54 protein-coding genes (2 of these 54 cut by a window edge) are annotated in these 57,671 nt (G+C 36.2%); 12 read left to right on the top strand and 42 right to left on the bottom strand.

Features of this window, described 5'->3' with window-relative positions; translation table 11 throughout:
* The 3 genes from BXY75_RS13765 to BXY75_RS17170 form a co-directional block, all read left to right on the top strand.
* Positions 1-460, top strand: the final stretch of a protein-coding gene (locus tag BXY75_RS13765) for a putative type IX sorting system protein PorV2 (protein WP_121908445.1). It extends 611 nt beyond the left edge of the window; the window shows 460 of its 1,071 coding nt (coding positions 612-1,071); its start codon lies beyond the left edge, outside the window; its stop codon occupies positions 458-460.
* 85 nt (positions 461-545) lie between these two features.
* Positions 546-1,742, top strand: coding sequence for a lipoprotein N-acyltransferase Lnb domain-containing protein (locus tag BXY75_RS13760; protein WP_121908444.1), 1,197 nt, complete (start codon positions 546-548; stop codon positions 1,740-1,742).
* A gap of 70 nt (positions 1,743-1,812) precedes the next feature.
* Positions 1,813-1,959 (top strand): hypothetical protein, encoded by a 147-nt coding sequence (locus BXY75_RS17170; RefSeq protein ID WP_170152901.1) that lies wholly within the window; start codon positions 1,813-1,815, stop codon positions 1,957-1,959.
* A 283-nt stretch (positions 1,960-2,242) separates the two neighbouring features.
* On the opposite strand, the gene BXY75_RS13755 is transcribed toward BXY75_RS17170, so the two are convergent.
* The 41 genes from BXY75_RS13755 to BXY75_RS13555 all read right to left on the bottom strand — a co-directional run bounded on the left by BXY75_RS13755 (position 2,243) and on the right by BXY75_RS13555 (position 43,344).
* The gene (locus BXY75_RS13755) at positions 2,243-3,637 is read right to left on the bottom strand and encodes a sugar transferase (RefSeq protein WP_121908335.1); all 1,395 of its coding nucleotides are present in this window, start codon (positions 3,635-3,637) and stop codon (positions 2,243-2,245) included.
* Positions 3,638-3,669: 32 nt separating this feature from the next.
* Positions 3,670-4,689, bottom strand: coding sequence for a glycosyltransferase family 4 protein (locus tag BXY75_RS13750; protein ID WP_121908334.1), 1,020 nt, complete (start codon positions 4,687-4,689; stop codon positions 3,670-3,672).
* Positions 4,655-5,968, bottom strand: coding sequence for an O-antigen ligase family protein (locus BXY75_RS13745; RefSeq protein WP_245962978.1), 1,314 nt, complete (start codon positions 5,966-5,968; stop codon positions 4,655-4,657). Before BXY75_RS13745 ends, BXY75_RS13750 begins: the two co-directional genes overlap by 35 nt.
* A gap of 28 nt (positions 5,969-5,996) precedes the next feature.
* Positions 5,997-7,058 (bottom strand): glycosyltransferase, encoded by a 1,062-nt coding sequence (locus BXY75_RS13740; RefSeq protein WP_121908332.1) that lies wholly within the window; start codon positions 7,056-7,058, stop codon positions 5,997-5,999.
* Positions 7,055-8,173, bottom strand: a complete 1,119-nt coding sequence (locus BXY75_RS13735; RefSeq protein WP_121908331.1) for a glycosyltransferase family 4 protein — start codon at positions 8,171-8,173, stop codon at positions 7,055-7,057. Before BXY75_RS13735 ends, BXY75_RS13740 begins: the two co-directional genes overlap by 4 nt.
* The gene (locus BXY75_RS13730; RefSeq protein WP_121908330.1) at positions 8,170-9,168 is read right to left on the bottom strand and encodes a glycosyltransferase family 2 protein; all 999 of its coding nucleotides are present in this window, start codon (positions 9,166-9,168) and stop codon (positions 8,170-8,172) included. Before BXY75_RS13730 ends, BXY75_RS13735 begins: the two co-directional genes overlap by 4 nt.
* Positions 9,165-10,709 (bottom strand): glycosyltransferase family 2 protein, encoded by a 1,545-nt coding sequence (locus tag BXY75_RS13725; RefSeq protein ID WP_121908329.1) that lies wholly within the window; start codon positions 10,707-10,709, stop codon positions 9,165-9,167. Before BXY75_RS13725 ends, BXY75_RS13730 begins: the two co-directional genes overlap by 4 nt.
* Positions 10,706-11,842: a glycosyltransferase family 4 protein gene (locus BXY75_RS13720; protein ID WP_121908328.1), complete on the bottom strand. Its 1,137-nt coding sequence runs from the start codon at positions 11,840-11,842 to the stop codon at positions 10,706-10,708. The genes BXY75_RS13725 and BXY75_RS13720 overlap by 4 nt, the downstream gene beginning before the upstream one ends.
* Positions 11,842-13,236, bottom strand: coding sequence for a glycosyltransferase family protein (locus BXY75_RS13715; RefSeq protein ID WP_317125255.1), 1,395 nt, complete (start codon positions 13,234-13,236; stop codon positions 11,842-11,844). The genes BXY75_RS13720 and BXY75_RS13715 overlap by 1 nt, the downstream gene beginning before the upstream one ends.
* The gene (neuC, locus tag BXY75_RS13710; RefSeq protein ID WP_121908327.1) at positions 13,223-14,347 is read right to left on the bottom strand and encodes a UDP-N-acetylglucosamine 2-epimerase; all 1,125 of its coding nucleotides are present in this window, start codon (positions 14,345-14,347) and stop codon (positions 13,223-13,225) included. The genes BXY75_RS13715 and neuC overlap by 14 nt, the downstream gene beginning before the upstream one ends.
* Before the next feature lie 47 nt (positions 14,348-14,394).
* Positions 14,395-15,444, bottom strand: a complete 1,050-nt coding sequence (locus BXY75_RS13705; protein ID WP_121908326.1) for an N-acetylneuraminate synthase family protein — start codon at positions 15,442-15,444, stop codon at positions 14,395-14,397.
* A 46-nt stretch (positions 15,445-15,490) separates the two neighbouring features.
* Positions 15,491-16,171, bottom strand: a complete 681-nt coding sequence (locus BXY75_RS13700) for an acylneuraminate cytidylyltransferase family protein (protein ID WP_121908325.1) — start codon at positions 16,169-16,171, stop codon at positions 15,491-15,493.
* An 83-nt stretch (positions 16,172-16,254) separates the two neighbouring features.
* Positions 16,255-17,070, bottom strand: coding sequence for a polysaccharide pyruvyl transferase family protein (locus tag BXY75_RS13695; protein ID WP_245962977.1), 816 nt, complete (start codon positions 17,068-17,070; stop codon positions 16,255-16,257).
* A 5-nt stretch (positions 17,071-17,075) separates the two neighbouring features.
* A complete protein-coding gene (locus BXY75_RS13690; RefSeq protein WP_121908324.1) occupies positions 17,076-18,179 on the bottom strand; it encodes a glycosyltransferase family 2 protein in 1,104 nt (367 codons plus the stop codon).
* Positions 18,180-18,225: 46 nt separating this feature from the next.
* Positions 18,226-18,819 (bottom strand): methyltransferase domain-containing protein, encoded by a 594-nt coding sequence (locus tag BXY75_RS13685; RefSeq protein WP_121908323.1) that lies wholly within the window; start codon positions 18,817-18,819, stop codon positions 18,226-18,228.
* 115 nt (positions 18,820-18,934) lie between these two features.
* Positions 18,935-20,203: a glycosyltransferase family protein gene (locus BXY75_RS13680; protein ID WP_121908322.1), complete on the bottom strand. Its 1,269-nt coding sequence runs from the start codon at positions 20,201-20,203 to the stop codon at positions 18,935-18,937.
* A 4-nt stretch (positions 20,204-20,207) separates the two neighbouring features.
* Positions 20,208-21,146: a glycosyltransferase family 2 protein gene (locus BXY75_RS13675; protein ID WP_245962976.1), complete on the bottom strand. Its 939-nt coding sequence runs from the start codon at positions 21,144-21,146 to the stop codon at positions 20,208-20,210.
* A gap of 3 nt (positions 21,147-21,149) precedes the next feature.
* Positions 21,150-21,887 (bottom strand): class I SAM-dependent methyltransferase, encoded by a 738-nt coding sequence (locus BXY75_RS13670; protein WP_121908321.1) that lies wholly within the window; start codon positions 21,885-21,887, stop codon positions 21,150-21,152.
* A complete protein-coding gene (locus BXY75_RS13665; RefSeq protein WP_121908320.1) occupies positions 21,884-22,714 on the bottom strand; it encodes a glycosyltransferase family 2 protein in 831 nt (276 codons plus the stop codon). The genes BXY75_RS13670 and BXY75_RS13665 overlap by 4 nt, the downstream gene beginning before the upstream one ends.
* 3 nt (positions 22,715-22,717) lie before the next feature.
* Entirely contained in the window at positions 22,718-23,851 is a 1,134-nt protein-coding gene (locus BXY75_RS13660; RefSeq protein WP_121908319.1) for a glycosyltransferase WbsX family protein, read from the bottom strand.
* 8 nt (positions 23,852-23,859) lie between these two features.
* Positions 23,860-24,705, bottom strand: coding sequence for a glycosyltransferase family 2 protein (locus BXY75_RS13655; RefSeq protein ID WP_121908318.1), 846 nt, complete (start codon positions 24,703-24,705; stop codon positions 23,860-23,862).
* A complete protein-coding gene (locus BXY75_RS13650) occupies positions 24,702-25,610 on the bottom strand; it encodes a glycosyltransferase family 2 protein (RefSeq protein ID WP_121908317.1) in 909 nt (302 codons plus the stop codon). The genes BXY75_RS13655 and BXY75_RS13650 overlap by 4 nt, the downstream gene beginning before the upstream one ends.
* A 52-nt stretch (positions 25,611-25,662) precedes the next feature.
* Positions 25,663-26,589: a glycosyltransferase family 2 protein gene (locus BXY75_RS13645; RefSeq protein ID WP_245962975.1), complete on the bottom strand. Its 927-nt coding sequence runs from the start codon at positions 26,587-26,589 to the stop codon at positions 25,663-25,665.
* A gap of 2 nt (positions 26,590-26,591) precedes the next feature.
* Positions 26,592-27,503 (bottom strand): glycosyltransferase family 2 protein, encoded by a 912-nt coding sequence (locus BXY75_RS13640; RefSeq protein WP_121908315.1) that lies wholly within the window; start codon positions 27,501-27,503, stop codon positions 26,592-26,594.
* Between the two features lie 34 nt (positions 27,504-27,537).
* Positions 27,538-28,263: an FkbM family methyltransferase gene (locus BXY75_RS13635; RefSeq protein ID WP_121908314.1), complete on the bottom strand. Its 726-nt coding sequence runs from the start codon at positions 28,261-28,263 to the stop codon at positions 27,538-27,540.
* Entirely contained in the window at positions 28,263-29,090 is an 828-nt protein-coding gene (locus BXY75_RS13630; RefSeq protein WP_121908313.1) for a phytanoyl-CoA dioxygenase family protein, read from the bottom strand. Before BXY75_RS13630 ends, BXY75_RS13635 begins: the two co-directional genes overlap by 1 nt.
* A 29-nt stretch (positions 29,091-29,119) precedes the next feature.
* Positions 29,120-30,049, bottom strand: a complete 930-nt coding sequence (locus BXY75_RS13625) for a hypothetical protein (protein WP_211331825.1) — start codon at positions 30,047-30,049, stop codon at positions 29,120-29,122.
* Between the two features lie 2 nt (positions 30,050-30,051).
* Positions 30,052-30,702, bottom strand: a complete 651-nt coding sequence (locus tag BXY75_RS13620) for an acetyltransferase (protein ID WP_121908311.1) — start codon at positions 30,700-30,702, stop codon at positions 30,052-30,054.
* A gap of 5 nt (positions 30,703-30,707) precedes the next feature.
* Complete coding sequence (locus tag BXY75_RS13615; RefSeq protein ID WP_121908310.1) at positions 30,708-31,340, bottom strand: class I SAM-dependent methyltransferase; 633 nt, start codon at positions 31,338-31,340, stop codon at positions 30,708-30,710.
* 3 nt (positions 31,341-31,343) lie between these two features.
* On the bottom strand, positions 31,344-32,048 hold the full coding sequence (locus tag BXY75_RS13610) for a WbqC family protein (protein WP_121908309.1): 705 nt from the start codon (positions 32,046-32,048) through the stop codon (positions 31,344-31,346).
* The gene (locus BXY75_RS13605; protein ID WP_121908308.1) at positions 32,045-33,121 is read right to left on the bottom strand and encodes a DegT/DnrJ/EryC1/StrS family aminotransferase; all 1,077 of its coding nucleotides are present in this window, start codon (positions 33,119-33,121) and stop codon (positions 32,045-32,047) included. The genes BXY75_RS13610 and BXY75_RS13605 overlap by 4 nt, the downstream gene beginning before the upstream one ends.
* Positions 33,122-33,123: 2 nt before the next feature.
* Positions 33,124-33,765 carry a sulfotransferase gene (locus BXY75_RS13600; protein ID WP_121908307.1) on the bottom strand — a complete coding sequence of 214 codons (642 nt, stop codon included), beginning with the start codon at positions 33,763-33,765 and terminating at the stop codon, positions 33,124-33,126.
* Between the two features lie 24 nt (positions 33,766-33,789).
* A complete protein-coding gene (locus tag BXY75_RS13595) occupies positions 33,790-34,617 on the bottom strand; it encodes a sulfotransferase domain-containing protein (protein ID WP_121908306.1) in 828 nt (275 codons plus the stop codon).
* Positions 34,618-34,657: 40 nt separating this feature from the next.
* Complete coding sequence (locus BXY75_RS13590; protein WP_121908305.1) at positions 34,658-35,863, bottom strand: ABC transporter ATP-binding protein; 1,206 nt, start codon at positions 35,861-35,863, stop codon at positions 34,658-34,660.
* A gap of 1 nt (position 35,864) precedes the next feature.
* Complete coding sequence (locus BXY75_RS13585; protein WP_121908304.1) at positions 35,865-36,707, bottom strand: ABC transporter permease; 843 nt, start codon at positions 36,705-36,707, stop codon at positions 35,865-35,867.
* A gap of 39 nt (positions 36,708-36,746) precedes the next feature.
* Positions 36,747-37,730, bottom strand: a complete 984-nt coding sequence (locus BXY75_RS13580) for an SDR family oxidoreductase (RefSeq protein ID WP_121908303.1) — start codon at positions 37,728-37,730, stop codon at positions 36,747-36,749.
* Positions 37,731-37,782: 52 nt separating this feature from the next.
* Entirely contained in the window at positions 37,783-38,106 is a 324-nt protein-coding gene (locus BXY75_RS13575) for a four helix bundle protein (protein ID WP_245962974.1), read from the bottom strand.
* 58 nt (positions 38,107-38,164) lie between these two features.
* Positions 38,165-39,451, bottom strand: a complete 1,287-nt coding sequence (locus tag BXY75_RS13570; protein WP_121908301.1) for a nucleotide sugar dehydrogenase — start codon at positions 39,449-39,451, stop codon at positions 38,165-38,167.
* A 4-nt stretch (positions 39,452-39,455) separates the two neighbouring features.
* Positions 39,456-40,046 (bottom strand): sugar transferase, encoded by a 591-nt coding sequence (locus BXY75_RS13565; RefSeq protein ID WP_121908300.1) that lies wholly within the window; start codon positions 40,044-40,046, stop codon positions 39,456-39,458.
* A gap of 37 nt (positions 40,047-40,083) precedes the next feature.
* The gene (locus BXY75_RS13560) at positions 40,084-42,546 is read right to left on the bottom strand and encodes an exopolysaccharide transport family protein (protein ID WP_121908299.1); all 2,463 of its coding nucleotides are present in this window, start codon (positions 42,544-42,546) and stop codon (positions 40,084-40,086) included.
* Positions 42,547-43,344 carry a polysaccharide biosynthesis/export family protein gene (locus BXY75_RS13555; protein WP_121908298.1) on the bottom strand — a complete coding sequence of 266 codons (798 nt, stop codon included), beginning with the start codon at positions 43,342-43,344 and terminating at the stop codon, positions 42,547-42,549.
* 107 nt (positions 43,345-43,451) lie between these two features.
* Here BXY75_RS13555 and BXY75_RS13550 point away from each other — a divergent pair, with 107 nt between their 5' ends.
* The 3 genes from BXY75_RS13550 (at position 43,452) to BXY75_RS13540 (ending at position 47,191) form a co-directional block, all read left to right on the top strand.
* Entirely contained in the window at positions 43,452-45,317 is a 1,866-nt protein-coding gene (locus BXY75_RS13550) for an ABC-F family ATP-binding cassette domain-containing protein (protein ID WP_121908297.1), read from the top strand.
* A gap of 284 nt (positions 45,318-45,601) precedes the next feature.
* Positions 45,602-46,408 (top strand): O-methyltransferase, encoded by an 807-nt coding sequence (locus BXY75_RS13545; protein ID WP_121908296.1) that lies wholly within the window; start codon positions 45,602-45,604, stop codon positions 46,406-46,408.
* A gap of 99 nt (positions 46,409-46,507) precedes the next feature.
* Positions 46,508-47,191, top strand: a complete 684-nt coding sequence (locus tag BXY75_RS13540; protein ID WP_121908295.1) for an ABC transporter ATP-binding protein — start codon at positions 46,508-46,510, stop codon at positions 47,189-47,191.
* Between the two features lie 694 nt (positions 47,192-47,885).
* Here BXY75_RS13540 and BXY75_RS13530 read toward each other — a convergent pair.
* Positions 47,886-49,247: a T9SS type A sorting domain-containing protein gene (locus BXY75_RS13530; protein WP_121908294.1), complete on the bottom strand. Its 1,362-nt coding sequence runs from the start codon at positions 49,245-49,247 to the stop codon at positions 47,886-47,888.
* A 229-nt stretch (positions 49,248-49,476) separates the two neighbouring features.
* Between BXY75_RS13530 and BXY75_RS13525 the strand changes: the two genes are divergently transcribed.
* The 6 genes from BXY75_RS13525 to BXY75_RS13500 form a co-directional block, all read left to right on the top strand.
* The gene (locus tag BXY75_RS13525; protein WP_121908293.1) at positions 49,477-50,049 is read left to right on the top strand and encodes a cob(I)yrinic acid a,c-diamide adenosyltransferase; all 573 of its coding nucleotides are present in this window, start codon (positions 49,477-49,479) and stop codon (positions 50,047-50,049) included.
* A 142-nt stretch (positions 50,050-50,191) separates the two neighbouring features.
* Positions 50,192-50,413 (top strand): DUF2795 domain-containing protein, encoded by a 222-nt coding sequence (locus BXY75_RS13520; protein ID WP_008272287.1) that lies wholly within the window; start codon positions 50,192-50,194, stop codon positions 50,411-50,413.
* 244 nt (positions 50,414-50,657) lie between these two features.
* Positions 50,658-54,014: a preprotein translocase subunit SecA gene (gene secA, locus BXY75_RS13515; protein WP_121908292.1), complete on the top strand. Its 3,357-nt coding sequence runs from the start codon at positions 50,658-50,660 to the stop codon at positions 54,012-54,014.
* Between the two features lie 241 nt (positions 54,015-54,255).
* On the top strand, positions 54,256-55,743 hold the full coding sequence (locus BXY75_RS13510; protein WP_170152900.1) for a helix-turn-helix domain-containing protein: 1,488 nt from the start codon (positions 54,256-54,258) through the stop codon (positions 55,741-55,743).
* A complete protein-coding gene (locus BXY75_RS13505; RefSeq protein WP_121908290.1) occupies positions 55,736-56,860 on the top strand; it encodes a tetratricopeptide repeat protein in 1,125 nt (374 codons plus the stop codon). Before BXY75_RS13510 ends, BXY75_RS13505 begins: the two co-directional genes overlap by 8 nt.
* Before the next feature lie 239 nt (positions 56,861-57,099).
* Positions 57,100-57,671, top strand: the 5' portion of a protein-coding gene (locus tag BXY75_RS13500; RefSeq protein ID WP_121908289.1) for a YCF48-related protein. It continues 2,080 nt past the right edge of the window; only the first 572 of its 2,652 coding nucleotides appear in the window; it begins with the start codon at positions 57,100-57,102; the stop codon falls past the right edge of the window.

The raw sequence follows: 57,671 nt of genomic DNA, 5'->3' as shown, positions 1-57,671 counted from the left end.
TATCGATGAAGAAGAATTTGCGACTATTCAAGGAGCAGTAGAAGGTCAGAATCAGGAACTTCCGGAAAGCACAGAGATTACCATTCCAAAACTACAATTAGGAATGGCGAAGAAATTTGTTTATGATTATGATTACACGCTACAAACCGAACTAGACCTCAACGTTCGCTTTGCAGAAACCAACGATATCTTTTCATCTTCTTCAACAAGTATTACGCCTGCTTTAGGACTCGAATTTGGATATATAGACATGATCTTTGTACGAGGAGGTGTAGGGAATTTTCAGAATGTACAACAATTGGACGGCAATGAATCTGTAGGGTTTCAGCCTAATATTGGGGTCGGATTTAAATACAAAGGAATTTATGTTGATTATGCGCTTACGGATATTGGTGATCAGAGTGCTGCCTTGTATTCGAACGTATTTTCTGTGAAATTAGATTGGAGTCTTTTCAGATAATTTCAAATGACTACTTTATGGCTTTTGGAAGTAAAGTTTCTTTAACTTTGTTAATTCAAAAAATAGCTAATCCTTGAACAGCATTGTGATTAAAAAATTCATTCTACTTTTAGTTCTGCTTACAACATTGACTGTCGAAGCACAATTCAACAATTTATCCGAAAATGCAGAAATAAGTATTCTCACTATTGGTCCCGGCACTCAACTTAACGATTCATTTGGCCATAATGGGTATCATGTTTCCGATCCTTCTTTGGGAATTGATCTAGTTTATGATTACGGGCGATACGATTTCAATACCCCAAATTTCTATCTGAAGTTTGCACAAGGCAAATTGTTGTATGAACTGGGTGTTAGTAATTATAATCCTTTCGTAAGCTATTACAAAGGTCAAAACCGATGGGTGAAAAAACAAGTACTCGATCTGACTTCTTCTGAGAAACAGGAGTTGTTTGATTTCCTTCAGAATAATGCCAAGCCGGAAAACAAGAAGTACAAATACGATTTTTTCTATGATAACTGTGCCACCAGGATGCGAGATGTACTTTCAGGAGTACTGGGAGATAAGCTGGAATACAAAACAGACCATATTATTGAAGATTATACGTTTCGGCAACTCATTCAGAAAAATGTAAATGCCAATTCATGGGGTAGCCTAGGGATGGATGTGGCTATTGGTGCAGTAGTCGATAGAAAAGCCTCCCCTCTTGAGTATCAGTTTCTACCCGAATATGTGTTTAAAGCCGCAGAAAATGCAGTTATTCATAGAAATGGCAATGATGTGCCTTTGGTAAAACAAACTGTGGATGTAGTGAGTGAAACGGAAAACATGCCATCATCCAATTTTTTCACAAGCCCCTTGTTTATTTTTGGATGCCTTGGTTTACTCATTGTATTTACAACAATAAGAGACAACAAGAAGCAAACAAGAAGTCGTTTTCTAGATCTTGTTATTTTCTTTGTTACAGGAATTATTGGAATACTATTATTATTACTTTGGTTTGCAACAGATCATTCTGCAACAGCAAACAATTACAACTTACTATGGGCGGTTCCGCTTTCGTTGATATTTATCTTTGCAATTATTAAAAGACACCCAAAAACATGGCTAAGGCGTTATGTATTATTCTTAATTCTGTGTCTGACCTTGCTCACCATACATTGGATTACAGGCGTTCAAGAATTCGCCATTGGCCTATTGCCATTATTGATTGCTCTAGGGATTCGCTATTTGTATTTGATGCAGTATTTTGGAAAACATGAAGTGAGCAGTGAGCAGTGAGCAGTGAGCAGTGAGGAGTGAGGAGTGAGGAGTGAGGAGTGAGGAGTGAGGAGTGAGCAAAATTAAAAAATTGCGCTACATACTACGTTATCCTAACTTCTTTCTTCTCCTTCTCGATACTTTTTCATCACTCCTTATGGTCGGTATGAAAACACTCGAAGTGACAGAGGTTCTCGATACTCCCGAAGCTTCGGGATTTATTCCCTCTGGTCATTAAAAATCACTCCTTCTCGATACTATTTTTATTCCCTCTGGTCATTAAAAATCACTCCTTCTCGATACTATTTTTATTCCCTCTGGTCATTAAAAATCACTCCTTCTCGATACTATTTTTATTCCCTCTGGTCATTAAAAATCACTCCTTCTCGATACTATTTTTATTCCCTCTGGTCATTAAAAATCACTCCTTCTCGATACTATTTTTATTCCCTCTGGTCATTAAAAATCACTCGAAGTGACAATCTTTGGAATTTGGGATTTGAAATTTGGGATTTAATTTTTTACTGTCCTCTATAGAAAATGATCGTACTTAAGGTCTTTATTACAATACTGATATCTAGAAACAGGCTTCGGTGTTTGATGTAATAAAGATCGTATTGGAGTTTTTCTAGTGCGTCTTCTTCCGAAGAACCGTATTTGGCGTTTACCTGTGCCCAGCCGGTTACTCCTGGTTTTACTAAGTGTCGCACTTCGTAAAAAGGAATTTTATCGGAGAGTTCTTTCACAAATACCGGTCGCTCGGGTCTGGGTCCTATTACACTCATATCTCCTAGTATTACGTTAATAAACTGCGGGATTTCATCGAAACGGGATTTCCGAAGAAAACGCCCAAATTTGGTAACTCTGGAGTCGCCGGCAGAAGCAAATTGAGCCCCATCTTTCTCTGCATCGGTCACCATGCTTCTTAATTTGTAAATCTTAAAATGCTGCCCGTTTTTACCAACACGTATTTGAGTGTAAAACAAAGGTCCCTTATTTGCGAAAAGGTTTCCGAAGAGAATAACAGGAAACAAAATAAGTCCGAAAACGAGTCCTATCACTGAAAACAAAAGATCTAATATCCTGTGAAAGAAAAGATAAAGCTTGTTTTGATTACTGCGACTAAATGGGAAAAAATTATAAAAATCCTTATCCACATGCTGTACTGGAATTCGATGCGTAATTTCTTCGTACACCTGAGTATACGCCCGAATAGACAGGCCACCTTCCAATAAGACAATGAGTTTATTGTATAGTTTAACAGTCATCCCACTGGATTGAGGAGTTGCGACAACAATCTCGGAAATTGATTTTGTTCTTACAATTTTGTCGATCTCTTTTACTTTATACTCGTCAAACTCTCTAAAATGAGGGGCCACATATTTCTCTTTACTCGTATTGATAAAACCAACAACTTTATAATTGGGATCCGATTTTTGAAGGGAAGTCACAATGGTGTCAATATCGGATGCATCTCCAATGAGTAATATCCTTTTAAAAAATCGAGGTGCCGAAACCAATACTATATATGCATATCGCCAAAGAAAAAGCGAAACATTTACCGAAATATAGAAATAAACAATCTGCAATCGATTTACAGGCAAAGTTGGAGTGAAAAAGGGTGTAAGTAGATAAAAGAGTACTGTTACCGAAGATGTAAGGATTACATTCTGAACTACAACTTCGAATTTGCTCGCCTTCTGCAAGTCATAAAGTTCAAAAATAGTAGCAAAAATTGTAAGGTATAGTCCTAATACAATAGACCAAACCCAGTGTGTAGAATTAATCTTAAAGTAATCGAAATCAAACACTTGACCTACTATATAAAGCAGTCCCAATACACTTACTACGTCCAGTATGCGCAATAGTACTTTTCTTTCCGAAATATCAAAGTGAATACTAGACTTTTGGTCCATGATCTGGTTTTGGCATGTGCAAAAATAAGTATTTATTCGTTCAAAAGGACATGCCATCGGACTTTTACCTTTTGCCAGTCGAAGGTTTCTATACTTTTTCGTGCATTTTTGGAGATCGTAAGCCCTAAATCGGGTTCGTTAAGAAGTTGATTTATAGCTTTTTCAATTGCTGCTGAATCATTTGGCGGCACTAGAATTCCGGTCTGTTTGTCGGAAATTAAGTGCGGAATTCCCCCTACATTTGTGGATATTACAGGAAGTCCGAGCGCCATTGCTTCAATCACACTCACCGGTGTATTATCGAAATTCGTAGTATTTATAAAAATATCATGATCTTCGGAAAGAAGTAACCATTCCGATTTTTTCAATTTTCCTGTGAACGTGACTGGGAGATTCCGCTTCTCTACTTCCTTTTCACACTTTTCCAGAGAACCATCTTTTTCCGGTCCAACCATGGTGAGTGAAACGTCTATTCCTTTCTTCTGAAGTAATTCGACCACATCCAAGGCTAGCAACGGATTGTAAATTTCTGTAAACGAACGCACCCATAAAAGTTTAGGTTGCAATTCCTTCCGAAGTAAAAAAGGATAATTTTCTAGTTCAATTGAATTTGGAATGTGGGTTAGATTATCAAAGCCATGCGATTTAAACGCTTCTATCAAATACATTGATGGAGAAACGTTTGACTTGGCATTTTTAAACAATTTTCTTGACAACACCGGACTCTTTTTAAGTCGGTCGGGTAGATTTCCACCATGTAAAATAGGAATGTAGTCCAATCCAAGCATTCTACACAGTTTTGCTACAGCCACTGCATAATAGAAATTTTGAGTGCTGTAAGTATCTATTAAGACAACTGATACCTTTTTAGAATAGCGTAAAACCGCCCATAGCATATCTAAGAACCGAAGCAGTTTATTTTTAAAGGAGGACGCAGTGTATACTTTATAGTCTTCTTCTTCCAATAAGGTGCTTAAACTATCAATAGTCGATGCCGTAACGCCTTTGGTGCTTAATTTATTTCCTACGTAAAGCAGGCTTCTTTTTTCCATCGATTAATGTTATTAAGCAGAGTCCGTAAACAAATGCCGGTGCAGCGATTCGCATAGACGAGTGATTGATCGTTAAAAACCAGAATGCTAAAAAGGAGAACAGAAAGAAATTTGATCTATTTCTAATCCTAAAAACCATAGGCGTTATAAATAAAATCATGAGTCCGATAAGACCTAAAATTCCATGCTCCGATAACATCCTACTGGTTTCATTATGCGTTGCTGAGAGTATACCTGTCCTTTCAAATCGGTATTCTTTAATTTTTCCAACACCAATTCCAAAGATCGGATTTTCAAAGAAAGCAGATAACTCAGAATCGATTAATTCAGATCTTCCTGTCGTGATATCGCTTTTTAATCTTCCAGCGGCATCTTCATTCGAATACCTATTAATAATAAGGCCCGATGTAAAAATTACAGAAACAAACCAAGTTCCAACTAATACAGCCGAAATAATTCCAACCTTAGGCAAGAGACTCGCTTTTTTATCGGCAGGAAGCCATTTAAAATAAAAGTAGAGAAACAAGAGCGCGCAAATTGCTGCAGTAAACACTCCACCACGCGAAAATGTAATAATTGCCCGATAACTCATTAGGCCTAGCAAAACCAGATCTACAATATTGACCATTCGGTTTTTTACCGTTAGTAATCTGGAAAATAAAATAAACATTCCCAATCCAAGTATTGTTGCCACCTGATTCGGTCCGTATCCACCGGAAGCCTCGAAGTTAGATCCTGTACTAGTTAGTGAATCCCTTAGATCTGGTGTATAGAGATACAAATAGACGATCATAGTTATTAAAGGAAGATAGATACATACTAATATTATTTGAAGCCGTGCAAAATTCATTTTTCGATCGTAACAATAAAGGGCACTTGTAGCTAAACAAATTGGGCCACTTAAATTAAAACCGATGGCATTAGCAACGTTAGCATCGTAAGATAAATTTATTGCCGAAAATATAATCCCGGGAACGAGGAGGAATATAAAGAAAATATAAGGCCAGGATTTTCGATGAAATCCTCTATAAAACATACCAATAAATAGAAAAGCGATTACTGCATACTTAGCAAACTCATACGAAAACGAAGTGCCTGTCATACGTGATAGCACTTCAAAACCCATAATATAAGCAGCAGCCATTAATGCTTCGTCCTGTCTGTTGTTATTAGACAACAATAAATAAAGAAAAAACAAGATTACAAGGGGTAATATCAGTTTAGCCAGCAGAGGAAAAATAAAGATTCCTACTCCCATAGCAACATGCAATGCAACCAACTGAGTGTACTTTATTTTTGAAAGTGATTTAATAGGCTATTTCTTTATACAAACTTATAATTTTTGGCAATACTGAGGTAACAGAATACGAGGCTTCAATATGATGATAAAATTCGGATGCATCCTTCTTTCGCTTAGAGTCATTTGTAATGTAATCGATTATCCCGTTAGCAAGAGCATCATAATTGCCTGCATCAACCACTTTTCCATAACCATTAATCACCTTAGAGCAGTGCCCAACATCGGTGGTTACTACAGCCAGTTTACACATTCCATACTCGAGAAGAGCTACGGGCAAGCCTTCATTATCTGATGATAGTACACCAATAGAAGCTCGATTCATTAACTCCATCACATCTGCTCTTTCGCCAAGTAAATTTACGACAGAATTCAAATTGTTTTCTGAAATAAAATTCTTCAATTCTACCAGATAACTGCCTTCTTCTTTTCTGCCTACCAAGATTAACTTCCAATTGGGATGGCTTAAATGTACTTTATTAAAAGCTTTTAGTAGATTCAAATGATTCTTTGGTGCCTTTAAATTAGCAACACAAATAATTTCTTCCTTTCGATCATCAATAGCTGTAACTTGAGAAGGTTGTTGAACGAAATTTGGAATATATTCCACTTTTTTAGTACTCAAATGCTTTCTGCACCAAAGTGTCAATTCTTCATTTACGGTGAAAATCGCGCTAAAAAACAAGGAACAAAAATAAAGTGCGCGATTATCTTTCCTTTGCATCTTCACCCGGTTCCCTTGATGTTCATGCCAAATGACTTTTACACTTGGATATCGCAATTTTAAAAGAATCGCAAAGAAATATGAAGTAGTATGGGCATGGATGATGGTTATCTTATTCTCCTTTATATAATTCTTTAAATTAAGCAGTGCACCGTTATCGAAGGTCTTCTTCTTATTCAAAAACAAATAACCAACCGATGGACTCACGGTCTCTTTTAAAATACCTTCTTCTCTGGTGACACATAAATGAGAGCCTTCAATTTGTGTCGACAACGCATTGGCGTATCCTACTGCCATTCGTTCGGCACCTCCCGCGTTCAAAGAATCTATAAGTTGTAGCACTCTCATGGGTGAATCAATTTTTCAATTTCCGCTTCGAAAGAATCCAGAGTGTAGTTTTGTGACCAAGTTTTTGCTTTTGAACTCATACTACCCAGGTTTTGGGGATTTTTGATAAGTGAAACTAACTTGGCAGTATCAGTTTCTAAATCTACATCGATCAAGACTCCTCTTTCACCTTCTTCCAGCATCCAAGGCACACATGAAATTTTAGTCACGATTGGAATTACTCCCCAAAACATAGCTTCTGCTACCACTTTTGGCCATCCTTCAGATTTCGATGGTAATATCATAAAATCTGAGTTTGTGTATGCTTTCTCTACAGTTTCCGAAGTTTGATTTCCATGCAAGCTTATACGTTCAGACAGTTCATTTTCTGTAATATAAGCTTCCAATGCGGCTCTTTCGACTCCATCTCCATAAATATCTAAAAACACATCGAATCCCTTGTTTTTAATGGTTTCCACCAACTGAACTGCATATAATGGTCTCTTTCCAGGGGACAAACTACCTACAAATACAAATCTATATGGTGTTTGAAATGTTCTTAGCACGCTTTCTTTAATTTGACTTGCCTTATAAGTTGCAGTAAAAAAGGATTTAATGTTTTTAGTTTGCATTGGCCATTCTCCATAAACCAACACCTGCATATTTTTCGTTAAAAATGTATTGCTCAGCAACCATTTTTGGAGTTTGTAGCTCCATGGTTGTTCTGCCTTTGGATCCCAATTGCCCGCATATTTAGCAGTTTTTGTTTTCTTCGGAAAAACGATCTGAATAAAGCAACCTAATAATCCGATATTCCCCGGACAGCGCAAATGAATATGATCTGCCTTTCGCATGGCGTTAAAAATCCTCCATTTTACTAACGGAATCTTAATGATGGTTTTTAATACTTCAGAAGGAGATGTTAGTGAAATTGCCGGTATGTGTTGTAATGTAACATTCGTCTGAAGGTAAGGAAGATCTATTTTTGAAGGTGCTTCCGAAGAGAAAGGCGCTACCACCAATACTTCATCCACATGCTTACACCAAAGGTTCATTTCGCGAACATAAGGTCCATAAGAATAGACTTTACCCTCCTTTTTCATATGCTCGGCATGTGTTATTATTACAAACTTCACTCGATTCGGGGTTTATTGAATATTAGACTTAACCAGCCGGCAGTCCTACCCATGGCCTCAGTAAAGGCCTTTTTCTTCTCATTACTTGTGACGGCATTCAAAAATCGAATCAAAGTTAACAGAAAAGCAGTGGCATTCCATTTAATTCTAGCCTTAAATGAGGGTTTTGGATGTCGTACCCGCCAAACGTACCAGCCATTTCGCACCACCATTTTTCCATAAGAGTACTGATTTGGTCGTCCGGAAGCTTCATGAAAATGTGACAATTGAGCCGCTGTATTCACATACAATTCTCCCATTTTTGATAATCGTAAGGTAAAATCGGCATCTTCATAAAGCCCGTAACCTTCAAAATACTCCGAAAATTTATGCAGATCCAACACCTCTTTTTTATAGGAAGCAACACCTCCCATAAACTGTTCAACTTTATACGTCTTTCCGGATGGAGGCAAAAAACTAACGCTACGTCCATGTGCGAAATCGGGTAAATGTGCTGGTTTACGATCGGCATCGAGTCCTAATTTCTTCCGAAGTACAAAGCGGGATCCGTCTTTTCGAACCCAACCGTCGTATACAAATTGATCAATTTGGGTTCCTTCGGAAGGATTTAAAAGTCGCCAATCGACTTCATTGCTAATATATCCGCCCACTCCCAATGCATTAGGAAACACAGCGTATGTTTCAATTAAAGTCTTAAAATATGTCTGCGTCAAAACAATATCATCGTCGAGAAAACACACAATATCCATAGAATCGAGCACTTTTTCAATACCAAAATTCCGTTGTTTCGTAAGCCCTCGTTCTTCATCTGAAACCTTAAAATATTCAAGATTCTTAAAAGAATTTGCACCCAACATTCCCAATGTTTCATCGTTCGTCGAGCCATCCACGATAATAATCTGATCTGGATACAAAAGCTGTTCCTGTACCGACTTCAGAAGTTTCAGAAGTGGTTCGGGACGCATATAGGTACAGACTATAAGTGAAAATTTCATTTGTTATTCAAACTTTTTGCCCACTGCTGACTCGCATTCCAGGCCTTTTTCATCATTTTAATATACGCAAAGGGGTTTTTAATTTTCTGTCTGCGATAATATTTTAAAAACAATTGTAATTTATAACCTTTCAATTGTTCGGCAGTGGTGTGCTCCATCCTAAAACGCATGATGGTGGGAGCAGGTTTTGGCAATACAACCTCAGCTTCCCAAGGTTTTTTTATAGGCTTTCGGAAACCTCCAACAGCTGCTTTTAAATGCTTCAATTTTATATGTGGGTTATACAGAATATCAACACCTTGATTTCGTAACTGCATCCCGTATTCCATATCCTCGCCATAGCCAAATTCATATGCCATATTGTAAAAAGTGGCTCGCACAACTTCCGAAGATACCACACTGCAGCCAGAGCCAAACGACACCCACTGAATGACGTTTTTCTCGATTTCAATATCGTCGTCGCGAAGACAACTCAATGTCACCGCTTTTATCTGTGTTTGTTCAAGAAATCTAAAGACATCTGCCAACGTATTTTCTGGAAAGCGAATATCATCATCTGCCATAAAAATCCAATCTGAAGTACATTTTTTAATCGCTATATTTCTTGCATTACAAGCTCCTGCTTGGTGTGTAAACTCATGAATAATCTCAAACGGCCAAGTCTCGCTAGTAATATAATCCAGTTCTGATTTCGACTTAGAATCGGCATTTTGTTCTACGATAATGACTTTGGCAGGTAATATTGTTTGCTTTGCTAGGTCTTTAAGTACATCATATAAATACGTTTTTCGCCCCATGGTTGGAATGATCACGTCCATAGATTTCCCAATCGTTTTTTGGGAAGTAGATATGATATCGTTAGCCTGAATTTTTCCTGTACTGGTATTTTTTCTACTTCGGAAAAGATTCGCAATTAACGGAAAGAGTAGAAGTTTTCTCTCGTAAAGCAAATAGCTTAAAAAGGCCAGATAGATCCAAACCCCTTTATAATGTGATTTTATAAATTGAAACAACTGTTCGTTGGATGCAGTAGATGGTATAAATTTCTCTTCCGAAGGCATTTTAAGCAATTTCGGATTTGAATAGCAAAACAGTCCTGATTTTATCGCTTCTTTGGCAATCGAATTCAATGTGAGATCGAAACTCTTATTAAAAAATACTTTCTCATCCAACAAATTAAGCACCTCAGCATGAATTCCGCCCACGTCACTATGCATCAACCAGGTTGGATAATTCACTTCAAAATTTACTTTTAAGAAAGGTGAATCTTCTACGTATCCAATTTGCTTCGGAAGAAAGCTAGTCTTTGAAGCAGCATACGAAGCCATGATGCGTTTGTGATGAAAAATGCTATCGATAGCTGCCAGATTCAGAAATTCATATAATTCTGTATTACACCATAGTATCAATTCGTCTGGAAAGGTTCTAGCTAGAGCGAACAAGTCTGCACTCAGCCTTCCTTCCGAAGAAAAAGGGATGGTTTCTCCGCTTTCATCTAACAGCCTTAAAGGAGTATCGGTATGGTGAATAAGTAGCTTCAAGAAGTGAGCGTTTTATAATATTCGATATTCTTATCTACAATTATTTCCGAAGAAAAATGATCGACGATCCGTTTTCTTGCATTTATTCCAAATTCATTAGCAAGCTTCTCATCATTTAAGATCTTTAATATAGCCTCCGCCAATCCCTGATGATCGTCTGGAGACACCATGAGACCCGTTTTATCAGCGATCATTAACTCCTTTGCCCAACCAATATTGGAAGTCACCAAGGCCTTTTCCATTGCCATGGCTTCCAACCAACTCATAGGAAAAGCCTCAGCCCGACTTGGCAAAACAACTACTCCGGCTTTGGCGATTTCCTTCACCACATCTTCATATGGCATATGTTGTAAGTGTTTCACAGAAGATCGATATTTCTCATCCAGAAGTTCATTAAACAGCTCCAAGGTAGATCGTTTCTCGAAGATATCGACATTATCCTTTCCTATTAAGGTCAAGGTTGCATCTGGGTTCTCATTTTTAAGGATCTGAAATGCTTTCGCAAGATCCAACACGCCCTTTTTTCGAACAATAGTCCCAAAATACAAGATCGTATTCGCCTCCTTAGGAAGGTGCAACGGCTTAAATTTGTTAGTATCGATACCATTGTAAAGTGTTGTAATATTTGACTTTAATCCAAAAATTTCCGTGGTCATTTTTGCAGTGTAATCACTCACCGAAATAATGGCATCCGCATTTTTAAGAGCAGTAGCCTCAAACCAGCGATTTTTCTTCTTTTGCGATCGTCCTTCTAAATGACAAAAATAAGCATCTGTGCCGTGAAGTCTTATCACCAAAGGAATAGACAACTTCATAAAAGCTGTAATTCCGGTCCAATCTGCGGCTTCAATCGCGTCGATTTTCTCCTTTTTAGCTACTTTATTGATATAAGATGCAATATGTTTTCTATAACGTAACCATCCTAAAAATGGGTAATTGATGTGTTTTATTAGGTGAAAAGTAATTCCGCTTTCTTCAAAGACCAGATTAGTGTCCTGCCCGTAAATGAAAAGGCTAATTTTAATGTTCTTCTCCACAAGACCTTCTGCCAGATTTTTTATACTGGTACCAATCCCTGCAGCTCGGTTTACACTGGGATGGGGATACTCGGATGTGAGGAAGGCGAGGTGCATTATGTTTTATCTACTATTTGATCGATGCTGTTCCAAATTCGTTGGGATGCTTCTTGGGGAGGATGCAAATTAATCTTTTCGAACCATTGTTGTGCTCCTTTTAGTATTTCGGGCGTTCCGGATAACATTTTTTCTATTTTTTCAGAAATTTCATCAGTATTATTGAACCAAACAACCGCTTCGGGAGTTGGCATCGATCTAAAATGCACATATTTATAAATGGTATGTATATCTACTTGAATCGGTACCTCTTCCGGATTATAATTTATAAAAGCACAGGGTTTATTATGGCAGATATAATCGAATACCATCGAAGAGCCTACATTCACGACGAAGGCAGAATGATTAATTGTATTCGCCTGATGAGCAATATCTTCTTTTAAAGGTACGACCGTATTCCATGCTCCTCCTTTTTTCTCCCATTTTGGTGGAAGCTTATAAATTATATCTTTATACGTTTCTAAAACCAAATCGAAACGATCGGAAAAATCCACAGGACATCGCCTAAACAAAATACCTAAATTTCGTCCTTCAGCATTTAGTTTTCGAACGGCTAATGCCACGGCTTCCAAGTATTGAGGGTCGTGTGGGGAAGTTGTAATATCATCGCCCGAATAACAAATATACTCCTTGTCCTTAGGTAGTTTATTTTCAGTTAGAAATTCTGTTCTGGATACTAATGAATTCTTATTAAAATGTGGTTCAAACTGTGGCGTTCCGGTTATGTAAATTTGTTCTTCCTTGACATACGGGTAATAGGTAAGTAATTCCTGTTTCATATGCTCACTCCAAACAAAGTAATAATCGGTCTCAATCACCATCGTTGCCTTCGGAATATTATCCCAGGAAAATATAAAAGTTGCCGTTGGGATTCCCAAATCCTGCGCGGCAACTATAGGTGAAATTGCATTGACAGGGCGTTGATTCGTTGAAAAAACAATTTCCGGCTTATGCTGTTTTAGAGTAGCAACACAGTTTTTATAGTAGGCGGTTTTTCTTTCTGAATCTTTTATTTTTTCCCGTAGCTTATATAGATTTTCTCCTTTGTATTTCTGAATATATCTCCTAACCAGATAGTTTTTTAGCTTTTTTTTGAATGAATCTGAAGCCGGTTTGAAGGTGTATTTTTTGTAGATATCATCCTGAAACTGTTGTTCAAAAATTTGAAGTTCAATTTCTTTTCGAGCACGTTTATACAAATCCGTCTGAGCAGCCACTTTTCCGGAGAGTCTTACTTCTTGAAGTCCGAATTCTGTAAAATCAAAGGGAGTATTATTCCAATACGTAATATCCCATCCTTTTTCCGCACCTATTTTAGCAAAAGAAGTATAAACAAAATTCCGTAGGCCTACTCCATCGGGTACGACCAAAAATATTTTTTTAGATTCTATCACGGAATTGCTTTTGATTACTTAATTCCCACAAGGCCTCTTTTTTCAAAGCTTCTAAGAAAAGAGTTGCACTGTTCCCTTCTCCAAAAGATTCATCGGCTTGTTGTACTTTTAGTTGTTTGGCTTTCTCAATAGAAGAACAAATATCTTCAGTATTATAGGTACTGTGTATTATGTCGTCATGTAACGATCTGTTTTGTTGTCTGGTCCCGATGTTCACAGTTGGAATATGATAATAAGGAGCCTCACGAATTCCGGCGCTGCTATTACCAATCATAAAATCTGCTTTTTTCAGAAGCGTTAAAAAGTATTCAAATCTAATTGATGGAAAAATTCTAAAGCGTGAATTGCCCTTAAGTCTTTCATAAGCCTTAAAAATAAAGTCACTTCCGAGGTCATTATTAGGATAAATAATCACATAATTAGAATCGTCGGCTAATAAAGCATCTACAAAATTCGAGGCATGCTGTTCCATTTGCTCGTACTCTGTAGTCACCGGATGAAACATGGCTACATTATACCTATCAAAGGGAATTTCATAATATCGTTTCACTTCTAGAAGCTCAGGAAGATTACCTGAAAACATGATATCAACATCGGGCGATCCAATCTCATGTATTGACTCTGCCAGTTCTCCCATTTGTTCCAATCTTCTTGCTGCTGAGGCATTGGAAACAAAGTGTAAGTGACTTAGCTTACTTACGGAGTGACGTATCAATTCGTCTACGGTTCCTGAAATTTCACCACCTTCGATATGTGCAACTAAAATATTATTCAAAGCGCCTACAATTGCCCCTGCCAAGGTCTCTACTCTATCGCCGTGTACCACAATTAAATCCGGCTTTAACTCTCTTACATAGCTGGAAAAACCTTCGATGGTCTTTGCTAAATTGAGATCCATGGTACCTTGAGAAGTGTGATTATCGAAAGTATGAATTAATTTGAAACCGCTTTTTTCAATTTCCTTCACCGTATAACCATATTTCACCTGCAAGTGCATTCCAGTCGCGAAAATATGTGGTTCAAAATCAGGATCATTGTCCAGAATTTGAAGTAAGGATTTAATTTTTCCGAAATCAGCCCTGGTACCAGTAAGGAAGGTAATTTTTTTCATAAATCTACTTTACAATGTAGGATTTGATACTAGAAAAATGTAAACTATTATTTTTCAATATCGCTAAATTTTAATTGCTCATTATCTTCAATATCACTTGTTGCAATCTTTCCTAAAATATCATTAAAGTGCGTTGCCAAAATCTCGCCTGTTCCGGGTCGCTTAACCCAAATATTATCTTTTGTAAAAGTGTCTCCTGCTTTTATGCTAGCAATTGTACAAACACTCGCGAAAGCAAAATCGATGGTTACTTGCTCTTCCTTTGCTGGTTTTTTAGTTCCACCACGCATCTGCCAAATTTCATTACTCGCAACGATGAGCTCTTTACATTCCATTTCATCCATACTGCAAATAATATCAGGACCAGTGCGATTTTTATGATCTGTAAAATGCCGCTCTAAAATAGAAGCTCCTAAAGCAACAGCTCCGAGACATGCGTTATTATTTAATGTATGATCACTAAGCCCAAATACCTGCTTGGGAAAGGCTTGATGCAATTCTGTCATCGCACCATATCTCACTAAATTGATTGGGGTTGGATATAAATTGGTCGTATGAAGCAACGCCAACGGAGTTCCTCTTTCTTTAAATATTGCAACAGCTTTAGCGACACTTTCAATAGTGTTCATTCCTGTGCTTAAAATTACAGGTTTTCCGAAGTCGGCAATGTGTTCTAACAGCGGATAATTATTACATTCACCACTCCCTATTTTATAGGCAGCCACATTAAAACGTTCTAAACGTTCGGCGGCGGCTCTGGAAAAGGGGGTTGAAATAAAAATCATTCCGTTTTCTTCTACATAATCCTTTAGTGCTTTTTCGTCGACTTCATTCAAAGCACAGCGCTCCATGATCTCATAAATGGATACATCAGAATTTCCAGGTACTACCTTTTTCGCTGCAGCGCTCATTTCATCCTCAACAATATGTGTTTGATGTTTTACAACCTCAACACCAGCCCTTTTTGCAGCATCTACCATCTGTTTGGCTATTGCTAAAGAACCTTCATGATTTATTCCAATTTCAGCAATTACCAATGGTGGATAATCAATCCCTACCTTTCTTCCGGCTATACTAATTGAATGATTTTCCTGCATTTATAATAATGTATTGATTTTACTATTTCTAAGCTTGATATATTCGCTATTTCTTAATAAGATTATTGTAAATAAACGCCGCCTTTATAAGATCTTCCTCTACATCGATATCGATTTCTGCAAAAGGATGATTTACTATAAATGGCAGATTTTTTTTTCCTAGAATAACATTTTCGGAGATCAAACTTGCCTTTGTAATATATAAAAGTCCATTTTCAAAATACAATGGATCTAGATCCTGACTGCGTTGACCAAAGGTATAATTAAAGGGAACAAAATTGCCATTCGTAATCTTACCAAATTTCTGGTGATTTCGTGTAACCGTCATTGCGCTTTCAAAATCTCCAGCTTGAAATTGAGTGAAACACTCTTGCAATAGATTTTCGGGACGCAATGGATTTGTAACCTGTAATAAAATAACGTTAGCAACTTGCTCATCTATTTTAGAAATCACGTGGCTCAAAGACGTAACAGTTGGCTCATGATCTCCGCTCAAAACAGATGGTCTCTCTATTGCTATTGCGCCATGATCTTCTGCAACCTTTGCTATTTCAGAATCGTCTGTTGACACATAAACGGCATCAATAATAGCGTTATTCCTTTTTGCATATTCTATACTATATACAATAAGTTGCTTATTATTTAATAATGCTAAATTCTTCTTTGGAAACCTCTTTGAGCCGCCTCGCGCAGGAATTATCGCTATGTTTTTACCGCTTTCTACCAAGTGTTTTCGTGCTTTTTCGAATTTGATAAAGATAGATATTATCAGAGAAACAATACCTAAATTGCTAAATCAAAATTATTGTACTAGCCCTTAAAAGGACAGACTTCCATTAGATCTACTCGCAATTGTTTAATTTTTTCCAGTTCCACCAAACTTGGATGTTCCCGAAACAATACATCTATATCTGCTAATGTCATTTTTTTCTTCTGAATAGGCATTTGGTAGTATGGAATATCAACCGAAGCAAAATAATCCTTAAACTTAATCCCATCACCAAATAACTTATCTGAAAATGGGGTCCAAATGGCCGGTATCCCATATGCATGCGCCACAATTAATCCGTGAAGCGAGGAGGAAATTACGCGTTCACTTTGCAAGAAAAGATCTGTTGTTGCCTCAATATCGTCTGTCATTAAATCTATAATCAGAATGTCTTTCTCCGACTTGTATTGCTCCTCTAAAGCCTTGTAATCATTATAATGTGGCACTACCGCAAGTTTATATTTCTTTTCTAACTTCGGATTGTAATAATCTGGAAGTAAGAGAGCTGGATCTCCATACACCTCCGGGACATCATAACCTGAATCGAGCAAAAACTCTCTGGTGTAAGGACCTCGAACTGCTAGAAATGCAGCTCTTTTTACTGGATACTCTTTAGATATTATACCACTACCCCAAACGATACAATTAGAAGTAACATTTGCCAAAATACTTCCTATAGTCACATAAATAGGAGAAAAAAGGTTTTTGAGTTTCTTTTTTTTAGGATGTGCCCAAACCACTTTTTTTCCTGAGATCTTTTCTGCCAAATACTTCCCCATAAGGTCTCCATAATTCTCTTTGGACTTACCCATTAGCTTCTTTTCATTCCACCAGAATAACCTTATTTTTTTCTTCATAACGCTTACTTAAGGGTAGTTTTGAAATCCAACACGAACTCCAATGATTTAAAATCGGCTGCTATCTTGTAACTGTAATTATGATTTCTGTAAAGATACACTATCTTTGAAAGGACAATATCGTTTACCTCTTTGACAGTCATTTGAGCTTCCGTATTTTTCTTCAGTATCTTTTTAAGCTTTGTTTTTATATCTGTATTTGATCTGGTTTCAGAAATATTAATTTTTATTATTTCATTCTGAAAGTGATGTAGTTGCACTTCAAAAAAGTGAATAACCTTAGCATGAGTGGTATCCAGGTTGATTTCTACGGAAGGTTTTTCCAATACAACTCCTTCCGAAGCCATTATAAGCTTACCCCAATCTTTTTGAGAGGTGGGAACAATGGTTTTATTATCGCTATGATAATTAAAATGCTCCTTATTAATACGTTTTATATTAAAAATGCGTGGAATCGTGCTAATTTCAGCATCGTTATACGAATTATAGATTCTATGCCAGATATGCTTGAAATAAGGCTCTTCACGATTTGTAAATTTTATTCCTGAAAACTCCAAACGTTGAAATACATCGACATCTTCAGAACCATAAAAATGAAAGAACTCATCGAATCCATGTACCGCTTCGAATGCTTTTTTGGGCGCCAAGATCATTCCGTTGACATCCCCGAAATGTTTTAGCGAGATTGAAGCAAATTCAGTTTCCGGCTTCAGTTTTGCAGATTCTTCCCTATCAATATAGCCTAGTTTAAAAAGAAAGGCTTGATCGGGAGCTGCAATATTTCCGAAGAGCTCCACCGTTTTAGGATGAAATATAATATCGACGTCCGCGATAAAAATATATTCGGAAGCCGCATGCTTTATTCCATAATTGAGCGCCTTGCTTTTATTCCAGAGCAATCCGGGATGTGCCACGTAATGATACGTTGCGAACTTAAAAGTTTCGACTACTTTTTTTACATCGCTCGCAAATTCATTATCACTGCCGTAATCGACAAAAACTACCTCAAAATTGGAATGCGTTTGCCGTTTCAAGGATTCCAAAGAAAGCATAACCCGTCGAGAATCCCGGTTACGAAAGGCATACACAAATGTGGTTCTTGCACTCATCAATCGGATTTAATTATATGTGCAGAATTGTATTTTCAGCTATCTGCTATCGTTTGTCGAATCTAAAAAGCCGCTGTCCTTTCCAAACATTCAAAAAAGACCAGTTCATTTTTAAATCACGTGCAATTTTTTCAATATCATCTACGCTAAGGTCGCTAATCCAACCTGAAATTCTTCTGTTTTTCACATTTGAAAAATGATCTGTTACTGCATAAGAAAGCAATATTGATTTCGAGTATTTATTACAGTGTGAAATTAAATGATTCACATCTTTTACATATTCTAACACGCCACTAAAGACAATAAAATCGACTTCTGGTAGCTCCGGAAGTTCTTTGTTAAGATCAATGACGAGCGTTTCATCATCTCGTTTTATAATATCGGAATTATAATACTCACAATTCTCGGGCAAGTTTTTTTTCAAAATCAAACGGCGAGGCCCAAACTCCAATACTTTAGAGTTGGGAGTAATTTGCTGTGCCAACAAAATAGTGCGTTCATCCCAAGTTTCATCTAGGGTGTCGGTTTTGCTCCATCGTTTATAATCTGAAATCCCAAAAATCTTCAGAAGAGACACATATAAGCTCCGCCTTGTTTTTTGAATAATAGATCTAAGTTTATTAAGTATTTTTGACAGCATAGTTTGGTTAGTTTGGAATTGATTTGGTTCAAAATCAATATAATTTAGGGCAATTATAATTTTTTTCGAAGTTAAACTTTTTATTGTAATTCCCTAACCCAACTTTAAATCACTTTTACACAGGTGGATATTCTTGAGTTTCTTCCAAAACCGCCTTAAAATAATCCAACGAAAGATACTTCTCGAGATCCGGACGATTTAAACGAACTTTTTCACTTCCCAGTTTCCATTGATTATAAAGATTTTTTAGTGTTGCCGCAATCTTTTCGATCTCATCAAAGTCAAATTTATATGGGTAATCATTTCCAAGCAAACGTTTGCATTCACTATAATAAGGTCCCACTAATAAAATAGGTGCATCAGCGGTGATGCAATGGGGAAACTTTCCGGGAAGAAACGGGCTTATTTCAGATTTTGCTTCCAAAATAATATTGACGACGGCTAGTTGTTGCATTCGATATGTCTCTTCAAAAGCAACATAACCATTACTTACATACAACTGTGGCAACTCTTTCGATTGCTCCAACATATATTTAGTAAAAACAGACTCACCTCCTAAAAAGAGTAGTTTGGCATCAGAAATCGCCTCAGGAGTTTTCTTTAAAAAAAGTTCAAAAGCTTCTACCAAAGGTTTAGGGTCTCTTAAATCAAGTAGATTTCCTGCATGGAGCAAGTTAAAATTATCTTTGTTAAAATAATGAGGAAGATCAACGGCGTGCATCTCAAAGTTTACAATCTGATGCGGAATGATAAGAGATTTTCCTTCCATCGCCGGATAATAACTCTGTAACCATTCTTTCAATACCAAGCTTGGTAAAACAATGCGTTTGGCTTTTTGAGTCATTTTTAAAAAGAATCTCCGTTTTTCCCTATAGCCTCTCGGAATATAATTATAGGGTCTTGGATATAATTGCTGCGGATAGGGATCGTGAACACAGGAATACCATTTGTCGTGCCAAGCGGGTAGTGAGAGAACTGCTCTATGTGTACGGTAACTATTTCCTTTACTTAGTGTCCAGATCATTTGAAAATCTTTTGGACTATGCTTTTTTATTGCGTTTTCAATACTTTTACTATCATTAAAAAACCCAAACGAGAAACCTAAAACTCTATCAACCCGCTCTCCAATTTGTATTTTAAACCATCTGAACAATAGGCGTTGAATCCTTCCAAGGATAAAAAATATTGAAGCTTTTCTTTCCTCTGCAGCAATGCATTCTATCCCGTTTATCTTAATATCTTTTCTCGTATAATGCAAACACGTTACTTCATATCCCAACTGTCTCAAACTGTTGATCATAGCCATGTTTACCTTTGTTCCACTACTGTCGTTGACATCTATTGATTCAACTACAGCCAGAATTTTTGGTTTTGTTGCAGACATAGATTTAGATATTATTTTTTACTTTTTTTTTCATTCGATTGTATACTGACCAGATAGGATACATGGCAAACTTAAAATTGCTAAACAGCTGTTGTGATGTACCATGATTGCTCACTACTAATATTTTGTTTAACAGGGTCTTATCGCGAAATGTAATAGCAATACTCGATAAGTATTTGAGTAAATAATCTGAAAGTAAGCGTTTTTCAGCCAAATGCTTCGCTATTAAGTAAGTTGCTTCTTTCTTTGAATTTACCCGTTTTGGATTATGCTTTATAAACTCACCAGTATTGGATTCCTGGTGTTTTCTTCCGTAGAACAAGGTTTTATCTATGGATATCCCTTTAATATCTTCGGAAAGAATGCGTACATAACACTCCCATTCTTCGGCATACATAAGCGTTTCAGTAAAACGAACACCTTCAAAACACTTCTTCGACCACATAACAGCACAGGAATTGAATGGTATTGTATGATCAATCATTTTAGAAAGATCTTGCTGAAGGATCTCAAATTTTCCGAAGCTCTCTGTATCATCAAACTTATAATCAAAATCTCCATGAAATACCGTACGAACATAACGACAGTACTTATATTTATCCAATTTTAACTCATTCACACACAATTCCAGATTTTGAGGATGCACAATATCATCGTCGTCGAAAAAGATAATATAATCACCTGTAGCGCTATCTATTCCATAATTTCTACATCCCGGTAGGCCTTTTCCATAAGAGCTGGGACGCTTGGAAAAATTAAATCTTGAATCTTGTTCAAGGATAGGCGTAATAATTTCCAAAGTATTATCAGTACCTCCGTCGTCTATGATAATACATTCCCAATTTTTATAGGTCTGGTTTGTAATTGACTGCAAAGTTTCCACAATAAAGTGAGCCCTGTTGTAGGTCGCCATTACGATTGAAACTTTGTGTTGCAAATCCATTTTTTATTTAATTAATTCTACCACCATTGTTTCGAGTAAATTCATTTTAGATGGAATTACAGTACCATGCCTTTCTACATTCTTTAAATGTTCATCTGTGCTTTCACCGACCTTGCAGGAGCTAACATTTTTATAACCATATTGCAGTGCTAATCGCTCCAAACTCTTAAAATTGTGAATCATTTGATGCCCCCAAGCTTTAAAAAAGTTGTTTATGACATAGCAATAATGCGATTCCTTATTCTCCACTTTTTCTTTCACCGACTGTAAATAAGGGCTATGGTTCACTGTCCATTCGGTATATTCAGAATGCATGTCTGTTTGTGGATTTTCATATAGATTGAACAAAAAATCTAACGAAGGAGTTGCGATTCGCATAATTCCGCCTTTTTTTAGAATTCTTGCCCCTTCACTTAACATATTGATTTGTTGATCAGCAGTAAGGTGTTCAAAAAGGTGCTCTGAATAAATATAATCAAAGGTTTCACTTTCCATTGGAAAAATGTTTCCAGCGTCAAGAAAAGCAATGGATTCCTTACTTTGCAAATCGGTATTTAACCACCCTTCGTAAATATTAGCTCCACAACCTATTTGAAGTTTTTTAACTTTATGATTAGAAATGTAATTAGAAATAATTGTTTTCTGTGAATTCAATTTTTCGCGTGTCTTCTTTTTGGTACGGCCATCGCTATAAGCACCATACACCGAGAATTTTAATAAATTTTTAATCGTTTCTTTCATTTAAAAAGTTTTTTGAAAAATCTAAGAGGAGACAAAAGAAGTTTCCCAATCTTGGCATCCACAGTTATATCTTTATTTTTTACCGAAACCTGTAACATTTCATTTTGCCTTAGAAAGTTCGATATAGTAGCTTCATAATTCTCGATGTAAATATCTTTATGCTTCAGGTAAATATACTTCAGAATATCAAATCTCACTTTATTAGCTCTATTGGTTGTTGAATCACTTCGCTTTCTGTAAGTATACAAAGCTTCTGGAATTACAGTTGCAGATCCGCCATTTTTCAGCAAACGAATAAAAAACTCCCAGTCTTCAAATCCTTTACGCATACTTTCGTCATAGCCACCACAGGCTTCCCAATCTACCTTTCGAAACATTGAAGTCCCCAAAGCACAGTTCTTAAACATAAAATTAACTACAGTGCCGCCTTCCGGATTAAAAAGTTGTTGAGAGCCATCCTCATTAATTAGATTCGCCTGACAGGTCACCATTTTTACTTCGGAAGACTTTTGAAATTCCTTTAATGCCTTTTCACAAAAAGACGCTTCGAAATAATCATCGCTATCGAGCATTAATAGAAAATCTGCTGAAGCTGTCTCGACACCTGTATTTCTTGCAGAACTCTGTCCCTGATTGGTTTGTGTAATAAGCTTGGAGATTTTAGGTTCCAGTTTTTTTAACACTGCCTTCGTTTCCTCATTAGAACCATCATCCACAACGATTACCTCAACCTTGACATTTGTTTGTCCCAATGCCGAAGCCACCGCCTGCTCAATATACTTGGCATCGTTATAACAAGGAATGATTATAGAAACTTGTTTTTCCAAAGGCTATGGTTTCGAAATTTTATCTTTCACGGCTTTCACGGCTTCTAACCATTGTCGGCCGAACTTTTTATCTGGTTCCAAATGATTTCCTTCTGCCCATTCGTTCCATGATTTTATAACAACAAACTTCGGATTCTCTGGATTTTCTTTTAATTCATCAACGGCAATCTGCAGATGTTTTTGCCATGCTTTTGGGTCGGCATTTTTAAATATAAGTGATTTTTTTCCACTGCGAGCCGAGTTATCCCAATTTGGGAAGACACAGGATATGTATTTTTTGTTCGGAAACTTGATGTTTAGATGTGCTACTCCGTCGGCATAGTCGAATAGTAAAGGTTTTTTACGGACTCCTACTTTATTTGAAGTACTCACTGCCTTTTTAATGCGATTCTCTACTTTTCCCAACAAAGACTCTTTAGAAAACTGATTTTTATTGCCGTAGCGCATTTTCAGAAATACATCCAAACCAACTTGGCCATAAATCGCGTCGTTTTTTAAGATGGAATCATGATCGGCATTAACCGTAGCCACAAAATAGATTCCGTCGAAGCCTGCTTTTTTAGCAAGAGCATTAAAGGTGTTAGTAAAAACCTCAAGATCCGGGATATCCCCAATTCTGTAGATATGAAACATAGGCATATTAGCTACCTTGATATAACGTGAATCCTGAAAAAATGGCAATAAATAATTGAAATAAGCCGTATAGCCCTCTTTACCTTCGTATTCCTGCTCGATTAAAACTTCCGGATTATCCAGTCCGTGCCAGATTCCTTTCCAGGTTTCATTTGCCCAACAAAAACAAAATGGCAGATCGGGCGATTTACTTTTTAGCATCTCTTCGGAAGGGCGTTGCAACAACATCTTCTTACTGGAGAACCAATACTGATAATAGATAAAACCATCGACGCCGTACTCTTTGGCAAGTGTCGCCTGCTGCTCGCGTACTTCGGGGACCCGTAGATCGTAAAAGCCCAATTCGGACGGCAAAATAGGCTGGTAATGCCCTTTAAACAGAGGTTTCGCTTTGGTGACATTTGCCCATTCGGTAAATCCTTTGCCCCACCATTTATCATTCTCCGGAATGGGATGAAACTGTGGAAGGTAATAGGCAAGAAATTGTATGTCCTTTTGCGCCATGATTTAGGTTATCGCTGCTTTTTTTGAGTTCCGAAGAGTGTAAATCTGAAGAACTTTTTAAGAAACGCATCAGTTACAAACTTCTCACTTTTTAAATTGGATTCAAACTCTCTTTTTAAATATAGTTTTTTATGTTCCAAAGATTTGAAAGAACCGTAATGCTTCACGAAGAAATCGGCATGTTTTACACTAATATATTCAAGTAATTCTTTGGATTTTTCAGCATCGATTTCAAGTAGCATAGAGCCCGCTTTGATTCTATAATAAAAGCCTTGATAATCCAATTGATGTACGTTTCCACCATTTTTCAGAAGAGAGATCCAAAATTCCCAATCTTCCCAGCCATGCCCCATATTTTCGTCGTAACCACCCGTTTTTTTCCAGTCTTCTTTTCTGAAGAGTGCTGTACAAAAGATCATATTAGAACGGCTCAAATTATGTAAACTGAACTGTGGTAATTCCCAAACTCCTGAAGCATCTCCAAATTTTTCAGCTTTGCAATACACAACTTTAAGCGAAGAATCCTTCAGAAAGACCTCAATCCCTTTTGAGAGATATTCCTTGCCAATCTTATCGTCTGCATCCAGCGGAAGGATAAATTCTCCGTTTGCAGCCTCAATTCCGAAGTTACGCGCACTACACAAACCCCCATTTACCTTATGCAAATAGGAAAAACGTTCATCTTTTGCCACCCATTGAGAAGCAACTTCCTTAGTGTTATCGGGGCTGCCGTCATCAACGATAAGACATTCCCAATTCGAGTAGGTCTGATCCAAAACAGATTGCAGAGCCGCGTCTAGATACTGCGCCTGGTTGTAGCAGGGAACGACTATTGAAATTAAGGGATTCTTCATATTCGTCCCAAAATTAGCAATAATAAACTTTTAATCTTGTGTTTAAACTGATGGAAAGGGCTCGCATGTATGGCTTTCCATATAAAATAAAATTTCGAAGTAGTTTTTTTTGAATGTTTAAGCTCTCTAAAACGTGTTAGATAATAGCGAGAAGCATACTCACTAGCATAGTTTTGAGAAAAATTATCAAGCTTAAGGCCAAGGCGTTTTCGTCGTTTATAGGCATTCATAATAGCGTAAAAGTGCCAGTATTCTGCCTTGTACAGATTTTCGTTATTGGAAATACTGTTTTCATGAATGCGATAATTGTACAACACTTTATCGAGAAAGAGATGCTCGCCCTGCTCTTCCATTTTATAATATAAATCCTGATCGACTGCCCGTTTCATATTTGGATCAATCCCTTCCGTTTTATCATACAGTTGTTGTTTGAAGGAGGCAAATGCAGTTAAAGCCCCTTTTCCGAAGGTGAGATAGGATTTATCATTTGGAATGGCGCTTCCGTGAGATCCATTTTCAATAAAATTCAATTTCATATCGACCAGCGCGTATCGGGAAGTAATAATGGCAACATCGGGATGGTCTTTATGCTCATCTACCATAATTTGCAACGCATCTTCAAGTATGGTGTCATCGGGATCCAAGAAACCGGAAATTTCACCTTTTGCGTGTTTGGCACATTCTCGTTTGGTGTAGCCACAGCCCTTATTTTCGGATCTTTGAATAAAGGTAAATCGTTCGTCCTCCCCTATTATTTCTTTGATTACAGCAACTGAATCATCCGTTGAACCATCATCCACGATGATCGCCTCCCAATTTGTATAGGATTGCGCCATGATACTTTTATAGCAATCGGGAAAGAACTTTCCGTTGTTATAATTAGCGATGAGGATGGAGAATAGCATGTTGATTTTTATAGGGCAAAGTTACATTTTAAAAGGTACTCTTAAAAAATGCTCAGATTTGTAAATGAGTTTGGCCTTTTTTAGCATTTAGATCTCTACTTTTCTTGATCTGCGGCTCAATTTTTTCGTACAATTCCATTTCCTTTTTTAAGGGCGCGAGTTTGCCAAACTTTCCTTTAAGTTTTAGTTTTAGCAGCCTTTTCTTTAGCCCATCAATAACTCCTTTTAAATTATTAAGGCCCATAGGGTCATTGATATTGGCATATTTCACCTTACATGAACGTTCCTGCTGATTGTAATAGGCTTCGGAAAACAAGTCAATCACAGCCGCTTCTCGATCGACTCTGTCATGGATTATAAAACATTCGGGGAGTATTCCAATTTTGAAATTGTGGTAAGTCACTCGCTGACAATAATTATCGTCCTCACCATAATGGAAAAATAGCGGATCGAAACCACCCACGGTGTTAATAATCTCTTCGGAAAGCAACCAGGCGGCGGCATTTACGAAAGGAACAGGATATACTGGTTTGAGAGGCTGTTTAAGCACATAATCGGAATAGAAATCGGAATTGTACTGAGAAGTTAAATAGCTTGAAAAGTTCTTATCCAACTTCTTTTGATTGGCGGTAATATGTATCGGACTTACAATTCCATATGCTGGATTGGCTTTTTGAAATGTGATCAATTTCTGAAGGCAGTCATCTATCAAATAAGCATCTTGATTAAGTAGAAAGAAATGCTCTGCACCTTGTTGAAGGGCCCACACAATTCCTGTATTATTTGCTTGTCCGAAGCCAAGATTCTTTGTTTGATGCAATATTTGAACCTTCGGAAATTTTCCCTTTATAAAAGAAACCGTTTCATCGCTTGAAGCATTATCGACCACCACCACCTGATAATCTCCACAGCTCTTCAGGCATTTTTCAATCCATGGCATGCCGTTGTAGGTAACGATGATGATAAAGCTAGAATTCATATTTAGAATAACTTTTTAATTTTTAAAGTTAGAATTTTCCATAAAGATTTCATGTCCAACCGATTTGAAAACTGCTCGAGAGTCAAATCTACCTCATTTGTAGTGGGCTTAAATGTATTGAGTAAGGCTAACTGTTTTTTAAGCATGATTTCTTTTAATTCCGGGTCTTTTAAATACGACAAAATGCAGGATTGATACACAGCAATCTTTCTATTCATTTCGGCATCGGTTAGGGTCGAATAAATTCCCACATTATTTCGGTACACTGCCATAATATCATCTAATCTTTTAATAGGTCCTTTTTGGGAAAGAATGATATATAAAAAATAATCCCCTACAGTACTATATTTAAACTCGAATGGAAATTCTTCCAAGACATTTCGAAATACGACGGATGGTGTATGTATAAAATTACCCTGCTCAATAAGATCTTTAGCGGTTGCCGGCAACTTTTCTATTTTGTTGTATCTGGCTTCAACACTCATATCAGGTTCCAGCACTTCGTTGGTTAATAACTGTACCCTATGAAAGCATATAGTATAGGTTGGATTTGCTTCTAAGAAATCTACTTGCTTTTGCAATTTTAAAGGATCGGTCCAGTAGTCATCTCCTTCAAGTAAAGCTATATATTTTGCATTGCTTTGAAAGCATTGCTCATACATAAAAATTCCATTGGCATTTGCTCCAATATTACTTTCATGCGAAAACAATTCGATTTTGGAAGGATACTTTTCCTTTAACTTTTGACAAATTTTTCTGGTTCTATCTGTTGAACTATCTTCCCCAATGAATAATTTAAATGGAAAATGAGTCACTTGCATCATAACAGACTCAATAGCTTGCTCAATAAAAATCTCATGATTATATGTAACCATCCAGACTGAAATTAGAGGATGCGTTTTTTTATTTGTCATTTATTTTCCTTTGAAAAGAGATTGGAGTTATAAATTATTTTCTTTCAAAAATAATATTATAAAGTTTTGGTTCATTTGGAACTTTGAATCTTTCTAGCTCTATAAACCCATTCTTATTTAAAAAAGTTATAATGTTTTCAAAATTTGGATCAATTTCGTTTAATTCAAAAATTATCCCTTTTAAGGCCTCACTTTGTAATGTTTTGGCAGCTCCAATTAAAAAAGGCATTTCAGAACCATCAATATCAATCTTAAGATAATTTGGAGAAGGATATACCCCTTCCTCTATAAAGGAATCGATTGAAATAAGTTCTATTTCCTGATTTTCAACAAAATCGAAATTTAAGTCATTTCGTATTTCTCCATGTTCAACTATTTTTTGATGTCCCCCTTCCCATGGCTGCCCTATTTTTATAATAGCTTTACCATTTTTAGCCCCTACTCCGGCATTGATAGCTTTAATTCTGTCTTCGTCAAATCCATTAATTTCTATATTTTGTGAGAAAACTAAAAAATTCTTAGCCTCAGGTTCAAAAGATATAACTCTAAGGCCTTTCAATGCGGCATACAAAGAAAAGCGCCCTTCACAAGCACCTAAGTCATAAAAGACGTCATTAGGTTCCATTAAGTCAATAAAATCAAGATTCTCCGTTTCATAATTCATTCTAGCGCAAAGTTCAAGAGAGCGGGTATACGTCATTAGTTTAAAGTTTACCCCCCGTACTTCGACCTCACTAAATTTTAGTTTATCTGTTTTCATTATGAATAAATTTTAATAAGTTCTTCGTTTATAGGGAAATCTTTAGTGATAAGCTCATCTATTGGTTTGTAGATATAAGGATGAGCATATTTTCTTTTTAAAAAAGAAGAATCTTCTAAATCATTGTATCTAAAATGACAACTCCATCTTGGTCTATCTGTAATATTATCACCGCTTTGATGGATCAAAAACGACGAAAACAATAGAATATCTCCAGTTTTAACCTCAACAGATGTTAACCGAGCTTTTTCTTGTTCGCTCAATTTCACCATGCCAAAACCATTTTCAATATGATCTGTTCTTAAACCATCTAAATGGCTTCCTGCCAATATTTCTAAAGCCCCTAAATCTTTATTAATGTCCACTAATGGAATCCATATTACCACTGAGTTAAGTGATCCTTGCATACTCCTCCAATCCTGATGTGCATTTACAGTGTGAAATATTTTCTTTTTAGCTAGTCTAGAATGATTAAAATATAAAACTGGTCTTGTACTAATCGTTGGAGATTTAAGCTTTACTTGATGCAGCAACTCAATAATTTTAGTATGTAGAGATAAGGTGTGAAGACTAATTAAGTGCTGCGCTTGTTTCCCACAATTCGAAAGACACTCTATGTCTTGCTCAAATAATCTGTAAAGGAAATCATTATACTGCTCTTCATTTAGGTCATCTAAAGTACATCTAGGAGTATACCCTTTTTCAATAAACTGTCTTAGAAAAACATTTTTTGCATCATTTAAAACTATATCGATCTCTTTCTTTAAAAAAAAGTCCTTCAAAATAAGATATCCGTTTTTATTAAAAAAACATTTACTTTCTTCCATTCTTAATTTAATTGAGGTACAATATAAATTTATTTATCCTTCCAAATTGCATATCCGAATCCTGTTTTTCCAAATCCGTTTCCATTATAAAACATATACAATGTAGTACCATTTTTAAAAACATAAGGATATGAAATCATTTCTGAATCCCAATTATCCTTAGTAACATCAATTCCAGCTTCTTTGTCTTTCCTTTCCCAATGCACCCCATTTTTAGATTCTGCGTAACCTATTCTATAGGTGTTTTCAGTATTGGTTCTGAAATCACTTTTCTTTCTTCTTCCAAACCACATTTTATAAACTTGGCCTTCTTTAATTACAGAAGCACTAACCAATCCTCCCTCATCTTCAAGTAATGGAATGGCAATTTTCCCTGTTTGATTCCACTTGATTCCATCCAATGATTCCGCATATTTAATATTATAGATGGGTTCTGGTTTTCCTTCAAAAAGCTCCCATTTTATACAAGATAGATACCATATTTTAAAGAGACCCGCCTCGAACATAACATAGGACGTTCCAGAAAAATAGGGTTCTATATGGTTTATGGAGATTATAGGCCCTTCAGAAATTCTATGAAAAGTGGCGCCATCATCTTCACTTACCGCAAGACCAACAGCATTTTGATAGGGAACCGATTGTCTGGTTGTCCAACCTATATAGTATAAATATTTTTTGCTGCCTACATTAATAATTGAGGAGGGCATCATACCAGAATCGTCAAAAGCGCCAAGATTTCCAAAACTAAATAAAGGTTTATTATTCTCGAATATAATTTTTTGAGGATTCTCTTTCTCAACTTCTATAAAAGAAATATTACTTTTTCCTTCGCTATTTCTAGTGGCATAATAAATTCGAAGTCTATCAGACAATACATCAACTACAGGAACTTGAGCATGACTTTTATTCCACTCATAATTTCCCTCAACTGCATATATAAGTCCTTTTTTCTCCCACATAATCACATGTCTCTAGTAGATCGGTCCGATTTCACCGCGGGGTTTCCCTTATAAAACCCCCATTCTTCAGTATTTTTCGTTATACTCGCAGCCATCGCAATAAAGGAACCTTCAGCAATAGTAATTCCATCTCTTAGAGTGGCGTTCACTCCTATAACGCAATAACTTTCAATTACACAATGCCCAGACATTACCACATGAGAAGTAAAAAAAACATGGTCTTTAATAATACTATGATGTCCAATATGGTTACCACTCCACAAGATAACATTGTTACCAATTGTTGTAAAAGGTTGAATTGTGTTATTTTCAAGGATGAAACAATTATCTCCAATTTGGTTATCAAACAATGTTGCCTTCGAGCTTATGTAAGAAATAAAATCATATCCCTTACTTTTTCCTTCATTATATATCTTTTCTCTTAGTCTATTCATTTTTGTCCCTATCATGGGTGCAAACAACCTATAGTCAGTGGATGGATAAATTTTATTAATGGTTTCAAAATCGATTAATGGCAATCCTTTAAAAGTATCTGTTGTTTTGTATTCTTGATGCACCGTAAAAGCTACAACTTGATGTTCAGAATCTGTGGTAAGATAATAGTGAGCCAATTCTGCAAGGTCATTTACTCCAAAAATAACAATCTTAGCCATGATATTTATTTATAAAGATATACTGTGTATTCATAAAGTCCATAATCATTTCTTATGACAAAATTTCTCGAAAGGTTTTTTGTCATAAAATCAATTAATAGGTCTGTAGGAAGATGAAATAAGTCATCACGTTCCCATTCAACCGCCTTAGACATAACGTTGAAGGCAATACCCTTATCTACTTTATCAAAAACAACTGTAATCATTGATTTAAAATAAAGCCACATTTCGTCAAATGTAAGGTCTATTTTTTCAGTAAACACTCCGTTCAAAATTGCGTAATCAAAATTACTAAGCGTATTTATATCATCCTGAAGGATATCAAAACAGTAAAAATTATTCTTCGGAAATTTCTCTTTACTAAGTGATATAATCTTTTCAGAAATATCTAATCCTGAATAATTTATATAATCATAAAGTTTATTCTGATTCGTCATGAATTCAAACATATGTCCGGCCCCACAACCAAAATCCAATAAATTACAAGTCTCACCGTCTTTTATTAAACCTAACATTATTTTATAACGCAGAATTGCATCATTTTCATTAGGCCAGTCGGCACCCTTAAGCGTATCCCCATGTTTGGAAATACAATTCTCATAGTGTTTTATTATATTCAAGTATTTTTTTGATTCCATTAATTATTCAAGGCTATATTGATGAAGAAAATTATTGGTTTGACTAATATTATTAAACATTAGTATATCGATTATCGACAACCAAGGTACAAAACTAGAATCATATTGATGATATTTAATATTGTCACCAATAAGAAATTTTAATTTTATGTCATCTTGCTTAAAATTATCTTTAGTGTACAAAGGCCTACCTCCACTTGCATTAATATAAGTATCGGCTTTTTCCTTTTTAGCAATAACTCTAAGACGTTCTTGTTTCTCTAGACCTCGAGAATCTGAATGAATCTCAGAACTGTAAGCAAACGATTTTTGCATACCTAGATATTCACTTATAAAACGCACACTATTAGCTGCAAGACTAGAAATATATTTGCTATTCTCTTCCATAATAAAATCATGAAGCAAAGGATAAAACTCATCAAAATAGGGTGCTTTTTTATAAGCCAATTCAATCCGTTTTAAAAACCTATTTTTTTCATTTATATCGAAATTTATCTGTATTTCATTAATTAGTTTGTTCTGACTTGCATTCTTACATGGAACTGAAAAAAGAAAGGCTTCATTATTTATTAAAATATTATTTCTATTGATCCATCCTTTTTTAATGAAATTAACGTCATCGTAAAAGATGAAGGTATCTACCGCCTGCAATAATTGAAAATATCCAACATAGGGGAAAAAATAAGGCTGCATAATAGCTAACTTCATATAACTTTTTTAATAACATCAATTATCCGTTGTACATCAACTAAATCCATTCCATAATACAAAGGCAGACATAATACGCGTTTTGCAATAGACTCTGCAACAGGCATTTTACTGTATTCTAAATAAGGCATAGTATTTAAGGATGGAAAAAAATATCTTCTTGGAAATATTTGTTGTGCTTCAAATAGATCCATAACCTTTAAAAGAATTTCTTCATCTTTTAGTATTATAGGGAAATAAGCATAATTCAAATCAGTTCCATTTCTCCAGGTAAGAAGTTGTAAAGAATTTGAATTTTGAAATGCATTATTATATAAATTTACAACTTTTTCTCTTCCTGCTTTTATATCCTCGATATACGGTAGAACTGCTAATCCCATCGCAGCTTGCGGTTCACTCATTTTTCCATTAATCCCAATTCCAAAAAATTCTTCATTCCCTTTATGCCCAAAATTATGATGGTAGAATAAAGTATTTTGGAGATCCGAATTATTTGTGAATAAAGCTCCGCCTTCTCCGGTATGAAATAGCTTCGTCGCATGAAAACTACAGGTACTAATATCCCCATAATTGAAAATAGACTTCCCATTATAATTAATATCAAAACAATGGGCGGCATCATAAATCACCTTTAAATTATGCTTTTTTGCAATAATTTCAATTTCTTCAATATGACAAGGATTTCCATAGACATGCGTCGCCAAAATTGCTGAAGTTTTTGAAGTAATAGCCGCTTCAATTTTAGTCTCATCGATGGTAAGATATTTTGGGTGAATATCAACAAAAACAGGAGTACATCCCTCCCACACAATACTTGAAGTGGTTGCAACATAACTAAAAGGGGTTGTAATAATTTCACCAGTCAATCCTAAAGCCTTAATCGCAATTTGTAACGGAATTGTTCCATTAGTCAATGCTAAGACATAGGGGACATCAAGATGTTTCATCAATTTTGCTTCCAGTTTTTTTACCAACGGACCTCGATTTGTGATCCAACCGGCCTCCCAGGATTCTTTTAGGATGGCTTGATATTCCTCCTGTGGTGGTAAAAATGTTTTAGTGACTGTAATCATAGTTATTGAATTGTTTTGTTCTCCCAAGCAAAATTGTCATTTACTGCAGGCTTTCCTAGAAAATCACATAATTTAAAATAGTCATTTTTATTTGATACGTTTATTACTAATAGCTTGTTTGGCTGACTTCGGAAATATTCTTTCACAATGCTATTGTGATCCTTATAATATTCTATCAATATCTTCTTATTATATGGATCGTTTTCTGGAGTATTAAACAGAGCACGATTTACGTCATACGCATAACCCTTATAGAGATATTCTGCATTTTTAAGATCCTCAATGGTTGGGGCATCAATACCATTACTCCAAAGTTTTGAATGAAATTTTGTTAAGGAATTATACCATTGATCCGGAGAATCTCTTACGGTTAGTATAAATTTAGCATTCGGAAAATACTGTTCAAGGATTATAAAGGTATAAGGTAATGAGAACGGAGCATCCTGAAACGCTTCATATTTTTTACAATAAGTAATGAGACTCTTAAAATCCCTTTTAAACCAATCTTCGACCAAATGTTCGGCCTCTTCCTGATTTCCTAATTTATACGTATTATCAAAAAGGAACTTCTCAATCGTGGTAGTCCCGGTTTTATTCAAACCGATACAGAATATTTTCTCCTTAGATTTCTTAAATAAGCTCATGATTATTGGGATAATTTAGTCAAATTAAACGTGCATCCATTTTAAATTCTGATTAACGAGTTCTTCTAAACCGTTATTCTTTTCTTGAAAATGAGACAATAACGTCTTGTATAAATCTGGATCCAATTCTTTAGTATATTTCCTTTCATTCTGAATATTCAAATTCAGATCCAAATTATTAAATTCTGAAATATTTAAAAATTTGGCGATATTATTCAAAACAGAAATAATATTTCCTTTTAAATCTTGAAAATCCACAAAATGCATTTGATCTCTGCTGAAATAATTGAGATAATTTTCAATTTGTTCTTTATAATAACCTCTTCTAATTATGGAAGGCTCGATAAAATCTGAAGCAAGGCATATTTTCATTTCAGTCTTAATCCACTCTTCAAAAGAAGGGAACTTCCCACTGTATAGGAAGGTATAAGCCTTTTCAGTAGGATTCCTTTTTTCATGTTGTCTGGCAAGCTCTTTCTGATTAGGCTCCATCGACATTTGTCTGTACATATTCCAAGCAGAATAGGCTCTTTTTACCGGGTCTCGAAGAATAACGATTAATTTGAGGTTTGGATCAAATTCATAAAGTTTTTTTGCTGTACCAGGAAAATACAAATATCTTGGAGTGGCTTCAAATGAGAGGTTACGCGTAAAATATTCTTTAGGAAAAAAATCCAAATATCCTTCAGGCGGAGTAGGCTTTAGAGTATCGAAGTAATGAAGTTCCTTCAATTCCGGTGCTATTAACTTCGGATGTTGAGTAAGATAATGATGCAAGGAAGACGTTCCTGCTTTTTGAACCCCTATAATAATAAATGAAGGCTTTATCGTTCCAAAATTATATCCCTTCATGATGTTCCTGTATTAAATTTAGTTTCACACATAAAGGGAATTAGATATTTTTGAAATCAGCTTTCAATAGAAATGGCTGCCAAACCTCATCCTTATGAGTAATTTGAAATGACAATATACCATTTACTCTAATAAATGTTGTGTTTGTATTCATTTCTGTGGCAGTGATATTAACACTATACATTCCCTTAGATAGTTGTAATTCTTTGTGCGTCACTGTAAACTCCAAAAGATTATCTGTTACGATAAGATCATCCTCTTTACTATTTCTAGTAAGCACAGCGATTGGACGTTGCTCCTTATCAAAAATATTGATAGTAAATTGAGGTGTTTCGATCTTAGTGTTAAAGTTACATTTGACACGAAATTTTAAATCATCACCCCATTCGAGCTGTGGAATATCATCTACCAAACTTCTAGGTTGAACCACAGAGACTTCTAATTTCGTTATTGTTTTATCATCAAATATCACATCATTTTCATTGTTTGCAAAGCGCGTGTAATATTTATCTATCGCTTTGGCAACATCATCACCTTGGTATGCGACTTCTCCCTTTTCTAAAAGTATTATTTGAGTACAAATCCGAGATACCATAGGCATGCTATGCGAAACAAAAACAATAGCAGTATTCGGTAAAATTGTATCTATTTGCTTAAAACATTTGAGCACAAAACCAAGATCTCCTACTGCTAACACCTCATCAATTATTAACACATCAGGTTCCATTTGAGCCGCCACAGCAAAACCTAGTCGAACCTTCATACCACTACTGTAATTTTGAACCGGCATATCGATAAATTCCCGTATTTCAGAAAAATCAATTATCTCCTCTACCTTGTCATCGATTTCCTTTTTAGTAAAACCTAAAACAGCTCCATTGTTGTAAATGTTTTCTCTTCCGGTTAAAATAGGGTTAAAACCTGCTCCCAGTTCAATTAAAGCTCCAACTCTACCACTAATAGTTATTTTCCCGGAATCAGGATTGATTAGACCATTCAATATTTTTAATAATGTCGATTTTCCTGCACCGTTGTGACCAATCAACCCAAGGCATTCACCTCTTCTGAGTTCAAAATTGATATCCTGCACTGCCCAAAATTCCTTCGGTCTTAATAAACGTTCGCCCTTATTTTTTCCTAAGCCTGAAAATAAATCCTTCACCCCATACCATAAACTGGTCTTTAAATCCTTGCAAAACTTTTTAGAAAGTCCCTCTACCTTTAATAAAACCTCTTTCTCTTCCATACTAGGCGCTTAATCGTTCAACAATAATTGGAATAGAAATTCGATAAAAGACTAGACCAATTAGACTTAAAGGAATACACAGGCCGATAACTAAAAAATAATAGGAAAGATGATCGGGAATTGCGCCAATCGCGAGATCCCTGGCTGTTAGAATTAAGGGTGATATTGGATTATACTCCATTAGGGTTTTTACGACTCCTTCCTTCGGAATGGCATAAACTACAGGCGTGGCATACATCAAAAATTGAAGTCCTAGAGATATAAATCGCCCAATGTCACTATATAGCATTCCAATAGGCGTTAAAAATAACCCAACTGTTGTTCCAAATAGCACAGCACCCAATAAGGCGAGGGGAAATAACAAGAAGGACCAATTGAACCCTATTCCGAATGAAAACAACAAAACTATCAACAGTATTACTTTAACCGAACTGTTAAACATCAGTTTATAGATCCCCGAAATAATCAAGGCCTCTTTTGGAAAATTGATTTTTGAAATAATCGACCGTGCACCATTGGTACTGGACATGGGAGAATTTATGGACTCAGTGATAATAGACCATAATAAGGTTCCCGAAAAGACATACACCGGATAAGGCATCCCAGTATCTGTTACATTTACTGTTCCCGAATTATTCAAAAAGATCCATACTAAAGCGGTTCCTAATGGCGCAACAAAAATCCATAACAGACCAAAATAAGATTGCCGGTATTGCGATTTTATATCACGAATGGCTAATTGTTTGGCCAGAAATCTCGAAGATAAAATATCACGTATACTATCACCTAAGAGCTTTCCGAAGCGAGTAGTATTTTCTTTTTGATATACTCTAGTTTCTAACATATTTTGACGCTATTTTACGAGTCTTAGATGGTCAATATTCTAGTTCTCTTTAAAATATTCCCAGGTAATCTTCATCCCGTCTTCGACTGAGAAAAGTGGATTATAACCTATCATTTTCTTAGCCTTATCAATATTTGCCAAAGAGTCACGTACATCTCCTTTTCGTGGCGGTCCGTAATTTGCTTCTATGTCCTTTTCTGAAATCTCCTTCAAACTATTCCACAGTGTATTTAAACTGATTCTTTTTCCGTAGGCTACATTAAACACCTGATTCACTACTTCATCTGAAGCAAAGAAACCTCTAACATTAGCCTGTACAGCGTTTTCAACATAGGTAAAGTCCCTAGTTTGCTCCCCGTCTCCATTCATCGTCGGACTTTCATTGTCCATAAGTGACTGCATAAATAAGGGAATCACAGCGGCGTAAGCTCCGGTAGGACTCTGCTTAGGACCAAACACATTAAAATATCGCAATCCGATAGTTTGGCTTCCGTAGGTTTTATAAAAAACATCGGCATAAAGTTCGTTTACCAACTTTGTTACGGCATAAGGTGATAATGGCTTCCCTATTTTGTCCTCAATCTTTGGTAGCGAAGGGCTATCTCCATACGTTGAGCTTGATGCCGCATAGACCAATCGTTTCACATTAGCACTCTCTTTTTGAGCTACCAACATATTTAGAAATCCTGAAACATTTACGTCATTGGAAGTAATAGGATCGTTAATTGATCTTGGTACCGATCCCAATGCCGCCTGATGTGACACATAATCGATACCTGCCATCGCTTTTTTACAAGTTTCAAGATCACGAATATCTCCTTCCATAAATTCGAAGGAAGGATGATCCTTAAAAGCTGCAAAATTGTCGAGGGAACCTGTTGCCAGATTATCGAGTACTCTTACTTTCTTTGCACCATATTTCAACAAATAAGTTGTTAGGTTAGAACCGATAAAACCGGCGCCTCCTGTGACAAGAAAGCTCAATTGTGATAAGTCTGTGGTATGGTATTCTGTTTCGTACAAATTATTAATTTTATCTATGAGTTTTGAATCGTGAATCGTGAATCGTTTAATATTATTTATTCTTTATATAATTTCTATATCCTAAAAGTAATTTCTTTTCATCAGTTATTAAATTTATAACAGTTTCATCTTCTTTCACAAAGTCTAAACGAGTGGCTATAATGTATTGTGTTTCTAATTCTGCCAAAGACCCCATAGCTATACTCAAAAATTGCAAGAACTCCTTATCACTTTTCCTTGCGGCTCCCTCAGCAATATTTGAAGGAATAGAAACAGCTGCACGTCTTATTTGAGAAGTTAAACCAAATCGTTCTGAATCTGGAAAAGCACTCGAAATAGAATAAATACTTTCCACTAGATCCATTCTTTTTTCCAAACATCTAACTCTTTATGATTCCTAAACACTAATTAATTCACTTCTCACGTCTCACTACTTACAATCTGCCGTCTGTTAGTTCTTTAGGAAAGAATGATTTTACATCGAAGGTCACCGATTTCTCGGCGGTGTATTTATTCAGTTCAAATCCTTTAAATTCTTTATGTGCTACTGTTAAAATAACAGCATCGTAATTTTCTTTTAATTGTTTTACTTCGGAAAGTAACGGAATATCAAATTCGCGCTTTACTTCATCAACATTTGCCCATGGATCGTAAACATCAACGTTTAAATTGAATTTCTTTAATTCAGAAATCACATCGATCACCTTACTATTTCGAATATCCGGGCAGTTCTCTTTGAATGTAACTCCTAAAACAAGAACGTTACCATGCTTAACCTTCGCATCTTTTTGTATCATTAGCTTGATAACCTCATGTGCTACATATGCACCCATAGCATCGTTCATGCGTCTTCCCGCCAGAATGATTTCAGGATTATAACCTTCTTCAATTGCTTTCTGAGCTAAGTAATAAGGATCTACCCCAATACAATGCCCTCCAACTAATCCCGGAGAGAATTTTAGGAAATTCCATTTGGTACCTGCCGCTTCAAGCACATCCTGAGTGTTAATATCAAGTAAACGGAAGATTTTGGAAAGTTCATTCACAAATGCAATATTAATATCTCGTTGTGAATTCTCAATTACCTTAGCTGCTTCGGCCACTTTAATTGTTGGAGCCAGATGTGTTCCGGCAGTTATAATTGAAGCATAAAGGTCGTCTATATATTTCGCAGCTTCCGGTGTTGAACCTGAAGTAACTTTTAAAATTTTCGTAACTGTATGCTCTTTATCACCTGGATTTATACGTTCTGGTGAATAACCGGCATAGAAATCTGTATTAAACTTCATCCCTGAAATTTCTTCTAAAATTGGCACACAAATATCTTCAGTAACGCCCGGATAAACGGTCGATTCGTAAATAACAGTATCTCCTTTTTTAAGGACTTTTGCTACAGTTTCACTTGCTTTCTCTAATGGAATTAATACCGGCTGATTGTATTTATTCGTAGGTGTAGGTACCGTGACAATAAATACTGTCGCCTGTGACAAGTCATCGGCATTTTCAGAAATATGTAATCCTTTGTTATTCTTAAAGTTTAGTACATTTTTCAATTCATCACCCGACACTTCTAGTGTGTGATCTTCTCCATTGTTCAATTCAGCAACTCTTTTAGAATTGATATCAAAACCAATAACATGGTATTTTTCAGCGAAGGCTACGGCAAGTGGTAAACCTACATAACCTAATCCAATTACGGCAATTTTGGGGTTTTCTTTCATTTTTCTAATTTACAACAGATGCATACAGATAATAAATATCTTTCTGTAAGCTCCAATTTCTAATATAATTCTTGTTTATCGCAACTTTATCAGGCCAAATTACTGTGTTGTTGAACTTATTTGGGTCCTCTTGCTGTGACAATAATTGTTCTTCATTTTTATACTTTATTGTCGCCGGACCTGTTAAGCCGGGTCGTACCGATAAAATTATTCGGTCATCACCAGTTAATTGATCGGCATACCCTTCAATATCGGGCCTCGGTCCAACCAAACTCATGTCACCAATTAGTACATTTATTAACTGTGGCAATTCGTCCAGTTTTGTTGATCGCATCCAATGACCAAGCTTTGTTTCATTATTCGTAATGTCAAAAATATCATAATGCTCATTACCTGTTAAAGTCCGGATTTTATACAATGAAAATGGTTTTCCAAACCTTCCAATTCTTTTCTGAACAAAAAATCCGTTTCTCCTAAAATCGAGTGTCGCAATTACGAGCAGCAAAATTAAGGGAATTATAGCAAATAGAAGCAAGACAATCGAAATAGATATATCAAATATTCTTTTTGTAAGGTGTTGTCTACTAGAGAGCATCGTTTTTTAATCATTTAGAAAACTTGATCTCGGCTTTTTATCGTTTTCGCTTTTTAAAGAATCTCATGGTCCGTTCTAAGAATCCGGGTTTCTTTTCATCTTCGTGATACCCATTCCCATATACTCCATAGCCATAACCGTATCCATATCCGTAACCGTAACCATAACCATATTTGGATTTATCTTCAAAGAAGTTTAAAACAAAGCTCAAGTTGGTAACCTCACCTTTTTTATACTTTTCATTGATCATGGAGAACATTCCCTTCTTGGTATAATTTTGTCGCACCATATAGATCGTGGCATCAGCAAACTTAATAAGCTCAAGAGAATCGGCTACCAATCCTAAGGGCGGCGTATCCAGAATAATATAATCGTATTTACCTTTCAATTCATCAATTAGCATTTCCATACGTTCATTCATCAGTAATTCTGAAGGATTTGGAGGTATAGGTCCGGAGGTAATCACATCCAGATAAGGCATTTGAGTTTTTTGTATGATTCCATCTAAGTCTTTATCATTAATCAGATAATTGACCACACCTAGGTCATTATTAATCTTAAAATCTCCAAAAATCTTAGGCTTCCGAAGATCAAGACCAACCAGAATTACTCGCTTTTCACTTAAGGCAAATACCGAAGCAATGTTGATTGAGCAAAAAGTTTTTCCTTCACCACTTACGGAAGAGGTAACCAAGACCGTCTTTGATCCTTCCAGCCCTTGTTTTTTATACATAAATTGCAAACTGGATCGTATCCCTCTAAAAGCTTCCGCTACAGAAGATTTCGTTTTATTTAAAACTGCAAGATTGCTCTCCATCGGGCTTTTTCCAATGACACCTAATATAGGAATCTTCGATAAGCGCTCAATATCCTTCATAGTATGCACCTTGGTATCAAAGAACACTATTAGAAAAACAAACAGAAAAGGCACCAAAAACCCAAACATAGCTGCCATCACATTATTCAATCTAGTATTTGGCCCTACCTGCCCACCTCCAATATCTTTTGCCGAGTCTATAACCATAACATCACTAACATTTGCGGCTTTTACAAGGCCAGCCTCACTTCGTTTTGCTAAAAATAAATTGTATGATCCCTGACTTAAATTATAACGTCTTTCTATTTTTAATAGCTCTTGTTGTTCTTTTGGCAATTTTCTAATCTGACCTTCCCATTTTCCTAAATCTCTATTAACCGAAGCCAACTCCTGCGTTTTAAGTCCTTTAGATGAATTTATATTTTCCAATAGCACTACCTTAACAGCATCAATTCTTCTATCTATGTCTGCAAAGACGGGTGCTCCTTCTTTAAAAGAATACTGTAATCGGTTTCTTTCCTCAGCTAATGCAACTATTCTCGATACAGACGAAACTACACTCCCCTCCGAAATTCCCGCAACAGATGGTGCAGGTACATTTCTGTAATCAGATTTGCCAACAAGATAATTTTCTAAAACATTGAAATAGTTAAGCTCCCGTTCGATAAATTCTTTTCTAATATCTAATGAATTCAGCTTTTCATTAAGTTCATCTCCTTCCATCGCCAAATCGTAAATGGCATTCTTATTTTTATAGGAATTAAGGTCATTTTCGGCTGCGAGTACTTCTATGGATTTCTTTGTGAGACTACTATCAATAAAAGCGATGGTTTTGGTAGCAAATAAATTTTTTCTTTCGAGCATATCCTCACTCAAAACAGCTACAGATGTGTTCAAATAATCTACTAATCGAGCCTTATTGAGACCATTCAATGATAATCTTATAACAGAAGATCCTTTTGATTCCGGATCGACTCTAATTCCGTTATATCTTGCAACTATCCCATCAAAGTTGGAAAAACTAAAATAATATTTGGATCCAGGGACGACTGCTATTTCAGGATTTGGAAGAAATGTGCCACTAAAAAAAGGAAGCTTTATTTTATCTCCAAATTTAAAATCTCGTGAAAACTCATTCTCTTGAAAATAACGACCTATCTTTTCTTTGGTATTATATTTCTGAAGCTGATGTGATCCTTCATTAAAAGTACCTGAAAGTGTAAATGTTACCGAATCCTTAAAGGTAACAACCAACTGTTTGTGTAAAAGCTGTGCCTGTGTTGTATCCACATCAATAAAAAATGGAGTTTTTTTATAAGCGTCTATTTTTTGATACTTTCCGTCTTTGAGGTAGTTTAAAAAATACTGAAGTCTCGATACTACTTTTTCATTATGTGATCTCGACCTCAACGTAATAATCGCAGTGTTCACTTTGTCTGTTGTACCTCCCCAATTAAATGTAAGACTGGTATTACTAGTGAAAAACGGATTCTGATCATCCTTGATAGAGATCATATTGTCCATTTTATAAACAGGTAATTTCCTTACGTTAATATAATATGCGATCCCAAATGCAATTGCAAAGGAGATAATAAATAAGGGCCAATAGCTTAACAACTTAAAGAGAAAACCCTTGAAATCGAATGTGGAATGGGTTTCGTTTATTTCAAATTCTTCACTCATCTATTTAAGGCTTATAAAAAGTAAAACAGTAGTTGTAAGCGCAGTAACAATCGACAATATCGTAGTAAACGATTGTAAACCAGTAGTACCGGTACCAATAGATTTTTGTGGTAACGGATTTACTAAGATCAAATCATTCGGCTGTACGTAATAGTAAGGCGAATTCATAGCATTAATGCTAGTAAGGTCAATATGATGTACTTTCTGTCCTAACGGATACTGTCGTATAATAACAACATTCTTTCTGTCGCCAGTTACGGTAATATCACCACTGTTGGCAATTGCTTCCATTATACTAATCTGATCTCGATAAATAATATTAGATCCAGGACTCCCAATTTCCCCATTGATAGTATAACGTATACCCGCCAATTTTACAGTAACGAAAATATTCGCCTCTTCCTTAAAAAAATCCTCCAACAACTTTCGTTCTATTTCTTTTCGTACTTCTTCAACAGTTAAACCTAAGACCTGTAAATCTCCTAAACTAGGAATTCTTATTTTCCCGTGAGGATCGATCACAAAACCGTCATAATACAGCTTTTCTTCACCGGTAGCATTGAGATTTGCATCACTAACAGGATTAAAAATCCCAACCGTTTCCTGATCCAACGCCTTAACTCTAATGCTCAAGAGATCATTTACCTGCAACCGATATGGCTCCTTTATCTTACGAATAGAAACCAAAGTATCCAATCCGTTTTCTTGTTCCTGTAAATAGGTAAGTTGCTTAGTAGAAATACAGGAAGAGAAACATACCATTACAAGTAGGAGTAACAATAAATACGTAGATTTCATAGGAAGCAAGGGCTTGTTAATCAGCAAATATAACGCAACCTAGCTAATAATAAAATATTATTTATTTTATGTGATGTTTTTCTACTTAGTTTTGCAAAAAAAACAAGTTGAACTATCTATCTGTCGAAAACATATCTAAATCATACGGAGAACGTATCCTTTTTCGCAATATTTCCTTCGGAATAAATACCGGACAAAAAATTGGTTTCGTAGCAAAAAACGGAACGGGAAAAACATCCTTACTCAATATCCTTTCCGGTGATGACACCCCCGACGATGGAAATGTCGTGTTTCGAAAGGACTTAAAAGTATCCTTTCTTTCTCAAGATCCAGCTCTGGACCCCAAACTGACGATAGAGGAAACAATTTTTTCTTCGGATAACCCTATCCTGAAGGTTATATCCAGTTATGAAAAAGCCATCTTACATCCTGAAGACACTGAAGCCTACCAACAAGCATTCGATGCTATGGAAGCTCATCATGCATGGGATTTTGAAACTCAATACAAACAGATTCTTTTCAAACTGAAACTTGAAGATCTATCCCAAAGAGTAGCAAGCTTAAGTGGCGGACAGAAAAAACGTCTTGCACTTGCTAATGCGCTTCTTACGCAGCCTGACTTATTGGTGATGGATGAACCTACCAACCATTTGGATTTGGAAATGATCGAATGGCTGGAAGCATTATTTGCCAAGGAAAATTTTACGCTGTTCATGGTAACTCACGATCGTTACTTCTTAGAGAGAGTTTGTAATGAGATCGTTGAATTAGACGAAGGCAATCTATATAGTTATAAAGGGAACTACAGCTACTATTTAGAAAAAAGAGAGGCCCGCATAGAAACCGAAGCTACCGAAACCGGAAAGGCCAAACAGCTTTACAAACAGGAACTCGAATGGATGCGTCGTCAACCAAAGGCGCGTACCACAAAAAGTAAATCGAGGATCGATGATTTTTCAGATATAAAATCCAGGGCACATAAAAGAAGAAACGACCATGAAGTTGAATTGGAACTTAATATGGAACGTTTGGGAACCAAAGTTGTCGAACTTCATAATATTTCCAAATCTTTTGATGACAAGGAGCTATTCAACAAATTTGACTATAATTTCATAAAAGGGGAACGGATAGGTATCATTGGGAAAAATGGAACGGGAAAATCCACTTTCTTGAATATATTAACTGGAGGTATGAAACCCGATTCAGGAAAGGTAGTAATTGGCGACACAGTTAAATTTGGCTACTACACCCAAAAAGGGATTAAAATTAAGGAAGGTCAGAAGGTCATAGAGGTGATTCGTGAATTTGGCGATTACATCCCTTTAAAAAAGGGACGACAAATTTCGGCTACTCAATTATTAGAGCGCTTTTTATTCGACAGAAAAAAACAATACGATTTTGTTGAAAAACTCAGTGGAGGTGAACGAAAACGTCTGTATTTATGTACTGTACTCATCAGAAACCCTAATTTCCTGATACTCGATGAGCCAACAAACGACTTGGATATAGTTACTCTGAACGTGCTCGAAAATTTTCTGATGGATTTCCCGGGATGCCTGTTAGTAGTATCTCACGACCGTTATTTCATGGACAAGATCGTAGATCATTTGTTTGTTTTTAGAGGTGAAGGCAAAGTAGATGATTTTCCTGGAAATTATTCCGATTTTAGAACCTATGAAAATAGTACTCCAAGAATTGAGGAACAAAAAGAGGAACGAAAAGTAAAAAACGACTGGAAAGCGAATAATGACAAAGTTAAATTAAGCTATAACGAGCAAAAAGAATATGGGAAACTTGAGAAAGAGATAGCAAATCTCGAAAAATCAAGGGAAACACTTCAAAATAAATTCGCAACCGAAAAATGGGATGGAGATGAAATCGATAAACAATCAAAAAAATTACAAGAAATAATCGACAACATCGATCTTAAAACTACAAGGTATTTTGAGCTCATGGAAAAGTTGGAGGAATGACGACAGTGAGCAGTGAGCAGTGAATAGTGAATAGTGAATAGTGAATTAACCATACGTTGTCACTTCGAGTGTTTTTTAATGACCCTTAGGGAATTAAAAATAGTATCGAGAAGGAGTGACGTTAAAATAACCTGGAAGGTTTTATTAAAATGTATCGAGAAGGAGTGATCAAATCTAAAGAATTTGATAATTTGATAATTTTTTTTGGCTTTGTGACTCTGAAACTTTGAAGCTTTGAAACTCTGAAACTTTGTGACTCTGAAACTTTGCGACTTCAATAACTCATGTATTACCAGATAAAATCCTATATAAAATTCCTTTTAAGATCCTCGAATCAGCACGGGATCCACTCCCCTTTTGTGTACGATCTTATTACCAAGTGTCTTTATAACAAAAAGAGTTTCTCAGAATACGATACCCTTACGGATTATAGAAAAGCGCTATTAAAATCTTCGGAAAGCATTGAAATTAAAGACTTCGGACAAGGGTCGAGAGTGTTCAAATCGGACGTGAGAAAAATTTCTGAAATTGCCAAAAATGCGGGGATTAAAGCAAAAAGGCAGCGTTTGCTATTTCGTTTGGTACGTTTTTTTAATTCTGAAAACATGCTGGAGCTAGGAACATCGCTAGGATTAGCCACAGCGGCCATGTCATTAGGAAATCCTGCTGCTAGGATCGATACGGTTGAAGGTTGCGCAAATACTTCAGAAAAAGCACAGCAGTTTTTTGACCATTTTAATCTGAAAAATATTCGCTTGCATGGGATGTCATTTGAAAAGTACTTCACGTCAGTTTCCGAAGAAAAAACAATAAGTGCTTCGGAAAAGCCTTCAAAAACATACGACCTCGTTTATATCGATGGAAATCATAACAAAGAAAAGACACTTCAGTACTTCGAGATCCTTCTGAAACATTCGACAAACAAGACTGTTTTTATTTTCGACGATATTTATTGGAGCCCGGAAATGACCAAAGCATGGAAGGAAATTATTGAGCTTCCCAAAGTCACTGTAAGCATAGATACTTTTTATTGGGGCCTCGTTTTCTTCCGAAGTGAGCAACCAAAACAACATTTCAATATTAGATTGTAACAACTATCGTAGCTTTGCGTCTTATGACCAATATTTAAGTTGTAATTTTTACCCAAAATGCACACTGAATATTTTAAAGTTTTAAACCAAAAAACGTAGATGAGCTTAGTTATTAAAATCCGTGATATAACGAGAGATTTCCCACTCGGTCAAGAAATCGTTAAAGTTTTAAAAGGCATTGATCTTGATATCGAACGCGGAGAATATGTAGCATTGATGGGACCTTCGGGATCGGGAAAATCAACTTTAATGAATTTACTAGGTTGTCTGGATACGGCTACTTCCGGGACCTACGAACTCAACGGAAAAGATGTAAGCAACATGAGCGACGACGAGCTGGCAGAAATCAGAAATAAAGAAATCGGTTTTGTATTTCAAACTTTTAATTTGCTACCTAGAACCACCGCACTCGAAAACGTGGCATTACCAATGATCTACGCAGGAGTTTCAAAAGCAAATCGGACGCTACGTGCCGAAGAGGTACTCACAGAAGTAGGACTTGCAGACAGAATGGACCACAAACCTAATCAGTTATCGGGTGGTCAAAGACAACGTGTCGCGGTAGGAAGAGCCTTGGTAAATAAACCTTCCATTATCCTTGCCGATGAACCTACAGGAAATTTAGATTCTAAAACCTCGCTCGAAATCATGAGACTTTTTGACGATATCCACAAACACGGAAACACAGTGATCGTTGTAACACACGAAGAAGAAGTTGCCAATCATGCACACCGTATTATTCGACTGCGCGATGGCATTGTTGAGAGTGATGAGAAGAAGTAGTGAATAGTGAATAGTGAATAGTGAATAGTGAATAGTGAATAGTGAAAAAAAGATAAACGCTGTCACTTCGAGTGATTTCAGAACGACTATTAAGGAGTTTTGAAATAGTATCGAGAAGGGGTTGGAAGCTGGGAGCTGGGAGCTGGATGCTGGATGCTGGATGCTGGATGCTGGATGCTGGATGCTGGATGCTGGATGCTGGATGCTGGTAAGAAAATAAATAATTAAATTCTCAAATCTTCAATTTATCAAATTAATCTGACTCGGAGTTTGGAATTTGATATTTTGGAATTTGGAATTTGTCCTCCGTCCTAGTATCTTCACATAATGGAAATTTCTCTCACAAACCCAATCTTACTACTCATTGGTGGGATACTTTTACTCGCCTTGATCTATTTTTGGAATAAATCCAATACCAACAAGACGCGCAATCGTAGAAAACGAAATTTTAGAAGTCGGTATCAGGAAAGGAAAAGGGAGAAAGAATAAACAATCTTTGGGCAGAGCCCTCGAATTCTAAAAAAAAAAATTAAATAACAAATTCCAAAAAAAAACGATCCACGCTGCACCGAAAACTATTGAGTTCAAAGTTTAGAACTAAAAGTTTTTATGATTTTACAACCACGAATACACGAATATTTTTGTGGCTTTTATTCGTGTATTCGTGGTAAAACCCACAGTAGCGACTATTACATTACTCCTTTACTAACTGTTTTATCAAGATTTCGTCCTCACTCACAATATGCACAAACAAGATCCCGGAAGCCAGTTTTGAAATATCTAACGTATAAAAATCTGTCTCTTTTGTTAGCACTAATCTTCCTAAAACATCATAAATACTAATAGTTTCTATTTCAAGCTGCCCGGTATTTTTAATGATTACCGTGTTAGTTGCTGGATTTGGATAAAGGACGATGCTCATGTTCTCTATTTCTCCCACCTCTAGAATAGTTAGATTTTCATACCAATAGGAGCCATGTTCCTGAGGATGCACCGTGCTTACTAGCACATCTAAATCTCCATCATTATCTAGATCTGCAGTATCTACCGATCTGGGAAAGAACAACTCTGGATCCAGCAATTGTTGTGGCCCAAAAGTTCCCATGCCGTCGGTATTTTTATACCAAGCTATTTTATTTATGGATGTCAAGGCTGAAAGTACATCCATAAACCCATCATTATCCAAATCTGCAATACGAATATCATTAGCCGTATCGACCCCACTGTGAATAATCATAATTGACCCAAAATTACCTAAGCCGTCCAGGTTTTCACGCCATATTAAATCGCCATTCTTTTCAGAAACAATATCCAAATCGCCATCATCGTCGAGATCTCCGAGATCAAAGGCATTTTCATAAGATCCTTGGTTATCTATACTATGCTGAATAGAAAAATCCCCTTGGCCATCTACATTTTCAAACCAGGAAAGCCGTGCACCGGTAGCATTGCTAACAATATCTATGTCTCCATCCCCATCCACATCCCCTAAGCCTTGACGTCTTGCCTGTGCTATATTGGCATCAACAGTATTTAATGTGCTAAAATCCCCTTGCCCGTTCAGATTCTCTACCCAATAGAGTCCTGCACCATTGATAACCCCCAGCACTAGATCAGCATCCCCATCGCTATCAAAATCCGCCTGAGTAATGCCACCTGCCTTATTTAATCCAGAAGCAATTATTTGTGCATTAGAAAACAAACCACTTCCTAGGTTTTTGTACCAAACCACTTTATCCTCTCCAAAGGAACTCACGACCAAATCTACAAGGTTATCCCCATCAATATCTTCAGCAAGCAAATTATAAACATTCCCTATATTTAAATCAATAATATTGGGCTCTCCAAAATTTCCATAGCCATCATTTGGATACCAGGCAATAAAATCTAAAATAGCAATCACCGTATCCTGGTCGCCATCATTATCAAAATCTGCGGTACGTATCATACGCCCTCCACTTATGGGGTGTTCATAAATTAACTGTCGCGGACCAAATTGTGCTATAGCGTCTAGTCCTATCAGACAGCATACAAAAAATAGTAGCTTTAAATTCATAACTTTATCTATGGAGTTTCCTAAAAATAAAAGATTGATAACCGTTGAATAAGAATAACAACTCTAAATCATGATAGTAAATATCCATGAGGTCTCGACTGGCCTCCTTCGCAAAAGCTTCAGCGACTGTGGACGCTCGACCTGACTAATATACTGCTTTTGATTTTTATACTCCCCATCCCTATAATTAATTTAGTCTTTTATACCTTTAGCTGCTAATTGCTATACCATGAAAATATATACAAAAACAGGCGATAAAGGCACCACAGCATTATTTGGTGGGACTCGTGTTCCTAAATATCATATTCGTATTGAAAGCTATGGTACGGTCGATGAACTCAATTCGCATATTGGTTTAATAAAAGATCAAGAGATTGATCCTCGATCTAAGGAAATTTTAATGCGCGTGCAAGACAGACTTTTTACATTGGGAGCTATTTTAGCCACCGATCCTGAAAAAGAAAAACTAAAAAGCGGAAAGGACCGACTCAACATTCCGAAGATAACAGAAGAAGATATCGCGCTCTTGGAAACCGAAATGGACATGATGAACGAATCACTTCCACCCATGACTCATTTCGTATTACCTGGAGGTCATACCACAGTGTCATATTGTCACATAGCGCGCTGTGTATGCCGTCGTGCCGAGCGTTTGGCAACATTGTTACATCATGAAGAACCCATAGATGAACAGGTTTTAAAGTACCTAAATAGACTATCTGACTACCTCTTTGTGCTGGCACGAAAATTGACTTATTATCTCCAAGCTGAAGAAATTAAGTGGATTCCTGAGAAGTTATAATGACAATTGGAATCGTAAACACAAATAATTGAAAATCAGTGTATTATATACGTTCTTGAAAATATCGCAGAAATAATTACGATTTTCCTTGACTTTTTAATCTAAAAAATTATTTTTGCAACATATTAAAACCCTATAACACATGTACTGGACATTAGAACTAGCATCTTATTTAAGTGATGCACCTTGGCCGGCCACAAAGGACGAATTAATCGATTATGCGATTAGAACCGGAGCTCCTCTGGAAGTAGTGGAGAATCTTCAGGCAATTGAAGACGAAGGCGATTCGTACGACTCAATCGAAGAAATTTGGCCTGACTATCCCACCGATGAGGATTACCTTTGGAACGAAGATGAGTATTAACGGTAAGAACGTAATAATTGCGTTTCAAACATAAAAAATGAACAAAAAAGTCTCAATAATGAGGCTTTTTTTTTGCTTAAAAATTAAGATCACTTTACGCTATATTGACCACATTTAAAAACACACAAACCTCTTGGCAAATTGGTTTTTTTGCAGTTTTTTTGTAAAGCAATAGCAAGGGTCTTCCAACTAAAATAGAGAAAGGTCGCTGTACCACATCGACCGAATAACAAATAACTACTCAATGGGAATTTTAGATAATGTATTAAAAGTTTTTGTAGGAGATAAATCCAAAAAAGACATCGGTGAAATTCAGCCGCTTGTCAATGAAATTAAAAAATTTGAAAGTGCTCTCGAAGCCCTTTCATTAGATGAGCTTCGTGCGAAAACGGAACGATTCAGGGAGATTATAAAGGAAGATCAAAAGGATATTCAGCAGCAAATTGACCAACTTCAGATAGAAGCCGATGCCATGGAGGATATCGATCAGAAAGAAGATATCTACAATCAAATCGATACCCTTAAAACAGAACGCTACGAAATAGAAAAGGAGACCTTACTTAAGATCCTTCCGGAAGCCTTCGCTGTTATTAAAGAAACTGCCAAACGATTTAAGGATAACGAAACACTTACAGTTACAGCAAACGCTTTCGATAGAGAGATTTCTGGTGAAAAAGAATATGTAAACCTTGAAGATGACAAAGCTATCTGGCAAAATTCCTGGGATGCAGCCGGTAAAGAAGTGACCTGGGACATGGTACACTACGATGTTCAGTTGGTGGGTGGTATTGCACTTCACCAAGGAAAAGTTGCCGAAATGCAAACGGGTGAAGGTAAAACTTTGGTAGCAACGCTTCCAATGTATCTAAATGCCTTGGCCGGAAACGGGGTTCACTTAGTAACTGTGAACGACTACCTTGCGAAACGTGATAGTGCCTGGATGGCGCCTTTATTCCAATTTCACGGAATAAGTATCGATTGTATCGATTACCATAAACCTAATTCGTCTGCAAGACGTAAAGCATATAATGCAGATATTACCTACGGAACCAATAACGAATTTGGTTTCGATTACCTGCGTGATAATATGGCACACGCGCCGGGAGATCTTGTGCAGCGTCCGCATCACTACGCAATCGTGGATGAGGTGGATTCGGTATTGATCGATGATGCGCGAACTCCGTTGATTATTTCAGGACCGGTACCTGAAGGAGACCGTCATGAATTTAACGAACTAAAGCCTAGGATTGCCGATATCGTTGAAGTTCAAAAGAAATACTTGACTGGCGTATTAGCCGAGGCGAAAAAATTAATTAAAGAAGGTGACACTAAAGAAGGTGGTTTTCAATTGCTACGTGTTTTTAGAGGTATTCCGAAGAACAAAGCACTAATTAAATTTCTTTCCGAAGAAGGTGTAAAACAAATCCTTCAGAAGACCGAGAATCATTATATGTCTGATAACAATAGAGAGATGCCCAAAGTGGATGCAGAACTTTATTATGTTATTGACGAAAAGAATAACCAGATCGAACTCTCCGACAAAGGTGTTAATTATCTTTCGGGAGAAGATGACCCGGATTTCTTTGTGATGCCTGAAATTGGACTTGAAATCGCAAAAATTGAAGCACAAGACCTTTCTACGGAAGAAGAAGCAGAACTAAAAGAAGTGCTCTTCCGTGAATTTGGTGTTAAGAGTGAACGTATTCACACTATGAACCAACTGCTAAAAGCATACTCGCTTTTCGAAAAAGATACGCAGTATGTGGTCATGGAGAACAAGGTGATGATCGTTGATGAGCAAACCGGTCGTATTATGGATGGACGTCGTTATAGCGATGGATTACACCAAGCGATCGAGGCCAAGGAAAATGTAAAGATCGAAGCCGTTACTCAAACTTTTGCAACGGTTACACTTCAGAATTACTTCAGAATGTACAAAAAACTGTCAGGGATGACGGGTACAGCAGTAACGGAAGCAGGGGAACTTTGGGAAATTTATAAGTTAGATGTAGTTGAAATTCCCACCAACCGACCTATCGTTCGTGATGATAGAGAAGATAAAATTTATAAAACTAAACGTGAAAAGTACAATGCTGTAATTGATGAGGTGGTAGAACTTTCAAATGCTGGGAGACCTATTTTGATTGGTACTACTTCGGTGGAGATTTCTGAATTATTAAGCAGGATGTTGAGTATTCGTAATATTGATCACAACGTTCTGAACGCAAAAATGCACAAAAAGGAATCTGACATTGTTGCTGAAGCTGGTAATGCCGGAAAAGTAACAATTGCAACCAATATGGCGGGTCGTGGAACGGATATTAAACTATCTGAAGCCGTTAAAAAAGCCGGTGGTCTTGCTATTGTAGGTACCGAGCGTCATGATTCACGTCGTGTGGATAGACAGTTAAGAGGTCGTAGTGGTCGTCAAGGGGATCCGGGTAGTTCACAGTTTTACGTTTCTTTGGAGGATAATTTGATGCGTCTCTTCGGAAGCGAACGAATTGCCAAAATGATGGACCGTATGGGATTGAAGGAAGGTGAAGTAATTCAGCATTCCATGATTTCCAAGTCTATTGAACGTGCACAGAAGAAGGTTGAAGAGAATAACTTCGGAATTCGTAAGCGATTATTGGAGTATGATGATGTAATGAATGCACAGCGTGAAGTTGTTTACAAACGTCGTTACCATGCTTTATTTGGAGAGCGTTTACGTGTGGATGTTGCAAATATGATCTACGATACTTCGGAAATCATTGTTGACGGCAACAAAATGGCTCAGGATTACAAGAACTTCGAGTTCGAACTGATACGTTATTTCTCAATGAGTTCGCCTGTTTCTGAAGCAGAATTCGAAAAGATGGACGTGCAGAAGCTAAGTGGAGTCGTTTATAAAGCTGCATACAAGCATTATAACGAAAAGATGGCGCGCAATGCAGAAATTGCATTTCCGGTTATCAAAAATGTATATGAAACTCAACGAGAAAAATATAAGAGAATCTTAGTTCCTTTTACCGATGGTGTTAAAACATTAAACGTTGCTACAGATCTTGAAAAAGCGTATGAATCTGAAGGAAAACAGCTAGTACTTGATTTCGAAAAGAATATTACTCTTGCTATTATCGATGATGCATGGAAAACGCATTTACGTAAAATGGACGAATTAAAACAATCGGTACAACTTGCGGTTCATGAGCAAAAGGATCCTTTATTAATTTACAAATTCGAGGCTTTTGAATTGTTTAAGGCAATGATTGAAAAAGTAAACAAAGATGTGCTTTCCTTCTTGTTTAAAGGAGAATTACCTCAGGAGACACAACAACAAATTCAGGAAGCAAGAACTACGCGTCCTAAAGAGAAGTTGAGTGAACAAAAAGAGGAGATTCAAAATCTGGATGAACGAGCAGCCGAAAGCAGAGCTGCTGGTAATACACAATCGCAACGCCAGTCGGTAACCGAAACAATCGTGCGAGAAATGCCAAAAATTGGGCGTAACGACAGGGTTACCATAAAGCATGTAATGAGCGGTGAAAGTAAAGAAGTGAAATACAAACAAGCAATCCCATTGATTGAAAAAGGTGAATGGGTGTTATTAAAATAACGGTAACCTTATACTTCAGAAACAGCCTCGTTTTGTATTATAAACGAGGCTGTTTTAATTTTAATCCCAAAAGAATTCCTCAAATAAATTAAGAAAAAGTTATTTTATGTATCTTGAAAATGTATTTTCAACAAACCCTGTTATATTTAACTTTTTTAAAATGCGATTCTTTCTATGTTTCTGGTTTCTAATATCTTGCAGTGCAGAATGTTTCTCGCAAAATAGTATAGATTTTGAAAACATGCTTTTAGAAGCTGAAGAAGGATTGTACATTCAGCCTCAGCAATCCATCAAAATATCAGAATATCTTATTCAAAATTCTGACGAAGACTCTACAGTTATAAAGGCCTATTTACTAAAAGGAAGGGCATTATACGTTAGCGGCCAATTTGAAGCTGCAGTTATTGCTACAATGGAAGCAAAAGATCTTTCAGAAAAAACAGAAAACATAGAACTACAATTTGAGATTACTCTATTTGGCATCCATCTATTAAAGCTACTTGATCTTGACCTAGCAGCAGAGCGGTATTTGTCATTTACGCAAGTCTTCTCTAAAGATGCGATGACTACAAAGAACGAACTTTATCTTGAAGGTGGTACTGCATTGATTAAAGCAATAAAAGCAACTGAGCAGGATAAATATTTAGAGGTGCTTACATACTTGTCAAAAGCAAAATCGATATTAAAGAAAATCCCTAGCGAGCAGACGGTTAATGATATAGAAATTGATGAAATAGAAACTTATTTAAAAGCATTACCGCCGTTGGATGCGAAAGCAAAACTAGGAATAGTTTTAAAAGAGTTGAATGATAATGGAACAAAAGACTTTCAAAAAATGATCGTTTTAAATCAACTGGGAATAATTCAATTTCAAAATAAGAATAATAGTGAAGCAATAAAAGTACTTGATACAGCATTGAAGCTTTCAGAAAAACTTAAAAACCCCTTCTATAAACACCAAATCGTTGAAAATCTAGCATTAAATTATATGGTGCTAGAAGATTCTGAAAATTTTAAATTTTACAAAAACATAGGTAATTCTTTAACTAGCGAGCTCGCGATAGATGAAGACAAGGCAGTGAATACTGTTTTTAATTACACTAGTACAAATCATACAGCCAAACGAGATTTAGTTGAAAGTAACTACCAAAGGAATATTTTAGTTTTAGGAATAGTTCTGTTATGCATCTTAGCAACATGGCTGTTTTTGAAAATTCGATATCGTTCCAGAATAAAACAATACTCAAATTTTATTTTATTTTTTGAGGCACGACAAAAGAAAAAAGAAGCTCCTACACTGTCTAAAAAAGAAGTTTCCAGATCATTAAATATTCCAAAAGAAACCGAAGATATCCTTATAAAAAAATTATCCAAGTTTGAGCAATCGACACTATTCACGAAAAACGATATGTCTATTGCATTATTGGCATCACAATTTAGCACAAACACAAAGTATCTTTCAGAAATAATAAATACTCAGAAGAATAAAAATTTTAATAGTTATATAAATGATCTTCGCATAAATTATATCATCGATAAGCTTACCACCAATGCTACTTATTTACAATATAAGATAAGCTATTTGGCCGAAGAAAGTGGTTTTTCTTCGCACAGTAGTTTTGCAACCGTATTTAAATCTGTAACCGGAATAGCGCCAACAGTTTTCATTGATGTCTTAAAATCCAATAAGAATTCCATACTATCATTACAAGAAGTACATAATGAATAGGAATAAATACATACAGCTTTGTTTAATCGTTGGGTTTGCTCTTCTAACGCAACTTTGCGCTGCGCAAAAAGAAGCAGATAGTCTATTGGCAATTGTGAATCAACTTATATACGAAGATCCTGATAAAGCTATAGAAATTGCCTTAGAGGCTTATGAAATTGACAATTCGGCCGTGAAGACAAAAGTAAATGCATTATTAGCTATTTCTGTTGCATATTCATCAAAAAGGGATTATCAAAAATCGCTCGAATATGCCATACGAATAGAATCGTATTTACCCAAAATCAAAAATGAAAAGCTAAAGATGAATGTGTTGAATAGAATAGGAGCTCAATATCAGGAACTCAAAATTCATGACAAGGCAATTGAATATTTAGAAGAATCCCAGCTTTTAATAGAAAATTATCCGAATCAAGATTCTGTGCAAGCACTTTTAGGATACAATAGTATTCTTCGTGGATTTATTTATCGCGAACAAATGAACTGCGATATCGCATTAACCTATTTCACAAAAGCTATTGATGCATATCTCCAGACACTTTCACAAACTGCCATGAATGCAAATGTTAGTATCTGTTATTATAATCAAGGGAATTGTTTACTTACTCTTAAAAGAATTGAAGAAGCGGAGAATAGCTATCTAGAAGCCATCAAATATTCTGAACGCGTTGATGCAAAGAGTCTAATCGCATTTGCCCAAAAAGGCCTAGCCGAAGTAAAAACATTAGAGGGTGATTATACAGGCTCCATAGCAATTTTAAATAGCGCCTTAATGAATGCAGAAAAAGTAGGTGATCTTGTATTAAATAGAGGCCTATATTTAGGACTTTCTACTAATTATTTAGCATTAAACGATTGGGAGAATTACACTGTTTTTAATTCTAAATATTTGGAACTGGAAAAAGAAACTAAATTGAATGAAAGAAAATCGATCAATCAATCACTTTTAAGTTTAACAGAAGGAAAAGCCAAAGAAATTGAACAACTGAAAAAACGATTTGGTCCCATACAAATTGGCTTGGTTATAATCATTTTTATTATCCTATTAATGTTCATTCGGGATATAATTATTTCAGAAAAAAAACTAAAAAAGCTCGAAAACAAGCTAAAAAACTAAGCCAATACTTCTCTTAACTATTTTTTTAGAAAAGCTATAATTATTTCTTCAAATAATTGATTTTCAGTATTTTATATCCAATTTAGCCTTTTAAAATTCCCGAATTCTGAAAGCTAACACCTTTTTATATGTAACTATCATACATATATTGCACTCAGTTTAAAACACAATCTGTTTGCACTTTAATTTATTTCTGCAGATAGATATCAATAACAATAATCAATTAAATATTTATCAAAATGAAAAAAACTATTTTACTTACTTTAATCGCTAGTGTTTTAGCAATTGGCAGTTCCATGGCACAATATGTTGTGAAAGATACCTTTTTTGAAACAACAGGTGTTTCAAATGGAGGTGTAGTTGCCGGATATGAAGCACAAGCGGGACCTTATTCACTTTGGAATGCCGACACCAATACGTTTGAACAAATTGGTGGATTAGCACCCGGACAAGGAATCGGTGGAAAGGCAATCTTCTCAAATGACGGAACAAAACTTTCCGGTACTTCAAATATTACAGTTACCTCTACTACGGAATGGGAAAAATTAAATACTGGATTTAACTATATCTTCAGGGGAATAGAATTTCCTGAGGGGCAAAATTATCAAGGATATGCCGCGGGAGAATCTCTAACTTCAAACGGTGATGGTATCGTTATTGTAACTTACGATAGCGGCGATTCATGGAACGAGTTATGGACTGGGACCAACCAAGGCCTCGAAGCAATGAGCTTCCCAGATTTAAACACAGGTTATGTAGGTGGATGGAATGAATATTTTGCCAAAACCACAGATGGCGGATATAACTGGAC

The organism is Ulvibacter antarcticus (genome assembly GCF_003688405.1).
Lineage (GTDB): Bacteria > Bacteroidota > Bacteroidia > Flavobacteriales > Flavobacteriaceae > Ulvibacter > Ulvibacter antarcticus.
Note: the sequence above shows the minus strand (reverse complement) of the source record. Positions and strands in the feature narration are given on the sequence as shown.

Bases quoted from the DNA above. Each gene is read 5' to 3' on its own strand.
- BXY75_RS13615 (WP_121908310.1), bottom strand. From the start codon at position 31,340: ATGGAATCAAAAAAATACTTGAATATAATAAAACACTATGAGAATTGT.
- BXY75_RS13630 (WP_121908313.1), bottom strand. From the start codon at position 29,090: ATGGAAGAAAGTAAATGTTTTTTTAATAAAAACGGATATCTTATTTTG.
- BXY75_RS13625 (WP_211331825.1), bottom strand. From the start codon at position 30,049: ATGTGGGAGAAAAAAGGACTTATATATGCAGTTGAGGGAAATTATGAG.
- BXY75_RS13650 (WP_121908317.1), bottom strand. From the start codon at position 25,610: ATGCTATTCTCCATCCTCATCGCTAATTATAACAACGGAAAGTTCTTT.
- BXY75_RS13520 (WP_008272287.1), top strand. From the start codon at position 50,192: ATGTACTGGACATTAGAACTAGCATCTTATTTAAGTGATGCACCTTGG.
- BXY75_RS13565 (WP_121908300.1), bottom strand. From the start codon at position 40,046: ATGCTCTCTAGTAGACAACACCTTACAAAAAGAATATTTGATATATCT.
- BXY75_RS13595 (WP_121908306.1), bottom strand. From the start codon at position 34,617: ATGAAGGGATATAATTTTGGAACGATAAAGCCTTCATTTATTATTATA.
- BXY75_RS13525 (WP_121908293.1), top strand. From the start codon at position 49,477: ATGAAAATATATACAAAAACAGGCGATAAAGGCACCACAGCATTATTT.
- BXY75_RS13755 (WP_121908335.1), bottom strand. From the start codon at position 3,637: ATGGACCAAAAGTCTAGTATTCACTTTGATATTTCGGAAAGAAAAGTA.
- BXY75_RS13590 (WP_121908305.1), bottom strand. From the start codon at position 35,863: ATGGAAGAGAAAGAGGTTTTATTAAAGGTAGAGGGACTTTCTAAAAAG.
- BXY75_RS13635 (WP_121908314.1), bottom strand. From the start codon at position 28,263: ATGAAAACAGATAAACTAAAATTTAGTGAGGTCGAAGTACGGGGGGTA.
- BXY75_RS13730 (WP_121908330.1), bottom strand. From the start codon at position 9,168: ATGAAATTTTCACTTATAGTCTGTACCTATATGCGTCCCGAACCACTT.
- BXY75_RS13620 (WP_121908311.1), bottom strand. From the start codon at position 30,702: ATGGCTAAGATTGTTATTTTTGGAGTAAATGACCTTGCAGAATTGGCT.
- BXY75_RS13640 (WP_121908315.1), bottom strand. From the start codon at position 27,503: ATGACAAATAAAAAAACGCATCCTCTAATTTCAGTCTGGATGGTTACA.
- BXY75_RS13670 (WP_121908321.1), bottom strand. From the start codon at position 21,887: ATGAAAGAAACGATTAAAAATTTATTAAAATTCTCGGTGTATGGTGCT.
- BXY75_RS13605 (WP_121908308.1), bottom strand. From the start codon at position 33,121: ATGATTACAGTCACTAAAACATTTTTACCACCACAGGAGGAATATCAA.
- BXY75_RS13570 (WP_121908301.1), bottom strand. From the start codon at position 39,451: ATGAAAGAAAACCCCAAAATTGCCGTAATTGGATTAGGTTATGTAGGT.
- BXY75_RS13675 (WP_245962976.1), bottom strand. From the start codon at position 21,146: ATGGATTTGCAACACAAAGTTTCAATCGTAATGGCGACCTACAACAGG.
- BXY75_RS13505 (WP_121908290.1), top strand. From the start codon at position 55,736: ATGAATAGGAATAAATACATACAGCTTTGTTTAATCGTTGGGTTTGCT.
- BXY75_RS13545 (WP_121908296.1), top strand. From the start codon at position 45,602: ATGTATTACCAGATAAAATCCTATATAAAATTCCTTTTAAGATCCTCG.
- BXY75_RS13655 (WP_121908318.1), bottom strand. From the start codon at position 24,705: ATGAAGAATCCCTTAATTTCAATAGTCGTTCCCTGCTACAACCAGGCG.
- BXY75_RS13645 (WP_245962975.1), bottom strand. From the start codon at position 26,589: ATGAATTCTAGCTTTATCATCATCGTTACCTACAACGGCATGCCATGG.
- BXY75_RS13560 (WP_121908299.1), bottom strand. From the start codon at position 42,546: ATGAGTGAAGAATTTGAAATAAACGAAACCCATTCCACATTCGATTTC.
- neuC (WP_121908327.1), bottom strand. From the start codon at position 14,347: ATGAAAAAAATTACCTTCCTTACTGGTACCAGGGCTGATTTCGGAAAA.
- BXY75_RS13510 (WP_170152900.1), top strand. From the start codon at position 54,256: ATGCTTTTAGAAGCTGAAGAAGGATTGTACATTCAGCCTCAGCAATCC.
- BXY75_RS13555 (WP_121908298.1), bottom strand. From the start codon at position 43,344: ATGAAATCTACGTATTTATTGTTACTCCTACTTGTAATGGTATGTTTC.
- BXY75_RS13585 (WP_121908304.1), bottom strand. From the start codon at position 36,707: ATGTTAGAAACTAGAGTATATCAAAAAGAAAATACTACTCGCTTCGGA.
- BXY75_RS13660 (WP_121908319.1), bottom strand. From the start codon at position 23,851: ATGGCGCAAAAGGACATACAATTTCTTGCCTATTACCTTCCACAGTTT.
- BXY75_RS13530 (WP_121908294.1), bottom strand. From the start codon at position 49,247: ATGAATTTAAAGCTACTATTTTTTGTATGCTGTCTGATAGGACTAGAC.
- BXY75_RS13740 (WP_121908332.1), bottom strand. From the start codon at position 7,058: ATGAGAGTGCTACAACTTATAGATTCTTTGAACGCGGGAGGTGCCGAA.
- BXY75_RS13540 (WP_121908295.1), top strand. From the start codon at position 46,508: ATGAGCTTAGTTATTAAAATCCGTGATATAACGAGAGATTTCCCACTC.
- BXY75_RS13750 (WP_121908334.1), bottom strand. From the start codon at position 4,689: ATGGAAAAAAGAAGCCTGCTTTACGTAGGAAATAAATTAAGCACCAAA.
- BXY75_RS13720 (WP_121908328.1), bottom strand. From the start codon at position 11,842: ATGCACCTCGCCTTCCTCACATCCGAGTATCCCCATCCCAGTGTAAAC.
- BXY75_RS13685 (WP_121908323.1), bottom strand. From the start codon at position 18,819: ATGCTGTCAAAAATACTTAATAAACTTAGATCTATTATTCAAAAAACA.
- secA (WP_121908292.1), top strand. From the start codon at position 50,658: ATGGGAATTTTAGATAATGTATTAAAAGTTTTTGTAGGAGATAAATCC.
- BXY75_RS13610 (WP_121908309.1), bottom strand. From the start codon at position 32,048: ATGAAGTTAGCTATTATGCAGCCTTATTTTTTCCCCTATGTTGGATAT.
- BXY75_RS13695 (WP_245962977.1), bottom strand. From the start codon at position 17,070: ATGAAGAAAAAAATAAGGTTATTCTGGTGGAATGAAAAGAAGCTAATG.
- BXY75_RS13690 (WP_121908324.1), bottom strand. From the start codon at position 18,179: ATGAGTGCAAGAACCACATTTGTGTATGCCTTTCGTAACCGGGATTCT.
- BXY75_RS13600 (WP_121908307.1), bottom strand. From the start codon at position 33,765: ATGAGCTTATTTAAGAAATCTAAGGAGAAAATATTCTGTATCGGTTTG.
- BXY75_RS13680 (WP_121908322.1), bottom strand. From the start codon at position 20,203: ATGTCTGCAACAAAACCAAAAATTCTGGCTGTAGTTGAATCAATAGAT.
- BXY75_RS13705 (WP_121908326.1), bottom strand. From the start codon at position 15,444: ATGCAGGAAAATCATTCAATTAGTATAGCCGGAAGAAAGGTAGGGATT.